At 71.6% G+C, this 57524-nt stretch carries 48 protein-coding genes (1 of these 48 running past the window's edge); 26 read left to right on the forward strand and 22 right to left on the reverse strand.

Features of this window, described 5'->3' with window-relative positions:
* Window positions 1–886: 886 nt before the first annotated feature.
* From GUI43_RS21530 to GUI43_RS21540, 3 genes are read left to right on the forward strand one after another with little or no spacing between them, the layout of a single operon-like run.
* The gene (locus GUI43_RS21530) at window positions 887–2107 is read left to right on the forward strand and encodes a macrolide family glycosyltransferase (RefSeq protein ID WP_112699644.1); all 1221 of its coding nucleotides are present in this window, start codon (window positions 887–889) and stop codon (window positions 2105–2107) included.
* Between the two features lie 3 nt (window positions 2108–2110).
* Window positions 2111–2602, forward strand: coding sequence for a hypothetical protein (locus GUI43_RS21535; RefSeq protein WP_112699645.1), 492 nt, complete (start codon window positions 2111–2113; stop codon window positions 2600–2602).
* On the forward strand, window positions 2599–3543 hold the full coding sequence (locus GUI43_RS21540; RefSeq protein ID WP_112582941.1) for a hypothetical protein: 945 nt from the start codon (window positions 2599–2601) through the stop codon (window positions 3541–3543). Before GUI43_RS21535 ends, GUI43_RS21540 begins: the two co-directional genes overlap by 4 nt.
* A gap of 4 nt (window positions 3544–3547) precedes the next feature.
* On the opposite strand, the gene GUI43_RS21545 is transcribed toward GUI43_RS21540, so the two are convergent.
* From GUI43_RS21545 to GUI43_RS21555, 3 genes are all read right to left on the reverse strand, one after another.
* Window positions 3548–4663: an FUSC family protein gene (locus tag GUI43_RS21545; protein WP_112582942.1), complete on the reverse strand. Its 1116-nt coding sequence runs from the start codon at window positions 4661–4663 to the stop codon at window positions 3548–3550.
* A 140-nt stretch (window positions 4664–4803) separates the two neighbouring features.
* A complete protein-coding gene (locus tag GUI43_RS21550) occupies window positions 4804–5526 on the reverse strand; it encodes an alpha/beta hydrolase (protein ID WP_112699646.1) in 723 nt (240 codons plus the stop codon).
* A gap of 65 nt (window positions 5527–5591) precedes the next feature.
* Entirely contained in the window at window positions 5592–5780 is a 189-nt protein-coding gene (locus tag GUI43_RS21555) for a hypothetical protein (RefSeq protein WP_112582944.1), read from the reverse strand.
* A 19-nt stretch (window positions 5781–5799) separates the two neighbouring features.
* Here GUI43_RS21555 and GUI43_RS21560 point away from each other — a divergent pair, with 19 nt between their 5' ends.
* The 5 genes from GUI43_RS21560 (at window position 5800) to pulA (ending at window position 14243) form a co-directional block, all read left to right on the forward strand.
* On the forward strand, window positions 5800–6570 hold the full coding sequence (locus GUI43_RS21560; RefSeq protein ID WP_112582945.1) for a hypothetical protein: 771 nt from the start codon (window positions 5800–5802) through the stop codon (window positions 6568–6570).
* A gap of 37 nt (window positions 6571–6607) precedes the next feature.
* A complete protein-coding gene (locus tag GUI43_RS21565) occupies window positions 6608–6997 on the forward strand; it encodes a DUF6841 family protein (protein WP_112583299.1) in 390 nt (129 codons plus the stop codon).
* Window positions 6998–7094: 97 nt separating this feature from the next.
* A complete protein-coding gene (locus GUI43_RS21570) occupies window positions 7095–7769 on the forward strand; it encodes a hypothetical protein (RefSeq protein WP_146754636.1) in 675 nt (224 codons plus the stop codon).
* A gap of 181 nt (window positions 7770–7950) precedes the next feature.
* Complete coding sequence (locus GUI43_RS21575) at window positions 7951–8637, forward strand: cellulose binding domain-containing protein (RefSeq protein WP_249037812.1); 687 nt, start codon at window positions 7951–7953, stop codon at window positions 8635–8637.
* A gap of 110 nt (window positions 8638–8747) precedes the next feature.
* The gene (gene pulA, locus GUI43_RS21580; protein WP_112699648.1) at window positions 8748–14243 is read left to right on the forward strand and encodes a pullulanase-type alpha-1,6-glucosidase; all 5496 of its coding nucleotides are present in this window, start codon (window positions 8748–8750) and stop codon (window positions 14241–14243) included.
* Between the two features lie 85 nt (window positions 14244–14328).
* Here the strand turns inward: pulA and GUI43_RS21585 are convergent, their stop codons facing one another.
* The 3 genes from GUI43_RS21585 to GUI43_RS21595 all read right to left on the reverse strand — a co-directional run bounded on the left by GUI43_RS21585 (window position 14329) and on the right by GUI43_RS21595 (window position 20348).
* Window positions 14329–15993 (reverse strand): hypothetical protein, encoded by a 1665-nt coding sequence (locus GUI43_RS21585; RefSeq protein WP_112699649.1) that lies wholly within the window; start codon window positions 15991–15993, stop codon window positions 14329–14331.
* 291 nt (window positions 15994–16284) lie between these two features.
* On the reverse strand, window positions 16285–18168 hold the full coding sequence (locus GUI43_RS21590; RefSeq protein ID WP_112582949.1) for a right-handed parallel beta-helix repeat-containing protein: 1884 nt from the start codon (window positions 18166–18168) through the stop codon (window positions 16285–16287).
* Window positions 18169–18866: 698 nt separating this feature from the next.
* On the reverse strand, window positions 18867–20348 hold the full coding sequence (locus GUI43_RS21595) for an aminopeptidase P family protein (protein WP_112582950.1): 1482 nt from the start codon (window positions 20346–20348) through the stop codon (window positions 18867–18869).
* A 132-nt stretch (window positions 20349–20480) separates the two neighbouring features.
* Between GUI43_RS21595 and asnB the strand changes: the two genes are divergently transcribed.
* Entirely contained in the window at window positions 20481–22442 is a 1962-nt protein-coding gene (gene asnB / locus GUI43_RS21600) for an asparagine synthase (glutamine-hydrolyzing) (RefSeq protein ID WP_091405235.1), read from the forward strand.
* A 93-nt stretch (window positions 22443–22535) separates the two neighbouring features.
* Here asnB and GUI43_RS21605 read toward each other — a convergent pair whose 3' ends face one another.
* Window positions 22536–23597, reverse strand: coding sequence for a lytic polysaccharide monooxygenase (locus GUI43_RS21605; RefSeq protein ID WP_112583301.1), 1062 nt, complete (start codon window positions 23595–23597; stop codon window positions 22536–22538).
* A gap of 390 nt (window positions 23598–23987) precedes the next feature.
* Between GUI43_RS21605 and GUI43_RS21610 the strand changes: the two genes are divergently transcribed.
* The 3 genes from GUI43_RS21610 to GUI43_RS21620 all read left to right on the forward strand — a co-directional run bounded on the left by GUI43_RS21610 (window position 23988) and on the right by GUI43_RS21620 (window position 28240).
* Window positions 23988–25163, forward strand: a complete 1176-nt coding sequence (locus tag GUI43_RS21610; RefSeq protein WP_112582951.1) for an XdhC family protein — start codon at window positions 23988–23990, stop codon at window positions 25161–25163.
* A gap of 114 nt (window positions 25164–25277) precedes the next feature.
* Window positions 25278–26213 (forward strand): PfkB family carbohydrate kinase, encoded by a 936-nt coding sequence (locus GUI43_RS21615; protein ID WP_112699650.1) that lies wholly within the window; start codon window positions 25278–25280, stop codon window positions 26211–26213.
* A gap of 200 nt (window positions 26214–26413) precedes the next feature.
* The gene (locus GUI43_RS21620; RefSeq protein ID WP_170158767.1) at window positions 26414–28240 is read left to right on the forward strand and encodes an alpha-galactosidase; all 1827 of its coding nucleotides are present in this window, start codon (window positions 26414–26416) and stop codon (window positions 28238–28240) included.
* Window positions 28241–28254: 14 nt separating this feature from the next.
* Here the strand turns inward: GUI43_RS21620 and GUI43_RS21625 are convergent, their stop codons facing one another.
* Complete coding sequence (locus tag GUI43_RS21625) at window positions 28255–29085, reverse strand: MBL fold metallo-hydrolase (protein WP_112603434.1); 831 nt, start codon at window positions 29083–29085, stop codon at window positions 28255–28257.
* A complete protein-coding gene (locus tag GUI43_RS21630; protein ID WP_112699652.1) occupies window positions 29082–29486 on the reverse strand; it encodes a thioesterase family protein in 405 nt (134 codons plus the stop codon). The genes GUI43_RS21625 and GUI43_RS21630 overlap by 4 nt, the downstream gene beginning before the upstream one ends.
* Before the next feature lie 127 nt (window positions 29487–29613).
* Between GUI43_RS21630 and GUI43_RS21635 the strand changes: the two genes are divergently transcribed.
* A complete protein-coding gene (locus tag GUI43_RS21635) occupies window positions 29614–30699 on the forward strand; it encodes a phosphatase PAP2 family protein (RefSeq protein ID WP_112699653.1) in 1086 nt (361 codons plus the stop codon).
* 28 nt (window positions 30700–30727) lie between these two features.
* Here GUI43_RS21635 and GUI43_RS21640 read toward each other — a convergent pair whose 3' ends face one another.
* The 5 genes from GUI43_RS21640 to GUI43_RS21660 all read right to left on the reverse strand — a co-directional run bounded on the left by GUI43_RS21640 (window position 30728) and on the right by GUI43_RS21660 (window position 34665).
* Window positions 30728–31705 carry a hypothetical protein gene (locus GUI43_RS21640; protein WP_112699654.1) on the reverse strand — a complete coding sequence of 326 codons (978 nt, stop codon included), beginning with the start codon at window positions 31703–31705 and terminating at the stop codon, window positions 30728–30730.
* The gene (locus tag GUI43_RS21645; protein WP_112582958.1) at window positions 31702–32049 is read right to left on the reverse strand and encodes a PadR family transcriptional regulator; all 348 of its coding nucleotides are present in this window, start codon (window positions 32047–32049) and stop codon (window positions 31702–31704) included. Before GUI43_RS21645 ends, GUI43_RS21640 begins: the two co-directional genes overlap by 4 nt.
* A 54-nt stretch (window positions 32050–32103) precedes the next feature.
* On the reverse strand, window positions 32104–33615 hold the full coding sequence (locus GUI43_RS21650) for a PH domain-containing protein (protein ID WP_112699655.1): 1512 nt from the start codon (window positions 33613–33615) through the stop codon (window positions 32104–32106).
* A 43-nt stretch (window positions 33616–33658) separates the two neighbouring features.
* On the reverse strand, window positions 33659–34192 hold the full coding sequence (locus tag GUI43_RS21655) for a PH domain-containing protein (protein ID WP_181541668.1): 534 nt from the start codon (window positions 34190–34192) through the stop codon (window positions 33659–33661).
* A 242-nt stretch (window positions 34193–34434) separates the two neighbouring features.
* On the reverse strand, window positions 34435–34665 hold the full coding sequence (locus tag GUI43_RS21660) for a hypothetical protein (protein WP_112699656.1): 231 nt from the start codon (window positions 34663–34665) through the stop codon (window positions 34435–34437).
* 241 nt (window positions 34666–34906) lie between these two features.
* On the opposite strand from GUI43_RS21660, the gene GUI43_RS21665 reads away from it, so the two are divergent.
* Genes GUI43_RS21665 through GUI43_RS21675 form a run of 3 tightly spaced genes read left to right on the forward strand, consistent with a single transcriptional unit; the run spans window position 34907 to window position 37931 of the window.
* Complete coding sequence (locus tag GUI43_RS21665) at window positions 34907–36004, forward strand: AAA family ATPase (protein ID WP_112582960.1); 1098 nt, start codon at window positions 34907–34909, stop codon at window positions 36002–36004.
* Window positions 35983–36984, forward strand: coding sequence for a DUF58 domain-containing protein (locus GUI43_RS21670; protein ID WP_170158770.1), 1002 nt, complete (start codon window positions 35983–35985; stop codon window positions 36982–36984). Before GUI43_RS21665 ends, GUI43_RS21670 begins: the two co-directional genes overlap by 22 nt.
* Window positions 36981–37931: a VWA domain-containing protein gene (locus tag GUI43_RS21675; protein ID WP_091403838.1), complete on the forward strand. Its 951-nt coding sequence runs from the start codon at window positions 36981–36983 to the stop codon at window positions 37929–37931. The genes GUI43_RS21670 and GUI43_RS21675 overlap by 4 nt, the downstream gene beginning before the upstream one ends.
* 356 nt (window positions 37932–38287) lie before the next feature.
* Here the strand turns inward: GUI43_RS21675 and GUI43_RS21685 are convergent, their stop codons facing one another.
* The 4 genes from GUI43_RS21685 to GUI43_RS21700 form a co-directional block, all read right to left on the reverse strand.
* Window positions 38288–39553, reverse strand: a complete 1266-nt coding sequence (locus GUI43_RS21685; RefSeq protein ID WP_112582962.1) for an acyltransferase family protein — start codon at window positions 39551–39553, stop codon at window positions 38288–38290.
* Window positions 39550–40455, reverse strand: a complete 906-nt coding sequence (locus GUI43_RS21690; RefSeq protein ID WP_112699658.1) for an alpha/beta hydrolase — start codon at window positions 40453–40455, stop codon at window positions 39550–39552. Before GUI43_RS21690 ends, GUI43_RS21685 begins: the two co-directional genes overlap by 4 nt.
* Window positions 40456–40554: 99 nt before the next feature.
* A complete protein-coding gene (locus tag GUI43_RS21695; RefSeq protein ID WP_091403852.1) occupies window positions 40555–41217 on the reverse strand; it encodes a response regulator in 663 nt (220 codons plus the stop codon).
* Window positions 41214–42443 (reverse strand): sensor histidine kinase, encoded by a 1230-nt coding sequence (locus tag GUI43_RS21700; RefSeq protein ID WP_146765945.1) that lies wholly within the window; start codon window positions 42441–42443, stop codon window positions 41214–41216. The genes GUI43_RS21695 and GUI43_RS21700 overlap by 4 nt, the downstream gene beginning before the upstream one ends.
* A 155-nt stretch (window positions 42444–42598) precedes the next feature.
* On the opposite strand from GUI43_RS21700, the gene fabG reads away from it, so the two are divergent.
* From fabG to GUI43_RS21720, 4 genes are all read left to right on the forward strand, one after another.
* Window positions 42599–43303: a 3-oxoacyl-ACP reductase FabG gene (gene fabG, locus GUI43_RS21705; protein WP_091403857.1), complete on the forward strand. Its 705-nt coding sequence runs from the start codon at window positions 42599–42601 to the stop codon at window positions 43301–43303.
* Window positions 43304–43330: 27 nt separating this feature from the next.
* On the forward strand, window positions 43331–44098 hold the full coding sequence (fabI, locus tag GUI43_RS21710; RefSeq protein ID WP_112582965.1) for an enoyl-ACP reductase FabI: 768 nt from the start codon (window positions 43331–43333) through the stop codon (window positions 44096–44098).
* A 100-nt stretch (window positions 44099–44198) separates the two neighbouring features.
* Window positions 44199–45227 (forward strand): ferrochelatase, encoded by a 1029-nt coding sequence (locus GUI43_RS21715; protein WP_112699660.1) that lies wholly within the window; start codon window positions 44199–44201, stop codon window positions 45225–45227.
* A gap of 15 nt (window positions 45228–45242) precedes the next feature.
* Window positions 45243–46022: an HAD-IIA family hydrolase gene (locus GUI43_RS21720; RefSeq protein ID WP_112582967.1), complete on the forward strand. Its 780-nt coding sequence runs from the start codon at window positions 45243–45245 to the stop codon at window positions 46020–46022.
* A 48-nt stretch (window positions 46023–46070) separates the two neighbouring features.
* On the opposite strand, the gene GUI43_RS21725 is transcribed toward GUI43_RS21720, so the two are convergent.
* A complete protein-coding gene (locus GUI43_RS21725) occupies window positions 46071–46865 on the reverse strand; it encodes an Rv1486c family protein (protein WP_112582968.1) in 795 nt (264 codons plus the stop codon).
* Window positions 46866–47029: 164 nt separating this feature from the next.
* Window positions 47030–47605 carry a TetR/AcrR family transcriptional regulator gene (locus GUI43_RS21730; RefSeq protein WP_112699661.1) on the reverse strand — a complete coding sequence of 192 codons (576 nt, stop codon included), beginning with the start codon at window positions 47603–47605 and terminating at the stop codon, window positions 47030–47032.
* 307 nt (window positions 47606–47912) lie between these two features.
* On the opposite strand from GUI43_RS21730, the gene GUI43_RS21735 reads away from it, so the two are divergent.
* Entirely contained in the window at window positions 47913–48725 is an 813-nt protein-coding gene (locus tag GUI43_RS21735) for a DUF3097 domain-containing protein (RefSeq protein ID WP_112583304.1), read from the forward strand.
* A gap of 21 nt (window positions 48726–48746) precedes the next feature.
* Here the strand turns inward: GUI43_RS21735 and GUI43_RS21740 are convergent, their stop codons facing one another.
* Complete coding sequence (locus tag GUI43_RS21740) at window positions 48747–50048, reverse strand: serine hydrolase domain-containing protein (RefSeq protein WP_112603418.1); 1302 nt, start codon at window positions 50046–50048, stop codon at window positions 48747–48749.
* 120 nt (window positions 50049–50168) lie between these two features.
* Between GUI43_RS21740 and GUI43_RS21745 the strand changes: the two genes are divergently transcribed.
* The 4 genes from GUI43_RS21745 to GUI43_RS21760 all read left to right on the forward strand — a co-directional run bounded on the left by GUI43_RS21745 (window position 50169) and on the right by GUI43_RS21760 (window position 55184).
* Window positions 50169–50642 carry an NfeD family protein gene (locus tag GUI43_RS21745; RefSeq protein WP_091403880.1) on the forward strand — a complete coding sequence of 158 codons (474 nt, stop codon included), beginning with the start codon at window positions 50169–50171 and terminating at the stop codon, window positions 50640–50642.
* A 5-nt stretch (window positions 50643–50647) separates the two neighbouring features.
* Window positions 50648–51754 carry an SPFH domain-containing protein gene (locus tag GUI43_RS21750; protein WP_112603416.1) on the forward strand — a complete coding sequence of 369 codons (1107 nt, stop codon included), beginning with the start codon at window positions 50648–50650 and terminating at the stop codon, window positions 51752–51754.
* A 152-nt stretch (window positions 51755–51906) separates the two neighbouring features.
* A complete protein-coding gene (locus GUI43_RS21755) occupies window positions 51907–52674 on the forward strand; it encodes a hypothetical protein (RefSeq protein WP_112699662.1) in 768 nt (255 codons plus the stop codon).
* A gap of 311 nt (window positions 52675–52985) precedes the next feature.
* Window positions 52986–55184 (forward strand): transglycosylase domain-containing protein, encoded by a 2199-nt coding sequence (locus GUI43_RS21760; RefSeq protein WP_249037813.1) that lies wholly within the window; start codon window positions 52986–52988, stop codon window positions 55182–55184.
* A gap of 30 nt (window positions 55185–55214) precedes the next feature.
* Here GUI43_RS21760 and GUI43_RS21765 read toward each other — a convergent pair whose 3' ends face one another.
* Complete coding sequence (locus GUI43_RS21765; protein WP_373861039.1) at window positions 55215–57104, reverse strand: thiamine pyrophosphate-requiring protein; 1890 nt, start codon at window positions 57102–57104, stop codon at window positions 55215–55217.
* A 50-nt stretch (window positions 57105–57154) separates the two neighbouring features.
* On the opposite strand from GUI43_RS21765, the gene GUI43_RS21770 reads away from it, so the two are divergent.
* Window positions 57155–57524, forward strand: partial view of a TrmH family RNA methyltransferase gene (locus tag GUI43_RS21770; RefSeq protein ID WP_225855454.1) — the 5' portion only. 479 nt of this gene lie beyond the right edge of the window; only the first 370 of its 849 coding nucleotides appear in the window; the start codon lies at window positions 57155–57157; its stop codon lies beyond the right edge, outside the window.

A 57524-nucleotide genomic window follows, 5' to 3' on the forward strand; every position in this document is an offset into this window, starting at 1 on the left:
GTGGTGGGCTTGCTGGTGGTGGGTGCGGCGAAGGCGGTGGTGACGGGGCCGGCGATGGCGCCGCCGGTGAAGGCGAGGCCGGCGGCGGTCAGGGCGGTCTTACGGATCAGATCGGTACGCATGATGGCGTGCTCCTCTGGCGTCGGTGCCCGCACGGCACTCAACGGGGGGATCAGTGCGTGCGGGGGAAGTTCGAAGGGGTGCTGCCCGGTGACCCGCAACGAGGGGGTCGGCGTCGGGACAGGGTGCAACGGGTGCCGGTGGCGGATCATTCCGCCTACCCGCACGGGTCGGCCTGTTGTGGTGCTCGGCCGTTCGGGGGGTGTAACCGGGGCGGCCCGGCGGGTGTTCCCGGCGGAGCCGGCCCGCCATGACCCGGACTGTTGCGGTGGTCTGCCAGGTATAACGACCCGGCCTGGCCGCCGATTCCGCCGCCGGGGTGGCCCCAACCACCCGACACTCAACAACAAACCCGGCAAATCACCCACCTTGCCGGGCCAGTGACCCCGACACGGAGGTCACGGCGGCGTGATCCACTCGGGTTCCTGAAAGTCGCGGTGTCCGGGCGGCGGGGATGCCCCGACATCATGAAAGCCGAGTGGATCACTTCGGTACGTCCAGCCCGACTGATGCGGTCCACCTCGCCCTCACCGCCGCCCACTACTCCGCTGGGCGAAGGCGGCCGGTCCGACTGGCCGGACATTCAACGCTAACGGCATGCCAAGGCTCACCAGGCACCGAAACGACGTGAACCGTCGCTTATGAATCGAGTACCTGGTCTGCGGCGCGCTGCCACCAGGCAACATCTAGGCTCTGACCGAGAAGGGTGGATCATGGACGCTGCAATGTGCCGGGCTCTGGCTCCTTCCCCGCCCGGGGTCGGCCGATGAGCGCAGTGGCATTCCTGAACATCGCCATGCACGGGCACATCAACCCGACACTGCCCGTCGTGGCCGAGCTTGTTCGTCGTGGTCACTCCGTCACCTACCACACGACGCCGGCCTACGCCGAGCAGATCGCGGCCACCGGGGCAGGGGTGTTCCTCTACCCCGGGGACGACCTACCGCTCTCCGGCCCGCCGACGCCCGTCACGGTGATGGAGCAGCTTGCGCGTACCGCCGTACGCGTGCTGCCCGCCGTCCTCACCGATCTGCGGGGCACCCGACCCGATCTGATCGTGCACGACTCCCTCTGCCCGTGGGGGCCGGTGGCCGCCCGCGAACTCGGCGTGCCGCCGGCATCGTCGTTCACCACGTTCGCCTTCAACCGGCACGTGCCCAGCCCGACCCGCGGCTCCTGGGAGTTGCTCGGCGCCGCGGCGGCCCTTCCCCGTCCGACCGTGGGCTATCTGAGGTCCCGCTGGGAGCTGCGCCGCCGGTACGACACCCGCCGGCTGCCCCTGATCGACCTGGCCAACATCCGTCAGCCGCTCAACCTGGTCTACACCTCGCGGGCGTTCCACCCCGAGGCGGACAGTTTCGACCAGTCCTACCAGTTCGTCGGGCCCAGCATCGGTGCCCGCCCCGCAGACTCGTCGTTCCCGGCCGATCGACTGCGGGACCCGGTGGTGTACGCCTCGATGGGCACGGTGTTCGACGCCCCGCAGCTGCTACGCACCTTCGCCGATGCGCTCGCCCCGCTGGGTGGCACCGTGATCATGTCCACCGGACACACCGATCCCGCCGCGCTTGGCCCGCTACCGGACAACGTGCTCGCCTACCGTTCCGTACCGCAGCTGGAGGTGCTGGCCCGCGCGGCGCTGTTCATCACCCACGGCGGGGTGAACAGCGTCAACGAAGCCCTGTACGCCGGCACCCCGATGCTGGTGGTCCCGCAGGGCGCCGACCAACTGCTGGTGGCTTCCCGCATCGTCGAGCTCGACGCCGGCCTGTCGATCCGTACCGAGGACGTCACGGTGGAGGTCGTGCGGGCCCTCGCTCAGTGCCTGCTCGACGAGCCTCGATTCCGCGCCGCCGCGAGCACCCTGCAGGCCGCCCAGCGTCAGGCGGGCGGCTACGTGCGTGCCGCCGACGTACTCGAGCACTTCGTGCAGCAGACCGGCTCGGTCACTCGGCCGGGTGCCGTCGATCTGCCACCACAGGGCTGACCGATGTCTCCCGTCGTCGCCATCCTGCTGCTGGTCGCCGGGCTGTCCGAGGCCGCCGGGCGTCTCCTGCCGGTGGTGGCACGCCTGTCCGGCGTGTCGCACGTGCGGGTGGTCAGCCTGTTGCTGGCGGGCGCGATCGTCGACGGCGCGGTGTTCGCGCTCTGGCCGCTGTCCGCGTGGGCCGTTGCCGGTCTGGTGCTGCCGACCTCGGCGTCCGACGAGGCCGCGCTGGTCTGGACACCCGGCCTGGCTGCGCCGCTGGTGCTTGCCGGCGTCCTCGCGTTCCCGCTTCTCGGGCCACTGCTGCACCTGTTGCTCATGGTCGGGGTGGGGGCCGGCCTCGCCGGTGCACTCGCCACGGTGGCCGGGGTTGGCTGGTGGGAGGCCGCCGGCTGCGTAACAATCGCGGGAATCGGGCTCGGCGTCTCCGTCGAGGCCGTCCGCCGCCTCGTCGTGAAGCTCAACACCAGACGAGCACCGGAGCCTGTCGCGTGATCGGACTGGCGCTCCTGCTGCTGCTCGGCGGGCTGGGACTGGTGCTGATCGCCGAGGCCCTGCTCGCCCGCTACGAGGTGCTGGTCTACGCCGCAGGATGGCGCACACCCACCATCGCCCGCCCCGAGGGCATGTCCTACGCCCGCGGGGCCGATCCGGACCGCCCTCCGGATGCCTACCTGGTCTATCTGGACGGCATCGGGAAACGCCGTTTCCACGACACCCGCGATGGTGGCCGACTGGTCAAGAGCCTGATCAACCGCGCGCCGGAGCTCAGGGTGCTGGGCCAGGTGCAGCCCTACTCCCCGCTGGCCGTGCCGCTCGCCGACCGGCCGGTCTGGACCTGGGTGCGCCGCCACATCGGGCTGCTGCTGTTCCTGCACAACGTGATGCAGATCTTCGTCGCCGCCGACCGCCGCTACCGCCCCCTGTACAACCGTGCCGTCGGTGCACAGATCGCCACCGAGCTCCAGGTCGCCGGTTACCAGCCGGACAGCGGCATACCCGTGGTTTTGCTCAGCTACAGCGGTGGCGCCCAGGTCGCCAGCGGCGCGGTGAACGAACTGTGGTCCCAATTACGCACCCCGCTCTGGCTGATCACTCTCGGTGGGTTCCACAACGGTGCCAACGACATCACCCACGCCCAGCACCTCTACCGGCTGACCAGCGCCGGCGACTGGATCGAGCGAGTCGGCACCTGGATCTTTCCGCAGCGGTGGCGGCTGTTCCGCTGGAGCGGATGGAACCGGGCCGACCGCGAAGGCAAGATCACCGTGCATCGGCTCGACCCCGCCACGCACATTGGTCCCCGCAGCTACATCGCCCCGGAGGCTCGCCTACCCGACGGGCGCAGCCACCTCGACCGGACCACCGACACCGTGCTCGCGCTGATCCGGGATCGGCTCAGCCTGACGGCGGAGACCGACGGCCCGCTGCCCTGAACGCTCACACGTCGGCATTCAAACCGGCCTGCTGATTCGCCTCCGTCTGGGGGAGCCCGGAGATCTGGAGCAGTTGACTGACGACAACCCGCAGTTGCGCGACGACGACAGCCCCGGAGGACCCGACACCCTCGGCACACGCCTCGTCGATGTCACTGATCACCTGAAGCGCTCGCTCCCGCGCGCGGTCCGGCTCTCGTCCGGCCAGGAAGTCACGATGTAGAAGCCTGAACGCCTGGCCGAAGTGCTCGATCGCCGTGGAGAGACCGGCCGGCAGCGTCTCCCGGGCGTGTAGTGCCGACACCGCCCACTGCACCATCTCGCGGCTGCTGGTGTAGGCGAGTTCCAGGTGTTCGGCCGCCCGCGCGTACCGACGCAGGATGCCCAGCCGTCTCCTCCGCCACGGTGAGAGAATCGCGACTTCGCATGCTGCGGCGACCACATCGCCGGTGTTCCGTCGTTGCGCCTCTGCCGCACGCAGTCGCTGTAATGCATCCTCGGCCTGCCGCGCGTCGCGCTGAGCCAGAGCGTTGGCGATGGCTGTCATTTCCCGGGCGATGGCATCGACTGTCGGGCCAGCGGCGCGGTGCACGATCCGCACCGGATTGAGCGGCAGGATCAGCAAGGCCACCACGATGGCCACCACCACACCGACCAGCGCATTCGCCGTCCGGGGCACGGCCAGGTCCGGTCGGTCCGGAGACACTGTGCCGAGCAGGACCGCGGTGCTTCCCGCCTGCACCATGACGGCGCCGTTGCCGCGAAAGACGGCTGCCGCCGAAATGGCCAGTGCCACGACCACACCGGTCTGTATTGGTCCCGCCCCGATGAACCGTACGATCCCGTTTCCGACCAGCACCCCCAGGAACACCCCGGCGAGAAGTTCCAGAGTGCGACGAGCCCGATTGCCGACGGCCGCCGCGATGGTGCCGACCGCGGCGGCGGGTGCGAACAGCGGCTGCGGATTGTGCAGCACGTCGCTGGCAACAAACCAGGCCAAGCCGGCGGCCAGCCCCGCCTGCACCGCGAGGATGAGGTAGGTGCGAAGCCGTTCATAGGCTTCCCGGCCTTCGCGCAGCGCACTCTCCGCCGGTCGGGCACCCCGACGTCTGCCGCGCACATCTCACCCCCACCACCGATCGGCTCTCCCACGATCGTCGTACGGCGGCGAACGTCGGGTGCGAGAGATCCCCAATCTGATGCAGCAGCGACGGAAGCCTCCGCATCCGCACACGAGGGGTATTCGGCCCGAGGGGTGGGTCAGCCGGCGCCGAGTAGTTCCAGGACGGCGTCGCGGGCGGCCAGGACGGCTGCCTCGGATTGCGGGCCGTGGTTGAGGATTTCGAAGGAGTGCTGGCCGTCCGGCACCTCGATCACCTGCATCGGCCAGCTCTGGGCGGTCGCTGCGGGGAGGAACGCGTCGATGCCGGCCAGGACCGGCGGGATGTCCTGGCCGGCGCGGGTCAGCACCAGTGGCACGCCGGTGCCGGAGCTGAGTGCCTCGACCGGCAGGAACCGGGCGTCGACCTCCCAGCCGGGGAACGGGATGAGCAGCGGGTACGTCAGTGCGATCCCGCGTAGCCATGGCGGCGGGACGCGCAGCCAGTCGGCCGCGAAGAGGCCGCCACCGGAGAAGAACCACAGCACCACCCGCTCGGGGTCGACCCGCGGATCGGCGCGGACCTGCTCAACCATGGCGGCGATGTCGTCGGCGGCGGCGGGCAGCGCCGACAGGTCGGACACCTGGTAGCTGACCAGCGCGGTGACCACGCCGCTCGCGGCGAGCAGCGCTCCGTAGCCGCGGTAGAGCAACCAGTCGCGGGGGTCGGGCGCGTCGGGTGGCAGCGGAGCGCCGTGCACCACCACGACGGCGGGCGCGGGGCCGGCGTCGGTGGGCAGGTGCAGGTCGACGTTGCCGTGTCGTTCGACCGGCGCGGTCGGAATGGACAGGACGAAGGGCCGCTGTGCGACGGGCGTCGTCATGGCCGCATCGTATCGATCATCAACCGGCCTGGCTGCCCCAACAATGATCTACAGAGGACGGTGAGTCAGGCCGGGTCGCCGGGTTTCGCGGCGTCGCCGGCCTGGGCGTGCCGTTCCAGCAGCCGCTGCCGGATCTCCTCGGGGGTGTACGCGCGCCGACGCCGTTCGGCCCGCGCGATGACCACACCGGAGGCCGCGACGCCGGCGAGCCCGGCCAGCCCGAGAACCTTCCACCACCGCATTCGTTGCCGCATCGGCCTAGGCTAGACCCTCATGAGCATCAGCCTGGATGAGGCCGTCGAGTTGACCCGCACCGGTGACGTGTGGGTGTTCCGGGGTCGCAGCGTGCCGGACCGGGCGATCCAGTTCACCACCAACAGCCCGGTGAACCACGTCGGGATGGCGGTGGTGCTGGACGACATGCCGCCGCTGATGTGGCACGCGGAGTTGGGCAGGTCATTGCCGGACCTGTGGTCGGGCAGCCACCAACGCGGCGTCCAGCTGCACGACCTGCGGGACGCGGTCTGCGTCTGGGCCAACCGGTACGGCCAACGGGCCTGGCTGCGGCAGCTCGACCCGCCGGCCGACGCGGAGATGGAGCGGGCGGTGCTGCGGACCATCGCGCGGTTGGACGGCACGCCGTTCCCGTCAACCGCCCAGTTGGCGTGGCGCTGGGTGCGGGGTCGGGTGCCGGCGCTGCCGAGCCCTGGCCGGCTTCCCGCGCTGCCGCACCTCGGTCGGCTGTCGGCGCTGTCACGCCTCGGCCAGCCGGCACCTCGACCAACCTCGACCGACCGCCCCAACCCGGCCGACCGCGCCAACCCCTCCAGTCCGGCCCGGTCGGCAGGGGAGCGGGACCGGGCGCTGGAGACGGCGTACTGCGCCGAGGTGGTGGCGGTGACCTATGAGGCAATGGGGTTGCTGCCGGCGGGCCGGCGTCCGAACTGGTATGACCCGGGGCGGTTCTGGAGTGGGGACGACCTGGGTCTGGCCGCTGACGCCCGGTTGGGTTCCGAGATCGAGGTTCAGGTACCGCCGCGCTGAGGTTTGACCTGGGCGGTGACCGGCAATTGCTGTGACCGTGAACGCCTCCACGGATCTTGACACGTTGGCCGACTTCTTCGACCGGTACGGCGTGGCGTTGACCTCCGGCGACCTGCCGGCCATCGCCGGCTGTTACGCCCTGCCGGGGCTGGTGGTGGCCGACACCTACAGCTTCTCGTTTACGTCCGCTGCGGCGGTGGCGCTGTCCTTCGTGGGCGCCGCACCCGACTACCAGGACCGGGAGTTGGTCGCGGCCCACGCCCGGATCGAGGACGTGCAGCCGGTGTCCGCGCTGTTGACGATGGTGGCGGTGGAGTGGGAGTTCCTGGACAGTCGGGGGCAGGCGGTGCCGGGGGAGCGGTACCGGTACCTGCTGCGTATGTCGGATGACGGACCACTGATCTGCACTGTCGTCCGGACGGGCTGACCGACGGGGGCCGGTCGGCCCGATCCGTACCCGGCCGGTTTCCGGTCCGTGCGGCGCTGGCTACGCTGTCGCGTCGGTGGGGACGAGGGGAGACCTGATGGCAGTGCGGCCGGACGGTGCGGCAGATTCGCGGGCGGCGCGGGTATTGGCGTCGGTGCCATGGATCGTGGTGCTGCTCGGTGTGTGCGCGCTGGTGGTGCTCCTGGTGATCGCGCTGTTGTCGTTCCGGACCAGGGAGCGGGACGCGCCGCCGCAGGCTGCGCCTCCGGCGTTCCTGCCGACCGTGCCGGCCGCCGCGTCGGCCACCGGTGGGCCGACTCCGGCCGCCGTGGAGCGGCGCTCGGTGTCGCCGCGACCGTCACGTAGTAGTCGGACGCCGTCACCGCGGGCCACCGTCACCGGCTCGCCGACTCCGGGGCGGACGAGCGTCCTGATGGCACCGTCGGCGGACGACACGGTCAGCGCCCGGTACGAGGTCGGTACGAACGGCTGGGACGGGGACGCGGCGGTGCTCGCGATCGCCAACGAGTCGAGTCGGTCGGTGGACTGGCAGGTGGAGTTGGTGTTCGACGACGACACCTGGACTCTGCGGGTGAGTGAGGACTCGGGCGTCTCGGTGCGAGGGCGTGGGCACGGGGAGTTCGTGTTGCGCGGGACCAGTTCGCTGGATGCGGGTGACTCTCGGACGCTGCGGCTGCGCGTCGGCTGGGGTGACTCGGCGCAGCGACCGGTCAAGTGCACGATCAACGAGGTCGACTGCCGGATCGGCTGAGCCAGCGCTGCACCGCAAGACCGTCGCACCGCAAGACGCCGCACCGCAAGACGCCGCACCGCAAGACCGCCGCGCCGGCGCACCGCTGCACCGCTGCACCGCTGCACCGCTGCACCGCCAAGGCTTTCCGGGCCGGGCCGCCGATCGCTACGCTGCGCGGACGGTCCGCTGAAGGAGGTACATGTCCGGCATGCGCCGTGTTCCGCGCCCGCCACACGGTCCGGTGGCGATCGCCACGTCGCCCTGGATCGTGGTCGGCGCCGGTGTCGTCGTGATGGTGGTCCTGCTCATCGTGGCCCTGGGCGCGTACCGGGGACGTAGCCCCGCGCCGGACGGCGCGCAACCGCCGGCGCTGCCGGTGCCGTCCGCAGTGGTGGCGCCGAGCGTGCCCACCTCGGTGCCGTCTCCGGCGCCGGTGCTGCCGGGGATATCCGGCCGTGCGAGCGGGCTGCCGCCGAGCGCCGTCGGGTCCGGTTCACCATCGGCCGACCCGACGGTCGGTCCGATCAGGCCGACGGCGACGCGGTCGCCGAGCCGGGCCGCGCCGGTACAGCCGGCGGTGACCGGGCGGTACCGGGTGGTGCAGAGCTTCGACGGGGGTTTCATCGGCGAGGTGGCGATGGTCAACACGTCCGCCCGGAGCCGCGGTTGGACGGTGCGGTTGGAGTTCTCCGGTGGACGGCTGGTGACCGCCTGGGTGGAGGGCGTCCCGCAGGGGACGGTCCGCCAGTCAGATGACGGCTTCACGTACGTCAGCGGGGTCGAGGTGTCGCCCGGCGGTTCGGTGTCGTTGCGGTTCCACATGGAGCGGGCGTCCAGCACGCCGAGGGAGTGCACTGTGGACGGGGTTCGCTGCGACGGGCTCTGAGCGGCGCTTCCGCAAGGATGCTGCTTTGTTGCGACCATGTTTGCAAGGTATTGCAGAATGTTTCGGCAAGGGTTAGCGTGCGGCCAATCAGCGACCAGAGGAAGGCGTCGATGAAACCCCCGCCGATACCGCGCACTGCCCTGCTGGCCCTTGCCTCCCTGCTCACCGTCACGCTCGTCGGCGCTCCGGTCGCCGTGCACCCCGCCGCCGCGGCCCCCCGGCCGTCCGACGGCGCCGCACTCGCGATCGGCGGCGCGACCCAGTGGCGTGACGAACCCTCCGCCGAGGCGCTGCTGAAGGCCGGCGGCAACTCCGCCCGAGCCGAGCAGTTCTACTTCGTCCTACCGGACCGGTTCGCCAACGGAGACCCCCGCAACGACCGCGGCGGCCTCACCGGCGATCGGCTGCGGACCGGCCTCGACCCGACCGACAAGGGCTTCTACCACGGCGGCGACCTCAAGGGCGTCATCGACAAGTTGGACTACATCGAGGGGATGGGCACCACCGCCATCTGGCTTGCCCCGATCTTCAAGAACCGGCCGGTGCAGGGTGCCGGCAACGACATCTCGGCCGGCTACCACGGTTACTGGATCACCGACTTCACCCAGGTGGACCCGCACTTCGGCACCATGGAAGAGATGAAGCGGCTGGTCAAGCTCGCTCACCAGCGCGGCCTCAAGATCTACCTTGACGTGATCGTCAACCACACCGCCGACGTGATCAAGTACGCCGAGGACAAGTACGCGTACGTGGACAAGGCGACCTCGCCGTACACCGACGCGCAGGGCCGGGCGTTCGAGGACCGCAACTACGCCGACGGCTCCCGGGCGTTCCCGCCGGTCGACAAGGAATCCTTCCCGTACACGCCGACGTTCGCCGAGCCGAAGGACGCGAGCGTCAAGGTCCCCGCCTGGCTGAACGACGCCACCATGTACCACAACCGGGGTGACTCCACCTTCGCCGGCGAGAACAGCGAGTACGGCGACTTTTTCGGCCTCGACGACCTGTGGACCGAGCGCCCCGAGGTGGTCCGGGGTCTGACCAAGGCGTACGGGGACTGGATCGGCGCGACCGGCGTCGACGGCTTCCGACTGGACACCGTGAAGCACGTCAACATGGACTTCTGGCCGCAGTTCAGCCAGGGCATCGAGCGGGCCGCCGAGAAGGCCGGCAAGAAGGACTTCTTCATGTTCGGCGAGGTGTACAGCGCCGACCCGGAGATCAGCTCCAGCTACGTCCGCCAGGGTGGCCTGCCGGCCACCCTCGACTTCGCCTTCCAGGAGGCCGCGCGGGGCTTCACCGCCGGCGCCGGCTCCGCGAAGGCGCTCGCCGACGTGTACGCCCGCGACGACCTCTACGCGGCCCGGGACACCGACGCCGGCCGGTTGACCACGTTCCTCGGCAACCACGACATGGGCCGGATCGGATCGTTCATCGCCGGTGGTGGCAGCGACCCGGCCAGCCACCTGCGTCGTGACCAGCTCGCGCACCAGTTGATGTTCCTGACCCGTGGCCAGCCGGTGGTCTACTCCGGCGACGAGCAGGGCTTCACCGGCCCGGGCGGCGACAAGGACGCCCGCCAGGACATGTTCGCGTCGAAGGTTCCCGACTACCTCGACGACGACCTGCTCGGCACCGACCGCACGCACGCCAGCGACCAGTTCGACACAGCCCACCCGTTGTACCGGACCATCGCCGACCTTGGCCGGCTGCGCCAGGCCCACCCGGCGTTGCGCGACGGTGTGCAGGTCACCCGGTACGCGGCCGACGGGCCCGGCGTCTTCGCCGCCTCCCGGATCGCCCCGGCCGACCGTACCGAGTACGTGGTGGCCGTGAACAACGCCGACAGCCCGCAGACTGTCACGGTGGACACCTGGTCGGCCGGCGCCACCTTCACCGGCATCTACGGCGGCTCGGGCGACGAACACGCCAGCGGTGACGGGGAACTGACCCTCACCGTGCCGCCGCTGTCGGCGGCGGTGTACCGGGCCGGCAGCCCCATCGCGCCCGCGGCCGACAAGCCGACCATCACCATCACCAGCCCGGCTCCGGACGCGTCGGTCGCCACCCGGGCGGCGGTCACCGCCCGGGTGACCGGCGATCCGCTGGCCACCGTCACCGTCGCGGCCCGGGTGGCCGGCGGCCGGTGGACGCTGCTGGGCAGCGCCGACCACGCCCCGTACACGGTGCAGCACGACCTGACCGGCCTGGCCGGCGGCACCCCTGTCGAGTACAAGGCGGTGGTCCGCGACGGCCGTGGCCGTACCGCCACCGCCCGGTCCACCGCCGTGGTGGGGACCCCGGCGCAGGGCAGCTCCCGGGAGTGGGCGGTGGTGCACTACCAGCGTCCCGCCGGGGGGTACGACGACTGGGGGCTGTACGCCTGGGGAGACATCGACCCGGCGTACGTCACCGAGTGGCCGAAGGGGCAGCCGTTCGCCGGGGAGGACTCCTACGGCCGGTTCGCCTGGGTGAAACTCAAGCCGGGCGCGACGTCGGTGAACTTCCTGGTTGTCGACAAGGCTGGTACGAAGGACGTCGCCCAGGACCGCAGCATCGACGTCACCCAGACCGGCGAGATCTGGCTCAAGCAGGGCGACCCGGCGATCTACCCGAGCCGGCAGGCGGCCGCCGGTGAACCGGACCCGCCGGTCGAGGAGGGCACCGCCGTGCTCCACTATCGGCGGGCCGACGGCAACTACGACGGCTGGGGCCTGCACCTGTGGGACGGCGCGGCCAACCCGACCGACTGGTCCGCGCCGCTGAAGCCCACAAGGACTGACGCGTTCGGGGCGGTGTTCCGGGTGCCGCTGGCGGCCGGTGCCACCGGCCTGAACTACATCATCCACCAGGGCGACACCAAGGACCTGCCCGACGACCAGCGGCTCGACTTCGCCAGCGCCGGCCGGGAGGTGTGGTTGCTCGCCGCCACGCCGGGCCGCCTGCTGCCGTCGACGGCCACCACGGCCAGCGGAGACACCGACATCAGCAAGCAGAAGGCGCACTGGATCGACAGGTCCACGGTGGCGTGGCAGACCCCGCCGACCGACGGCAAGACGTACGCGCTGGTCGCCGCGCCCACCGGCGGGGTCAGCGTGGTCGACGGCGAGCTGACCGGCAGGTACACCACGTTGCCGCTGCGGGCGCAGCGCAACGGGCTCACCGAGGCCCAACGCGACAGGTTCCCGCACCTGTGGTCGTACCGTAGCTTCGCCCTGGACCGGGCGGACCTGGCCAAGGTCCCGGCGGCGCTGCGGGGGCAGTTGCTGGTCACCGAGCGCGACGCCGAGGGCGCGCTGCTCGCCGCGACCGGCGTGCAGATCCCCGGCGTGCTCGACGACGTGTACTCCCGGGCGGCCGACGCCACCCTCGGGCCCACCTTCGTCGGCCGGACGCCGAACCTCGCGCTGTGGGCGCCGACCGCCCACAGCGTGCGCCTGCACCTGTTCGACTCGCCCACCGCCGCGCCGAAGACGGTGCCGATGCGCCGCGACGACCGCACCGGCGTCTGGTCGGTGCGCGGCGACCACGGCTGGACCGGCAAGTTCTACCGCTACGAGGTGCGGGCGTGGCAGCCGGCGGCACAGCGGATGGTCACCGCGTCGGTGACCGACCCGTACTCGGTGGCCCTCGCCGCGGACTCCACGCACAGCCAGCTCGTCGACCTGAACGACAGGGCGCTGGCCCCGACCGGCTGGCGCACGCTGCGCAAACCGGCACCGGTGCCGGCCGCGAAGGTGCAGATCACCGAGCTGTCCGTGCGGGACTTCTCCATCGCCGACGACACAGTGCCGGCCGAGCGGCGGGGGACCTTCCTCGCGTTCACCGACCCGGGAACCGCCGGCATGACCCACCTGCGGGCGCTCGGCGACGCCGGGGTCACCCACCTGCACCTGCTACCGGCGTTCGACTTCGCGACGATCCCGGAGAAGCGGGCCGACCAGCGCAAGCCGGCCTGCGACCTGGCGGCGCTGCCGCCGGACTCGGCCGAGCAGCAGAAGTGCGTGGCGGCGGTCGCCGAAACCGACGGCTACAACTGGGGGTACGACCCGCTGCACTACACAGTGCCCGAGGGCGGCTACGCCGTCGACCCGGTCGGCGCGGCGCGGACCACCGAGTTCCGGCGGATGGTCGCCGGGGTGAACGACGCCGGGCTGCGCGTGGTCATGGACGTGGTCTACAACCACACGTCGGCGGCCGGCACCGACGCGAAGTCGGTGCTCGACCAGATCGTGCCCGGCTACTACCACCGGCTGCTGGAGGACGGCACGGTGGCCAACTCCACCTGCTGCGCCAACACCGCTCCCGAGCACGCCATGATGGGCAAGCTGGTGGTCGACTCGCTGGTCACCTGGGCCCGGCAGTACAAGGTGGACGGCTTCCGCTTCGACCTGATGGGTCACCACCCGAAGGCGAACATCCTGGCCGTCCGGGCGGCCCTGGACCGGCTCACCGTCGCCCGCGACGGCGTGGACGGCAAGGCGATCATGCTCTACGGCGAGGGCTGGAACTTCGGCGAAGTCGCCAACGACGCCCGTTTCGTCCAGGCCACCCAGGCCAACATGGCCGGCACCGGCATCGGCACCTTCAACGACCGGCTGCGCGACGCGGTGCGCGGCGGCGGACCGTTCGACGAGAACCCGAGGGTGCAGGGTTTCGCCTCCGGGCTCTACACCGACCCGAACGGCGACGCGGTCAACGGCTCACCGGCCGAGCAGAAGGCCCGGCTGCTGCACGCCCACGACCTGATCAAGGTGGGGCTCACCGGCAACCTGCGCGGCTACCGGTTCACCGACACCGCCGGGCGGCAGGTCACCGGGGCTCAGGTGGACTACAACGGCTCCCCGGCCGGCTACACCGCCGCACCGGGGGAGGCCGTCACCTACGCCGACGCGCACGACAACGAGATCCTGTACGACGCGTTGGCGTACAAACTGCCGCAGGCCACCACGGCGGCGGACCGCTCCCGGATGCAGGTGCTGGCGCTGGGCACTGTGGTGCTGGGACAGGGCACCGGGTTCGTCACCGCCGGCACCGAACGGCTGCGGTCGAAGTCATTGGACCGCAACTCGTACAACTCCGGTGACTGGTTCAACCAGATCCGCTGGGACTGTGAACGGGGCAACGGGTTCGGTGCCGGTCTGCCGCCCGCGCCCGACAACGAGGACAAGTGGTCGTACGCGAAGCCGCTGCTGGCCGACCCGGCGCTGGTGCCGGACTGCGCGGCGATCAACACGACCGACGCCCGGTACGCCGAGTTGCTGCGCATCCGGGCGTCGTCGCCGGTGTTCGGGCTGGCCACCGCCGAGCAGGTGCAGCGGCGGGTGGCGTTCCCGCTGTCCGGCGCGCAGGAGACACCGGGGGTGCTGACCATGACCCTCGACGCCAGTGGGCTGGGCGGGCCGTGGAAGTCGCTGACCGTCGTCTTCAACAGCACCCCGTCGGCGGCCAACGAGACGGTGACCGAACTGCGCGGAGCGGACGTGGCACTGCACCCGGTGCTTGTCGACTCGGCCGACCCGGTGCTGCGTACCGCATCGTTCGACCGGGCGGCCGGCACGTTCACCGTACCGGCGCGCAGCGTGGCGGTCTTCGTCCAGAAGTGACGTGAACCGGCCCCCTTCCGCGTCTCGCGGAAGGGGGCCGGTCCGTTGTGCTGGCGCTATGCCGTCGTCACCCGAGGGTGAGCGATCAGGCGAAGCAGTTGTCGATCGTGCCGCCCGGGATGGCCAGGCAGTTGGTCGGACGGTTCGCGGTGATGGCGGACTTGTCGTCCACGTTCACGTCTCCGAAGAAGCTGAAGACACCGCCCGGCTCGAAGGTGGAGAAGTTGTGGGCGACCTTCGTCTTCGACAGGTTGACCTCGCCGAAGATGTTGAAGATGCCGCCGCCGACCCCGATCGGGCCGATGGCCCGGTTGCCGACGACCTCGCTGTCGCGCAGCGTGGTGACGCTGAGGACGTTGAAGAGCCCGCCGCCGAAGAAGCCGGCGGTGTTGTCCTTGATGCTGCTCTTCTCGAACGTGACCGCGCTGTCGAAGGCGATGGCCACACCGCCACCGACACCGGCGGTGCTGTTCCTCTCGACCGTTGCGTTGTGCAGGTTGAGCTGGCTGTCCGCGGCAGCGAGACCGCCGCCGGCGAGAACCGCGGTGTTCGAGACGAACTTGGTCTCGTACGCCGTGGTGTTGCCCTCGATGTCGAGGTAGCCACCGCCGAAGCCGAGCGTCTCGTTGTCGGTGATCTCGGCCTTCTTGAGCTCGACAGTACCGCCGTCGACGTCGTCGGCGAAGATCCGCGCAGCGCCGTTGGAGATACCGCCACCACCGATGATGGCGGTGTTGTCCTTGATCTTCGACTCCTCGACCTTGAGCAGGCCGGCGTTGAACACACCGCCACCGAAGAAGAAGGCGGTGTTACGGGTGACGGTGCTGTGCCAGATCTTCGTGGTGCCGAAGTTGGCCACACCACCACCGTTGCCGCCCGACTGGTTCAGGACGACCTCGGACTCCAGGATCTCGGCGGTGCCACCCGGCTGCACCAGGATGCCGGCGCCGTCGGTGGCGTCCGGGTACTCCACGAGCGGCGTGACGACACCCGCCTTCGCGGTCGGCGCGGCCTTGGGCGTCACCTTCGGCGTCGCCGTCAGGCCGGCCTTCGGGTTGGCCTGACGGGCGGTGAGCGCCTGGTTCAGCGGGACGCCCGCCTTCACCTGCGCCGCGATCGCCTCGGAGTCCGAGTACGACGCCCAGACGGCCGCCGGCTCGACGCTGTTGTACAGCTCCAGGGTCTGGCCACCCTTGATGGTCAGGCCCTTGATCGTGAGGTGACCACCGGCGCCGACGTTGAGGATGCGGAAGTAGTCCGCTGTGGCTTCCCGAGAGATCGTGGTGTGCTCGCCCTTGAGCGTGATCCGCTCGGTGATCACCGGCAGGCCGTTGCCCTCGTAGTCGTTGCGGGACAGGTTGTAGGTGCAGCCCTTGGCCAGCTCCAGCACACCGCCGTGCCTGTTGTTGGCGAACACGATCGCCTGAATCAGCTTGTCGGTGTCGCAGGGCACCTCCTTCCCGCGCTCGTGGTCCTTGTCCCGGTCCTTGTCCTTGTCCTTGTCCCGGTCCTTGTTCCGGTCCTCGTCCTTGTCCCAGTCGCGCGCCTCGTCACCCCGCTGGTCGCCGTCCTTGCTGACCTGCGCGGTGTTCCAGTTCAAGCCGACCGCTCCGGCGCTGCCCGCGACGCCAACCGCCGCGAGACTGATCACGCCCGTCAAACCGGCCACGCCACTGGCGAGCCAGAGCTTGCGGCGGCTCTTGGCCGTCGCCCGCCCGGAGGCTTCGTTGTTCGTTAGGTAGTTGGACATCGGAGCTCTCTGCCCTCTCCTCGTACCAGACAGGGTCGCCGCCGTCAGACGGGCGTCCCCTGCTACAAATCGGTTGTAGCTCCCAAAACCACCGTATGAGAAGGTTCCTCGCCTCGCGGGCTTATCCGAGAGAAGCCCACATTCGGTTCATGTTGCCCCCAGCGGGGCCCGGACCGACACACCGCCGCCCAAGCCGGCCTGCACGCGCCTGACCTGCCCAAATGGGTACGCCCCTCCGAGCCGGTCACGGCTCGAAGGGGCGCGCCCTCTATGTGGTTCGGCCCCACCCGATCAGGCGAAGCAGTCCAGAACGTTGAAGCAGTTGGTCGGGCGGTTGGCAGTGACGGCGGACTCGTCGTCCAGCGTCACGGTGCCGCCGATGCTGTTGAAGATGCCCCCCGGCTCAAGGGTGGAGAAGTTGTGCGCCACCTTCGTCCGGTGGAGCGTGACCTCGCCGCCCTCGGTGTTGAGGATGCCGCCGCCGCGGCCGAACGGACCGACGGCCCGGTTGCCCGACACCTCGCTGTCGCGCAGCGTGGTGACGCTCTCCTCGTTGAAGAGGCCCGCGCCGGAGAAGCCCGCGGTGTTGTCGTTGATCCTGCTGTTCTCGATCGTCGCAACGCTGTCGTTGGTCACGGCCAGGCCGCCACCCGAGCGAGCGGCGCTGTTCTTGACCACCGTGGCGTCCTTGAGGGTGAGCTGGCTGTCGGCCACCGCGACGCCACCACCGTCGAGCACCGCGGTGTTGTCACTGACCGTCGTCTGGTGCAACGTCGTGGTGCCCTCGACATCCAGGACACCGCCGCCGAAGCCGAGCGTCTCGTTGTCGGTGACCTCGCTCTTGTGGACCCAGACCGAGCCGCCGTCGACCTCCTCGGTGAAGATCCGCGCCGCGCCGTTGGAGATGCCGCCGCCGCCGATGATGCCGGTGTTGTCCTTGATCTTCGACTCGTCGACCTGGAGCAGGCCGGCGTTGAAGATGCCGCCGCCGAAGAAGAAGGCGGTGTTGTGCGCAACAGTCGTCTTGCTGAGCCTGGTGCTGCCGAAGTTGGCCAACCCGCCGCCGTTGCCGCCGGACTGGTTGTAGAGCAACTCGCTGTCCAGGATCTCCGCGCGACCACCGGGCTGCACCAGCACCCCGGCGCCGTCGGTGAACCCAGGCTGCTCGACCAGCGGCACCACCGCCGTACCGGCACCCACCGGCTTCGCCGCCGCGGCCACCGGCTTGGCCGTGGCGGCCTTGGTGGCAGTCGTGGCGGCCTTTGTTGCTGCCGCCGCGGGCTTGGCTGGCGCTGCTTTCGCGGCCTGCTTGGCGGCGGCCTTGGCGGGCGCGGCCTTGGCGGTGGCCTTCGTGGCCGGTTTGGCGGCGGTTGCTGCCGCCGTCGCGGTCGCTGGCTTGGCGCCGGCCGCCGTCGCGGTCGCCGGCTTCGCGGCGGGCGCCGCTGCGGCCGGTGGCGCGGCCACGGTCGAGCGGACCTGGACCGAGTACGGCGCCCAGACCGTCGCCGGGTCGGCGGTTATCGGGGACTGAAGGGTCTGGCCACCCCTGATGCTCAGGCCCTTGAGAGTGAGGTGCCCGCCAGCGCCGACGTTGAGGATGCGGAAGTAGTCGGCCGTGGCCTCGCGACCGATGGTGGTGTGCTCACCCTTGAGGGTGATGTGCTCAGTGATCACCGGGAGGCCGTTGCCGTCCTGGTTGCGGGTCAGGGTGTAGGTGCAGCCCCTGGCCAGCTCCAGCACGCCGCCGTCCTCGTTGTTGGCGAACGTGATCGCCTGGATCAGCTTGTCGGAGTCGCACGGGACCTGCTTGGTGCGGTCCTTCTCGTCGTGCTTGCCGTCCTTGCCGTCCTTCCGGTCCTTGCCATCCTCGCCGGACCGGTCGTCGAAGCCGCTCCAGTCGTCGCCGCTCCACTCGTCGTCCTGACCGCCGTCGTCCTTGGCGCCGCCCTTGTCCGCGCCGCCGTCGTCGCTGACGGTCTGCCGGTTGGTCGACGGCTGCGCGTCGGACACCTGGTCGGACTTTGGCTTGTCGTTCCGAGCGGCGACGCCGCCGAGGGCCGCGAGGCCGACCACGCCGGTCAGCCCGGCCACGCCGGCGACCCAGAGCGCCCGCCTTCGCCGTGTTGGCGGAGCCGTCGAGGCCCCGCCGTCGGTACTCGTTACGTCGTTGGACATCAGAGCCTTCCGCCCTTTCCTGCTACCAGACGGGATCGCACCGCCCGAGGCGCCACGACCAGCTACAAATGGGTTGTAGCCTCTGATCCTCACCGTATGAGAACCATCTTCGCGATGCGGACTTATCTGAGATAACCACGCATTTGGCACAGGTCAGGTGAGGGCGGCCAGCCGGTCCGGGCCGGTGGAAAGGTCCCGAGCAGCACGAACACCGAATGTCGACGGCCGGGGCACCTGGTTGCCAGCCCTCAGTGAGGGTCGGGCGGGCTGCTGCGGGCCAGACGGCGGCTGGGACGGGCGGGGCGTGGCCGGGCACCTGGTTGCCAGCTGCCACTGACGGGCAGGCGGCTGCTGCGGGCCTGGGCCGGGCCAGACGGCGGCCGGGACGGGCGGGGCGCGGGCCGGAGGGCGTTGGGTCAGGCGGAAAGCGCGGTCGGGCGTGGGTCGACTAGGGCTGGGCCGGACGCTTCAACGTTGCGGCGAGGTCAAGGTGCGGCGAGGTCGGTCCGTGGCGGGGTCGGTCCGTGGTGGGTGATCCACTCGGTTTTCTTGAAAACGCGGTATCCGAGCGGCCGGGACAGCGCGACTTCAAGGAAGTCGAGTGGATCACGCAGCGAGCCCCTGGCCCGCCAGCCCTCAAGAAGGGCCAGGCGGGCCAGGGGCGGGGCTTGATTCGCCAACCCCGGCAGACAGCCGGCTCAGCTGGGCAGGCGGGGGCCGGCTTCGCGCTGCTCGGCCAGCCAGGTCTCCACCTCGTCGGAGGTGCGGGGCAGCCCGGCCGACAGGTTGACCGCGCCGGTCGCGGTGACCAGCACGTCGTCCTCGATCCGAATGCCCATACCGCGCAGCTCGGCGGGGACCAGTTCGTCCTCCGGCTGGAAGTACAGACCGGGCTCGACGGTGAGCACGTAGCCCTCACCCAGCGCGCCGTCGCGGTAGGTCTCCTTACGGGCGTTGGAGCAGTCGTGCACGTCGATGCCGAGCATGTGGCCGAAGCCGTGCAGCGTCCACCGTCGGTAGACGGTCGACTTCTCGTCCATCGCCTCGTCCACGCTCACCGGCAGCAGACCCAGCTCGGACAGGCCCTCGGCGAGCACCCGCATGCAGGTCAGGTGGACGTCCTTGAACTTCACCCCGGGGCGGATGGCCTCGATGCCGGCCTGCTGCGAGGCGTACACGATGTCGTAGACCTGGCGCTGTAGCGCGGTGAACCGGCCGCTCACCGGCAGGACCCGGGTGACGTCGGCGGTGTAGAGGTTGCGGCCCTCGACGCCCATGTCCATCAGCAGCAGGTCACCCGGTCGGGTGGCGCCGTGGTTGTGCACCCAGTGCAGGATCGTGGCGTGCTCGCCGGCGCCGACGATCGAGCCGTACCCGACGTCGTTGCCGTCGTGGCGGGCCCGCAGCGCGAAGACGCCCTCCAGCAGCCGCTCGGAGACCGCCCGGTCCGCCGGCAGGATCCGGGCGACGTCCTCGAAGCCGCGTACGGTGGCGTCGATCGCGTCCTGGAGTTGGCCGATCTCCCACTCGTCCTTGACCAGCTTCATCTCCGAGATGGCGATGGCCAGCTCACGGTCCCGGGCCGGCTGGCCCTCGGTGCGGGGTCCGTCGTAGGGGCGGACGGCCGCGTCCACCTGGGCGTCGAAACCGCGCAACACCCGGGTACGCCCCGGAGCCAGGTCGGCGAGCGTCGCCTCCAGGCCGGTCAGGTCGGCGGTGGGCAGGCCCAGCTCGGTCGACTTCTCGCCGAGAGTGTGCCGCCGGCCCACCCACAGCTCGCCGTTGCGGCTGCGGAAGAACTCGTCGGTCTCCCGGGAGGACCGGGGCCGCATGTACAGCGTCGCGTCATGCCCCGAGCCGTTCGGGCGCAGCACCAGCACGCTGTCGGCGTCGTGGTCGCCGGTCAGGTAGGCGAAGTCGCTGCCCGGCCGGAACGGGTAGTCGGTGTCGTTGGCCCGGACCTTCTCGGTGCCGGTGGGGATCACCAGCGTCTCGCCGGGGAAGGCCGCCGAGAGGGCCGCCCGCCGCTTGGCGTAGTTGGGCGTCTCCGGGCGGGGCGTCACGGGGAGCGCGGTGTCGCTCCAGCCCTGCCGCATGAAGGACAGGAACGCCTCCGGGAAGTCCGGATCGTGCGATTCCGTACCGTCCGTCGGCGTACCGTCGGTCTGTCCCTCGGTCATTGCGCCGCTCCCTCCGCTTCGTTGCTGGTCCCGACGGTACCGCGCGTCCGGTTGGCGGTAACGCCCCCTGGGAGTCGGGTGGATCGACGGACGGCTGCAAGGGCCGACAGCGCGCGTGGAAAGATGGCCACCATGTGCGGACTTCTGGCCTTCTTCAGCGCGAACGGCAACGCCGCCGCGCATCGCGACCACATCGCCGGAGCGTTGGAATGCCTGCACCACCGCGGCCCTGACGAGACAGGGGTCGAGGTGGTCGGCGACGCCTCGGGCCGGTACGCGGACGGCGTGTTCGCCCACAAGCGGCTGGCCATCATCGACGTCGCGTCGAGCCACGAGCCACTGCCCTACGCGAACGGCCGTTACCTGCTGACCTTCAACGGCGAGATCTACAACTACATCGAGCTGCGCGAGGAGTTGATCAGAAACTTCGGTGCCCAGTTCGCCACCGCCGGTGACGGCGAGGTGATCGTCGCGGGCTACCACTTCTGGGGTGAGCAGGTGCTCACCCGGCTGCGGGGCATGTTCGCCTTCGTCATCTGGGACCGGCAGGAGCGCCGGGCGTTCGGTGCCCGTGACTATTTCGGCATCAAGCCGATGCACTACCTGGAGACCGCCGACGGCCTCTACCTGGCCTCGGAGAAGAAGGCGCTGCTGCCGTTCGCGCACAGCAACTACCAGGGCGACGCGGGCGTCGACACGGCCAACCTGAGCCACTACCTGACCCTGCAGTACGTCCCCGAGCCCGGCACCCTGCACAAGGGCATCAGCCGGATCGGCTCGGGGGAGTACCTGAACTGGACCCCGGGCGGCCGGATCGACGTACGCCGGTGGTACCGGCCGGTGTTCCGGCCGGCGCCGGTCGACGACGAGCAGAAGCTCTACCACGAGATCCGCGAGACGCTGCGGGAGAGCGTGCGCATGCACATGCGCTCCGACGTGCCGGTCGGCTCGTTCCTGTCCAGCGGCATCGACTCCACAGCTGTGGTGGCGCTGGCGCGGGAGTTCAACCCGAACATCCTCACCTTCACCGTCGGCTACGACGTGCCGGGTTACTCGGAGATCGACGTCGCCCAGGATTCGGCCCGGCACCTCGACGTCACCACGATCCCCACCAAGATCGGTCCGCAGGACATGATCGACGCGCTACCGAAGATCGTCTGGCACCTGGACGACCCGGTGGCCGACCCGGCGCTGGTGCCGCTCTACTTCGTGGCGAAGAAGGCCGCCGAGCACGTCACCGTGGTGCTCTCCGGTGAGGGCGCGGACGAGTTCTTCGGCGGTTACACGATCTACCGGGAGCCGCTGTCGCTGGGCACCGTCAACGGTCTGCCCGGCGGCGTGCAGAAGGGGCTGCGCGCGGTTTCCAAGGCGATCCCGCAGGGGGTCAAGGGCAAGAGCTTCCTGGAGCGCGGCACCACCCCGATCGAGGAGCGTTACTACGGCAACGCCCGGATGTTCACCGAGGAGGAGAAGCAGCACCTGATGCGCCGCTACGACCCCTCGGTGCGCTACACGGACGTGACCGCCCCGATCTACGCCGAGTGCACGGAGCTCGACGACGTCACCAAGATGCAGTACGTCGACCTCTACACCTGGCTGCGCGGCGACATCCTGGTCAAGGCCGACCGGATCTCGATGTCGCACTCGCTGGAGGTGCGGGTGCCGTTCCTCGACCGTGAGGTCTTCGACGTCGCGGCGAAGATCCCGGTCGACCTGAAGCTGCCGCCGCGCTCCGACGCCACGAAGTACGCGATGCGTCAGGCGTTGCAGGGTGTCGTGCCGCCGGCCATCGTCAACCGCAAGAAGCTGGGCTTCCCGACCCCCACCCGGGTCTGGCTGCGCGGCGAGATGTACGAGTGGGCCCGGCACGTGCTCAGCACCTCGGGTGCGGGTGACCTGCTCGACCTGTCGTACGCGCTGCGGCTGCTCGACGAGCACAAGCGGGAGGAGGCCGACCACTCCCGCAAGGTGTGGACGGTGCTGATCTTCTGCATCTGGCACGCGATCTTCGTGGCCAAGACCCTCGACCCGGGCATCCAGCGCAACCAGTCCGCCCTGCTCACGAAGCCGGTCGTCGGCTCCATGGTCCGCTGACCCCTGCCCCACCCTGTTGATCAAGAGGTTTGCGTCATCCGGAGCGGTTCCGGTGACGCAAACCTCTTGATCATTTCAGGGTGGTGGTGGTGGTTAGCGGCGGGCGCAGGTGACTGTGGGGAGTCCGTTGGTTCCTGTGGAGCTGGCCAGGAAGCCGAACGTTGTGGTGCCTTCCGGTGCGACAGTGCCGTTGTAGGCGACGTTTGTCGCCGTCACCGTCGAGCCGGACGATGTCTGGGTGGCACCCCAGATCTGACTGATCGCCTGCCCGTTGGGCCAGGTCCAGCTCGCGGTCCAACCGGCGAACGGCGTACTGCCGTGGTTCATGATCGTGACCTCGCCCTGGAAGCCGCCCTGCCAGGTGCTGGACACCTTGTAGGTGGCCATGCAGTCACCGCCGGACGGCGGCGGGGTGGTGGGCGGCGGGGTGGTGGGCGGCGGGTCGGTGGGCGGCGGGGTGGTGGGCGGCGGGTCGGTCGGCGTGCCACCCGGACCCACGCCGGTGACCTGGCCGTTGCCGCCGTCGAAGGTCACGTCGGAGCAGCCGAAGAAGTTCTCCTGCGAGTCCGAGCGGACCCAGCGGGAGTAGATGATGTGCCGGCCACTCTTGCCCGACGGCAGGTTGCCGCTGAAGTAGTAGTGCCCGTCGTTACTGCCGACCGAGCCGCGCTGCGGCGGGTTGGTCACCGTGAGGAACGGCTCCTCCAGGTCACTCCAGGCCAGGGCCCGGGTCGGGCTCCAGCTGTTCTTCGTCACGTAGAAGTAGAACGTGCCCGGGTGGTGCGCCCAGTTGCTGTACTTGAAGTCCAACCGCGCCCCGGCGGTCAGGTGGGTCAGCGGCCAGTCGGTGCGGGGCAGGTCGTAGCCGCGGAAACCGGTTGCGCCGCCGCTGCACAGTTGCCCGTCCGGGATGAAGCCGGTGGTCCGGCCGCCAGCGTCGGAGCGCAGCACGCTGAACCAGTTGTACAGCGAGTTCGCCCCGCTCTGCGCCACGGCGGCAGAGCACGCGGGGTTGTTCGGCCTGATCTCACCGGTCTGGCTGCGGCCGTCCTGCCAGCACAGGTAGGTGCGGCTGCCCGGCGTCATCGCCGCGCCGTGCGCGGCGGCCGGCTGAGGATTGGACGCCAGGGCGACAGCGCCCAGCGCGAGGGTCATGGCCGCGGTGAGCAAGGCGGCCGTACGGGAACGGTTCACGGGTTCTCCTGACTCGCGAGGGGCGCTGCCTGAGCCGCCCCGCCGCAATCGGGTGGGATGTGGCGTGATCGCCCCGCTGTCGTGAGCGGTCGACGATCACGGCGACGTGCCCCGGCGGAAAACAGCCAGTGGACGTGCGCCGTCGACGGTCCTGTCCTGGACCGGTGCCCTCGCGTCTAACCAACCCGGCAACCGGCGGTGCCGCAGCCCTCGCACCGCCCGGTACGCGTCATCCCACCACGCCGCAGGGCCGAGCGCAATAGGTCTTCCTCGATGCATGAGAAGGCCCGCCGGCCGCGGCTGGACGCCATATCCTGCGTACGGGGAGCGGGAACGGAGAGGCGGCAGCCGGTGCCGGACGTGTTCGACGAGGTGCACCGCCGGTGCCGCGACGGCGAGCCGATCGCGCTGGCCACCGTGGTGGCCACCTGGCACTCCGCCCCGCAGCCACCCGGTACCGCCATGGTGGTCACGACCGACGGCACGGTCATCGGCAGCGTCTCCGGCGGCTGCGTCGAGGCGGATCTCTACGAACGGGCCCGCCGTGTGCTCGACACCGGCCAACCCGAGCTGTGCCGCTACGGGATCAGCGACGACGACGCGTACACCGTGGGCCTGACCTGCGGCGGCATCCTCGACGTGTTCGTGGAGCGCGTCGACACGAGAGCCCTGCCGGCGCTGGACGCGGTCGCCGCCGCCCGCCGCAGCGGCCACCCGGCGGCGATCGTCACCTGCGTGGCCGCCGACGCCACCGACGATCCACCCGCCGATGCCGGCAGTTCTCCGGGCGTCGCACCGACCGACCCGGCCCGGCGGCTCGGCCGGCGGCTGGTGCTGACCGGCCAGCGGTCCGTCGGCTCGCTCGGCGACGACCGGCTCGACGACGCCGCCAGCGCCGACGCCCTCGGGCTGCTCGCCGCCGGACGCAGCGGAATGCTCCGGTACGGGTACCACGGGCAGCGCCGAGGCGGCGGCATCAGCCTCTTCGTGACCGCGTACGCCACCCCGCCCCGGATGATCGTCTTCGGGGCGATCGACTTCGCCGCCGCGGTGGCCCGGATCGGCGCGTTCCTCGGCTACCGGGTCACCGTCTGCGACGCCCGGCCGGTCTTCGCCACCGCGCGGCGCTTTCCCGAGGCGGACGAGGTCGTGGTGCAGTGGCCGCACCGCTACCTGCGTACCGAGTTGGCGGCCGATCGGCTCGACGAGCGGACGGTGCTGTGCGTGCTCACCCACGACCCCAGGTTCGACGTGCCGTTGCTGGAGCTGGCGCTGCGCCACCCGCTGGCGTACGTCGGCGCGATGGGCTCACGACGCACCCACGACGAGCGACACAAGCTGCTGAGCGAGGCGGGGCTCAGTCCGGCGCAGCTCGCCCGGCTCGCCTCCCCGATCGGCTTGGACCTCGGTGGTCGTACCCCGGAGGAGACCGCCGTGAGTGTGGCCGCGCAGATCGTCGCGGCCCGGTGGGGCGGCACTGGTCGCCCGCTCGCGGTACTCGACGGGCCGATCCACCAGCCGGGGTAGCGCGCACGTCGGTGCGTGGCCTTCGGCGCCCATCGGGCCGTGCGCTGTGCCAGCCTGGTGCCACGGAGATCGGCTCGGCGATCGGCGGCCGGTGGCGACGACGAGAGGATCGGCATGGGATACGCGGTGGTGCTCGGTGAAGCGCTCGTCGACCTGCTCGACAGCGAGCTCGACGGGGAACGGGTCTATCGGCAGGCCATCGGCGGCGGGCCACTGAACGTCGCCGTCGGGGTGGCCCGACTCGGCGGTGCGGCACAGTTCGTCGGCTCGCTCGGTGACGACGCGCTGGGCGGCCGGATCCGCGCCTTCCTCACCGCTGCCGACGTCGGGGTGGCCGGTGCGATCACGGTCCCCGCGCCGACCACGCTCGCGGTGGTCACGTACGCCGGGCCGGAGCCGGACTTCCGTTTCTACGGCGAGCCGGCCTCCTACGCACTGCTCGGCCCAGATGATCTGGACCTGGCGCTGCTGGAGGGCGCCGACGTGCTCTACTGCGGCTCGATAGTGCTGCTGCAACCCGCCCCGCTCGCCGCCGCCCGCCGTGCCTGGTCGCTCGTCCCCGGCCTGCGGGTCTTCGACCCGAACGTGCGTCCCCGGCTGCTGGACGGGCCGGCCGCGCTGGAAGGGCTGCGCGAGGTGGTGGCCGAGTTCGCCGCCGGCGCGCACCTGGTCAAGCTGAGCGCCGCCGACGCGGTGCTGCTCTATCCCGGTGAGCCGGTCGAGGGGGTGGCGGCGTACCTGCGTGAGTTGGGGGCGGCCACCGTGGTGGTGACGCTCGGCGCGGCCGGTGCGGTGCTGGCCGCCGCCGAGGCTGACCCGGTCCGGGTGCCGGCCCCCAAGGTCAACGCGATCGACGCCACCGGCGCTGGTGACTCCGTGATGGCCGCGCTGATCGCCGACCTGCTCGTCGACGGTGAGCCGGAGGGCCCGTCGGGCTGGGCCGATCGGGTCGCCTTCGCGCTGCGGGTTGCCGGCCTGGTCTGCGAATCCCCGGGCGGCGCCACCGCCATGCCCACCCGCACCGCCGTACACAACCGCTTCAACACCTAACCCCGCGCCCCACCCACCTCACCCCGCGCCGATCTTGCACTTTCGGTCGACGGTTGGTCCGCTCTGCTCTTATTCGACGCCGCAGAAAGTGCAAGATCGCGGCAGGAGTGGGGCGGGGGAGCGCGGGTTGACCTCCGACTTTGTGAGCGTTAACATCGATGATGCGCGATGGAAGCGTGCGCGTCGTCGGGGAGGCTCTGATGCGGGTGGTTCTGGTACCTCTGGCGTTCCGCCGCGTCGCGGCCCTGCTGGTCATGCTGCTCGTGGCTGCCGGGATGGTCGTCGCCGACCCGCCGGAGCGGGCGGCCGCGTGGGACAACGGGGTGGCCGACACCCCGCCGATGGGGTGGAACAGCTACGACTCGTTCAACTGGAGCGTCACCGAGGCCGACGTCCGGGCCAACGCCGACTACATGGCCACGAACCTGCGGCAGTTCGGCTGGGAGTACGTGGTGATCGACTGGGCCTGGTACTACCCCGGTCGGCACAACAACAGCCCCAACCAGGACGCGAACCTGCAACCCCGGCTCCGGATGGACGCCAACGGACGGCTGCTGCCGGACACCACCCGGTTCCCCTCCGCCGCCGGTGAGAACGGGTTCAAGCCGCTCGCCGACTACGTCCACGCGCAGGGGCTGAAGTTCGGCGTCCACCTGATGCGAGGCATTCCCCGCCAGGCGGTCGCCGACAACGTCCCGATCCTCGGCACCACCTGCCGCGCCAACCAGATCAACAGCACCAACACCGCGGCCTGGCTCAACCTGATGTGGGGCCTGAACATGGCCAACCCCTGCGCGCAGACCTACCTGGACTCGATGTTCCAGCTGCTGGCGTCCTGGGGAGTCGACTACGTGAAGGTGGACGACATCGCCGCCCCGACGTACCGGCAGTCGGAGGTCGAGGGATACCGGCTCGCCATCCAGCGCAGCGGTCGCCCGATGGTGCTGAGCCTGTCACCCGGCCCGACCTCGCTGGCCAGCGGCGCACACGTCCAGGCCAACGCCCACATGTGGCGGATCGTCAACGATCTCTGGGACAACTGGTCGTCCGTGGACGCGCTCTTCGACCAACTGCGCAACTGGACCCCGTACCGCACCACCGGCGCCTGGCCCGACGCCGACATGATTCCGATCGGTCGGCTCTCCAGGTACGGGCCGGTCGGCTCGCCGCGATACTCCAACCTGACCCCCGACGAGCAGCGCACCCTGATGTCACTCTGGGCGATCAACCGGGCGCCACTGATGTGGGGCGGCAATCTGGTCGAGAACCGCGCCGCGGAGCTGGCGTTGATGACCAACGCCGCGGTCATCGGGGTCAACCAGAACAGCACGAACAACCGTCAGCTCTACGGCGGCAGCCGGCAGGCGTGGATCGCCGACGTGCCGGGCAGCAACGATCGGTACGTCGCCCTGTTCAACAGGGACGGCAGCGCGGCGCAGGTGTCGGTGAACCTCGCCGACCTCGGGATCGGGTCGGCCGCCGTGACCGACCTGTGGTCCGGCGCGGCCCTCGGCGCGGTGACCGGCACCCTCACCCGGTCGCTCCCGGCCCACGGAGCCGGGCTGTACCGGCTGACCCCGGACACCACAGTGCCGGTGCCGACCGCGTACACCCTCACCGCGCGACACAGTGGCAAGCTGCTGGACGTCTACAACAACGCGACCACCGACGGCGCCGAGATGGTGCAGTGGGCCGCGAACGGTCAGCCCAACCAGCGGTGGCGCTTCCAGGACGCGGGTGGCGGTTACCAGACGGTGGTCAGCGTGCACAGCGGCAAGTGCCTGGACGTCAACGGCGGCGCGAGCGCCACAGCCGACGGGATCCGCGTGATCCAGTGGAGCTGCAACGGCGGCACCAACCAGCAGTGGCGCATACAGGATCTCGGCTCGGGGTACGTGCAGCTCGTCGCCCGGCACAGCGGCAAGTGCCTGGAGGTGCTCAACGCCGCCACCACCGACGGTGCCCGCCTGGCCCAGTGGACGTGTGGCGCCGGCACCCACCAGCAGTGGCGGCGTACCCAGGTGTAGCTGCGCCGGGTGGGTCAGGCAGTGCCGGTCAGTTCCAGGTAGCCGCGGTGGGCGGCGACCAGGGCCGGGCGGGCCCCGAAGGGGGCCTCGGCGGCCACCCGCTCCGGCGGGGCGCTGCCGGTGTGCGCGGCCCGGATCAACCAGGCCAGCTTCGCCAGCTCCGCGTGCTGGGCCCGGACGAAGTCGACGTCCACCGGGTCGCCGTGGCCCGGAATCACCACAGTGCGCGCGGTGGTCAGTCGCAGCAGATCCGCGACCGCGTCCGGCCACTGCAACGGGTACGAGTCCTCGAAGGCGGGCGGACCGCTCTGCTCCACCAGGTCCCCGGCCACCAACACGTCGGCGTCCGGCACGTGCACCACCAGGTCGGCCTCGGTGTGCCCCCGCCCCGGGTGACGCAGCAGCACCCGTCGACCGCCCAGGTCCAGGACCGTCTCGACGTGCACTGTGTGCGTGGGGGCGAGCAGCGAGGTGTCGGCCAGCTCGGCGGCGAGCGCCGGGTGCTCCGTGCGCAACTCCTCGTACGCCTCCCGGCGCAGCCGCTCCGGCTCCTCGCGGAGGGCGGTGGCGGCCAGTTCGTGCGCGTACACCGGGCGGGGTGGGTCGCCGGCCAGGACGGCGTTGCCGAAGCAGTGGTCGTAGTGGTGGTGGGTGTTCACCAGCGTCAACGGACGGTCGGTGACCGCCCGGACGGCCGCGGCCAGCTCGGTGGCCTGGGCGGCCGAGGAGAGCGTGTCCACCAGTAGCGCCTCGTCGTCGCCGACGACCAGTGTGACGTTGACCCGCAGCAGCGGTTCGGCCAGCACGTGCACCCGGTCGGCGACCTCGACGAAACCGGCGTTCACGACGCCCGCCCGGCGCGTTCGACGAAGCGCGCCCGGTCGACCAGGATCCGGTCCACCCGGCCCCGGGCCACCGTCTGGTCGCCGTCGCTGACAGTGACCTCGAACGACAGCCGGCGACCGTCGACGGTCGTCAGCAGCGCCTGCGCGCGGACCGTCCGGCCGACCACTGTCGGCGCCAGGTGCTCCAACTCGACCCGGGTGCCCACTGTCGTCGAACCGGGCGGCATCCCGGTCGCCGTCGCCGCGACGGTGGCCGCCTCTGCCAGCGCCAGCACCCGGGGAGTGCCGAGCACCGGTACGTCCCCGGAACCGACCGCCTGGGCGGTGTCCGCGTCGGTGACGGTCAACTCGACCTGGGCGGTCAGACCCGGCGCGAAGGCCGGCTCGGGCTGCTCCTGCATGGTCGTCAGCCTAGGTGCTCGCTGGACGCGTCGAGCACGCGCCCGACGATCCGGGCGGGGCCACCCCCGACGTGCAACGGGTGGTCCCCGTCGGTCGATGCCGTCCCCGTCGTTAACCTTGACCCCGATGGCCGTCGTGACTGACCCCCAGCCCCCCGCCCGGACCGACCCGCCCGCGTCCCCGGACGGGGGTCGTCGGCGCGTCGTCGCCATGACCGTCTGGGCGGTCGCCTTCGTCGCCGCGTGGCTGGCCATCGGCCTGCCCACCGACCCGGCGTACGCCTTCGTCTGGATCTGGCTTGCGACCATCGCCTGGAACAGCGAGCGGCCGTGGCGCAGCCACCTGCGCTTCGCCCGGGACTGGGTGCCGGTGGTACTGCTGTTCGTGATCTACAACCTCTCGCGCGGGTTCGCCGACAACGGGGCCACGCCGCACGCGATGGAGCTGATCGTCGCCGACCGGTTCATGTTCGGCTGGGCCACCGGCGGCGAGGTGCCCACCGTCTGGTTGCAGCAGCACCTCTACCACCCGCAGGTGCACTGGTGGGATGTCGCCGCGAGCTGGGTGTACTTCTCCCACTTCGTGGTGGCGCTGACCGCCGCCGCGGTGCTCTGGCTGCGTGACCGGCACCGCTGGGCCGCGTACATGAGGCGCTGGGGTTTCCTCTGCGCGGCCGGCCTGGTCACCTACTTCATCTACCCGGCCGCCCCGCCCTGGTGGGCGGCGCAGAACGGCCTGCTCACCGAGGTCGCCCGGATCTCGACCCGGGGTTGGAAGGCGTTCGGCATGCACGGTGCCGGCAACGTCCTCAACGCCGGTCAGATCGCCTCCAACCCGGTCGCCGCGATGCCGTCGCTGCACACCGCGTGGGCGTTGTTCGTGGTGCTGTTCTTCCTGACCGCGACCCGTCGTCGCTGGTGGCCGCTGCTGCTCGCGTACCCGCTGGCGATGACCTTCACCCTGGTCTACTCGGGTGAGCACTACGTGATCGACGTGCTGGTCGGCTGGGCCTACGTGGGGCTGACGTTCCTGGTGGTCGGTCTGGCGGAGCGCGGCTGGGCGGCGTGGCGCGTCCGCCACCCGAGCGCCAAGTCGGCACCGGCCACGGAACCCCCACCGACGCCCACCGACCCCCCGCCCGGCGAGCCCGAGCCCCCGTCACCACGGGAACCGGACACCACCACCCACCCCGCGATCCCCGCCGACCGTTAGGTTTCTGTCCCCGACCCGGAGTTGGTATTCAGCGCAGCACGGGTTCGTCGGGTGGTAGCGACCGCACCTCGGGCCTCAGGCGACGGGTGAGGCGATTGATGCCGGCCATGGTGGCGGCGATCACCGTGATGAGGATCGCCAGCGGCAGCGGCTGACCGTCGAAGTGCCGCATCGCCGTGTTGGAGAGCAGCGGGTCGGGGACGAGCCATCCGGCGATGAAGCCGGTGAGTCCGACACCGATGATGACGGCGGGCCGGTGGCGGCGGACTGCGAAGGCGGCTCCGACAGCGACGGCGGCGGCGGTGAGGATCCCGATGACGGTCGGCACGGCGTCGGGAACGTAGACGCCGTGGCGCCCCCACTCTCCGGTGCCCTTCCAGGCGAGGATCCCGAGCGGGACGAGGGCCCACCAGAACAGGCGCGGCCGGGGCACGGCCCACCGCTCGCGGGCGGCGATCGCGAGCAGGACGAGGGTCAGGGCCGGTGGGGCGGCGGACGCCACGAGTTGCTGGCCGGGGTTGATTCCCAGGCCGGCGCCGCTGACCACGTCGATGACGAGCCAACCTACGGTGGCCGTCAGGAATATCGCCTGCAGGGTGAGGGCGGTCCGGGTCGCGCCGCACAGCCAGGCGATCAGCGGTGCGAGGGGCAGCAGACCGAGAGCGACAAGCTGCGGCCAGCCGGCGATGACGGCCGACATGTCGGTGGCGAGGACGGCACCGGTGAACAAATCCAGGGTGTGACCAGCGGGCTGGGTGCCGGCGGCGACCAGCAGGGCGGTGAGCCCGGTGGTCAGGGCCGTGGTGGTGACGGGCGTGGTGAGTCGCAGCCGGATCGCCAGGGCGATGATGTGCAGTGTCTCGTGTCGGCTGGGGCGCCGGCGGCCGTCGTCGAGGTCGAGCAGCAGCCCGAGCAGTTCCTCACCGCGGGTGGTGCGGTGCGTGGCCGGCAGCAGGCGCAGCAGTCGCCGATATCGTCGTTCCAGGGGGCTGATGTCCGGGCTCATCCGATGGTCCCAAGGCGCGGGGCGTTGCGGGCGGCACGCTTGTTGAGGCGCTCCTCGGCGAGCCGGACCGCGGTGGCCATCCGCTGGCTCTCGGCGCGGATGGCGTCTGCCCCCGCGTCGGTCAGTTTGTAGAAACGGCGCAGCCGGCCCTTCTCCACCTCGTCGTGGTCGGGGGCGATGAGCCCCTGGGTGACGAGGCGGTCGAGGGCCCCGTAGAGCGTGCCGGCGCGTAACCGGATCCGGCCGTCGGTCATCTCGTCGACCTCTGTCACCACCGCGTAGCCATGGCGGGGTTGGTCGGCGAGGGCGGAGAGGATCAGGAACGTCTGCTCACTGATGTCCATGGGCTATATATATCGCACTCCGATATATATAGCAATGACGTCGACCGTGGCGGGTCAGGGTTGGGTGCGGGCCTGGTGGGCTCTTGCGGTCAGCTCGGCTGCCAGGGCCCAGGCCTCTGCCAGGTCGCGGTCCTGGGCGGTGGCGCCGGAGCCGCCCGCGGTGTCCGCGTGGACGGTGGCCAACCCGAGACGGCGCTGGATGGGCCCCTGGACCACTCGCACGCTCTGGATCCGGGCGTACGGCACGATCACCAACTGCCGGGTGAGCCGCCCGGACCGGGTGGCGAAGACCCGCTCGAACAGCCCCGCGCCGAACGCGGCACGGCCCAGCGGGTGCAGCCAACGGGTCCGGCGCGGCGGCGGGCTCAGCGTGAGCGCGTCGAGGCGTACCCCGGGAAGCACCTCGGCGACGATCATCGTCGCCGTCGGCAGGTCGCCGACCGGCAGCAGCCGGTCGGGCCGGTTGCGGTCGTCGGCCTCCGTGACGGAGTAGCCGGCCACCTCCAGCCGCAGGCGCAGCCAGCCCTTCATCCGCCACAGCAGCGGCCAGGTGGCCCGCACGGTCTGCACCCGCTCCAGCGGCACGGTCTGCGCCCGCGTCTCCAGCAGGCCGTTGTGCACCCGCAGCGTGCCGCCGTCGCGGGCCAGCCGGAAGTTCCAGTCGTCGAGGACCCGGCGGATCGGTTGCAGCAGTACACCCGCCATCGCGGTCAGGGTGCTCGCCACCGCGACGAACGACCACGAACCGGCGGTGAGGAACTGCACCACGACGAAGGCCACACCGAACGGGAGCAGGAACGCCTGCGGGGTGAGCAGTTGGCTGATCAGCAGGCTCTGGTTACGTACCGCATGCAGTGGCCGGCCCGGCACGACCGCCGGTGGCGCCGTCGCACCCGGGGCCACCGGGGCCGCCGCGTCGCCGGGCGCGGGCTGCTGCGCCACCCGCCCGGCCAGCGCCAGCAGACGCTCGCGCAGCACTGCCGCGTCGGCCACCCCGAGGTACGCCAGTGGCGCCTCGGTCTTGCCCCCGCCGACCACTTCCAGACGCAGCTCGGCCAGGCCGGTGAGCTGGGCGAGCAGCGGCCGGACCACCTCCACGGCCTGCAACCGTTCCAACGGGATGGCCCGGGTACGCCGCCAGAGCAGCCCCTCGTACACCCGTAGTTCCCGGCCGACGACGTGGTAGCCGGTGTTGTACCAGCTGATCACCGACAGCACTGTCGCGCCGAGCGCCAGCACCGCCACCATGGCGGCGAACCAGCCGAAGCCCACCCGGGACAGCGTCGACCAGGACAACCCGGCGATCACCACGACCAGGGACTTGGCGCCGTGCAGCACCGGGCTGAGTGGGTGCAGTCGCTGCCGGGGTTCGCCCTCGCCGCCGCCCGGTGGTGCCGGCCACGGCGCGGGCGTCCCGGGCGGCGCCGGCCCATCGGGTGCCGCGCCAGTCGGCACCGGCCCAGGCGGTGCCGCGCCAGCAGGTGCCGAGCCAGCGGGCAGCACCGGCCCCGGTGGCGTCGGGCCGGTGGGTGGCACGGTGCTCGGCTCGGCGGGCCTGTCGCTCATCGGAGCGGCCCTCGGCGCGGTCGGCGGCTGCCCGCGCGGGTGCTCACAGCCCCTCCGCCCGGTCCTCGCCGAGCGCGGTGAGTCGATCGCGCAGCCGGGACGCCTCCGCCGGACGCAGCCCGGGCACCCGGGCGTCGCTCGCTGCCGCCGCGGTGTGCAACTGCACGGTGGCCAGGTCGAAGGCGCGCTCCAACGGCCCGGCGCTCACGTCGACGAACTGCATCCGCGAGTACGGCACGATGGAGAGCCGGCGGACCAGCAGCCCGTGCCGGACCAGCAGGTCGTTCTCCCGCTCGGCGTACCCCCAGGCCCGGACCGCGCGGACGATTGCGACGGCCCGCCACGCGCCGAGCACCAGCACGACGGCCACGGCGAGCCCGAACAACCAGTGACCGCTGAACGCCCAGCCGACCCCTGTCACCGCCAGCCCGATGGCGACCACGATCGCCAGCCGGATCAGCTCCACCCAGATCAGATCGGTGGAGATCGGCTGCCAGTGGACCGTGTCCGGCCAGGGCTCCAGCGGACCCCGGCCACCCGGCGCAGCCGTCAGCAGCGCGCCGGGCTCGGGCGGCAGGAGGCCCGGGGGTGGCAGGTCGGGCGCCCGCTGGTCGGCGGCGGATGCCGGCCGGTGACCGGGCGGCAGCGCGCCCGGTGGCAGCGGGGCGGGCGTCGAGACATCCGGCGCGGTGGGCTCCGGGCCGAGCGTGCCGGGTGCCGGGAACGCGCCGGGCGGCGGATCGACGCCGGGTGGTGCGGTGGCCGGGGTGGGCGGCCAGGACGGGGAGGTGGTGCCGGGGGAAGCCGGAGGGTCGCCGCTCACAGGTCGAGCGTAGGCGATCCGGGCACCGGAGTGACGGCACGCAGGAAGCCTCGGGCGTCGAGGAAGTCACCGAGGCTGCCCCGGTGCTGGGTGCAGGCCAACCAGGTCTTGCGCCGATCGGCGTCGTGCAGACGGGGATTGTTCCACTCCAGCGCCCAGATGGCGGCGGACCGGCAGCCCCGGGCCGAACAGACCAGGGCTTCGTCGGCGGGGGAGGGGATGCTCATCCCGGCCAGTCTAGGGCGGCGGGACGGAGAAGTTGAGCGCCGGGCGACCACGGGGGGAGTCGCCCGGCGACGGGGTGAATCGTACACGCGGCGAGCCGGTGCGCGCATACCCGCGATGCACGATTCGGCCGCTGGGGACGGCGCGGTCAAAATCGGCTTCTCCCCACCTCGACACTCAGCAAGGCGTGCGAGTCTTGATACCGCACGAGCCGCGACGACCGACAAACGCTGTGGAGGACCGGTGGCCCAGCCGACCATGCCCGACGCCCCGACGCCGAACGGAGCGGCACCTGCCCCGGTGACCACACCCGCGCAGGACGCCAGCCTGCTGGAGAAGGGCCTGTTCGAGATCAAACGCGTGATCGTCGGGCAGGACCGGATGGTGGAGCGGATGTTCGTCGCGCTGCTCGCTCGCGGTCACTGCCTGCTCGAAGGCGTGCCCGGGGTGGCCAAGACCCTCGCGGTGGAGACCCTCGCCAAGGTCGTCGGTGGGTCCTTCGCCCGGGTCCAGTTCACCCCGGATCTGGTGCCCGCCGACATCATGGGCACCCGGATCTACCGGCAGTCGAGCGAGAAGTTCGACGTCGAGTTGGGCCCGGTCTTCGTCAACTTCCTGCTCGCCGACGAGATCAACCGGGCGCCGGCGAAGGTGCAGTCCGCGCTGCTGGAGGTCATGAGCGAGCGGCAGGTGTCCATCGGTGGGGAGAGCCACCGGGTGCCGGACCCGTTCCTGGTGATGGCCACCCAGAACCCGATCGAGCAGGAGGGCGTCTACCCGCTGCCGGAGGCGCAGCGGGACCGGTTCCTCATGAAGATCGTGGTGGGCTACCCGACCGACGCGGAGGAACGGGAGATCGTCTATCGGATGGGCGTGGCCGCGCCCGAGCCGACCGCGGTGTTCGACACCCCGGAGCTGATCGCCCTGCAACGCAAGGCGGACCAGGTCTTCGTCCACAACGCCCTCGTCGACTACGCGGTCCGGTTGGTGCTGGCCACCCGGGCCCCGGCCGAGCACGGGATGCCCGACGTCGCGCAACTGATTCAGTACGGAGCCAGCCCGCGCGCCTCGCTGGGTCTGGTCCGGGCCACCCGCGCCCTGGCGCTGCTGCGCGGGCGTGACTATGCGCTGCCGCAGGACGTGCAGGACATCGCGCCGGACATCCTGCGGCACCGGTTGGTGCTCAGCTACGACGCGCTCGCCGACGACGTGCCCGCCGACCACATCGTGCAGCGGGTGATGTCGACGATCCCGCTCCCAGCGGTCGCTCCCCGGCAGCAGGCCACCCCGCAGTCGATCGCGCCGCCGCCGGGCGCTGGCTGGCCCGGGCAGCGCCCGTGACCTCACCCACCCCTCGTCCGGCACCCCTCGCCGACCGCAGCGAGGCCGTGCTGTCCCGGCTTCAGCTGCTCGTCACCCGCAAGCTCGACGGCCTGCTCCAGGGCGACTACGCCGGCCTGTTGCCCGGACCGGGCAGTGAGGCGGGTGAGTCCCGGGAGTACCGCCCCGGTGACGACGTGCGCCGGATGGACTGGCCGGTCACGGCCCGGACCACCACACCGCACGTGCGGCGTACGGTCGCCGACCGGGAGCTGGAGACCTGGCTCGCGCTGGATCTCTCCGCCAGCCTGGACTTCGGGACCGGGCAGTGGCTCAAACGGGAGGTCGTGGTGGCCGCCGCTGCCGCCATCACCCACCTGACAGTGCGCGGGGGTAACCGGATCGGCGCCGTTGTCGGCACCGGCGGCGGGGTGTCCGCCCCGGCCCGACGATGGCGGGGCGGATCACCGCCGGCCGGCCCCGGGGTGCTCACCCGGCTGCCGGCCCGCTCCGGGCGCAAGGAGGCGCAGGGCCTGCTGCGTGCCGTCGCCGGCACCGCCATCCAGCCCGGCCGTGGTGATCTGGGCGCCCTGATCGAGATGCTCAACCGTCCGCCCCGCCGTCGCGGGGTGGCAGTGGTGGTCTCGGATTTCCTCGCGCCGGCTGAGCAGTGGGCGCGGCCGATGCGCAAGCTGCGCGTCCGCCACGACGTGCTGGCGATCGAGGTGGTCGACCCGCGTGAGCTGGAGCTACCCGACGTGGGCGTGTTGCCGGTGGTCGACCCGGAGAGCGGCGAGCTGCACGAGGTGCAGACCGCCGACCCACGGCTGCGGCAGCGCTACGCCGAGGCCGCCACCGCCCAACGGGCCACGATCGCCGCCGCCCTACGCGGCGCCGGCGCGGCCCACCTGCGTCTGCGTACCGACCGAGACTGGCTGCTGGACATGGTGCGATTCGTTGCCGCGCAGCGGCACGCGCGTACCCGGGGGACGACACGATGATCCGTTTTCTGCAACCGTGGTGGCTGCTGGCTGTGCTGCCGGTCTTCGCCCTCGCCGCGTTCTACGTCTGGCGGCAGCTGCACCGCCGGGCGTACGCGATGCGGTTCACCAATGTGGACCTGCTGCGTACGGTCGCGCCGAAGGGCCTGGGCTGGCGTCGGCACGTCCCCGCGACCGCGTTCCTGCTCTGCCTGCTGGTGCTGGCCACCGCGCTGGCCCGTCCCGCTGTGGACACCAAGGAGCCGCTGGAGCGGGCCACAGTGATGCTCGCCATCGACGTGTCGTTGTCGATGCAGGCCGACGACGTGGCGCCGAACCGGCTGGAGGCGGCCCAGGAGGCGGCCAAGCAGTTCGTCAGTGAGCTGCCGGAGAGCTACAACCTGGGCCTCGTGTCGTTCGCCAAGGCGGCCAACGTGCTGGTGCCGCCGGGCAAGGACCGGGACGCGGTGACCAGCGCCATCGACGGGCTGGTGCTGGCCGAGGCGACAGCGACCGGCGAGGCGGTGTTCACCTGCCTGGAGGCGATCCGGTCGGTGCCGACCGATGGCGCGGCGGGCATTCCGCCGGCCCGGATCGTGCTGCTCTCCGACGGCTTCCGGACTTCCGGTCGGGCGGTGGAGGAGGCGGCGGCGGCCGCGCAGGCCGCCAACGTTCCGGTCTCCACCATCGCCTTCGGCACCGACACCGGGCAGGTCGACATCGGCGGACAGTTGCAGCGGGTGCCGGTGGACCGGTTGGCCCTCGCCGAGCTGGCCGAGACCACCGAGGGTTACTTCTACGAGGCGGCCTCGGTGAGCGAGCTGAAGCAGGTCTATCAGGACATGGGCAGCTCGATCGGGTTCCGCACCGAGCCGCGTGAGGTGACCCAGTGGTACGCCGGGGTGGCGTTGCTGCTGGCGCTCTGTGCTGGCGCATTCAGTCTGCTCTGGTCGTCCCGGATGCTGTAGCCGGTGCGCCGGAGGCGGTCAGGGACCGCCGCCGGCACCAGCACGGGGCAGCGCCAGCCGCCGCCGATCCGGAGCGGTCAGTGACCGCCACCGGCGAGCACGAAGACGATGGCCACCCAGACGGCGGCGAGGGTGAAGCCCAGCGGGGCGACGTAGCGGCTCATGGACGGCTCCGGGTGGCGGCTGGACGGTCCGCGTGCGGGGGCGGACCGCAGGGGGTGGGGACGCGCACACGAAGTCGTGACCGGGCGGCTCCCGGCGACCGCCCGGGATCGGGCGGCGCGGCACACTCACCTCGGCAGGTGCCGACGTGGTGGGGAGCGGAGCGGGGTCAGCTCACCAGACTGAGTCGTGGCTCAGCGGGACTGACCATCGGCCCGGCCACGACTGGGAGGATCGCTATCTCGCACAGCGATCACCTCCTGCAAGTCGGGCGGGCCGGAACGTCGATGATCGTACACCTGCGGTGCCGGCGGAACGCACTCGGCCGACCGGCCGGCGACCCCTCCACCGCCCGGTTGGCGACGCCGCTCGCCACCAGCGCGTACGCCTCGCCGAAACGACCTCGGCTGCCCGACCCGCACCACAGTGACCAGCACCATGGCGAGCAACGGCAGCCAGCAGCAGCGCGCCAGCACCCACAGTGGGCCGTCCGGGGCGGTGTGCAGACCGGGCAGGGCCAGCCCGCTGCGGGCGGTGAGCGCTGTCACCGCCACCAGTACCGGCTGGTGCCACAGGTAGATCCGGACGGCGGACCGGTTCACAGCGGTCACCGCTGCGCCCGGCAGCGGCCGGGTCAGCAGCCGGTGCAGTGCCGGCCGGGCGAGCAGCCCCAGCCCGACCTGGGTCACCGCCAGCGCCACGACCAGCAGTGACGGCGGGTTCAGGTTGGACACCCCGGCCCCGGGCACGCCGACTGCGCTCACCGGGTAGCCCAGCGCCAGCAGCGCCGCCAGCGCGCCCGCCCCACCGGCCGCCAACGTGCCGCCCGCCCGCCGGCCGTCCAGTCGCCCGTCGGCGTGCGCCACACCCAGCAGGTACGGCACCGACCAGGCCGCCAGCACGGTGACCGGGGGCAGGTCGGTGCCGGACGGCAGCAGCCGGACGGCCAGGTCGACAGCGGCCACCACGGCCACCGCCGGTGCCCCGCACCGCGCCACCCCCCACCGGCGTACGGCGACGCGCAGCGGGCCGGTCACCGCGACCAGGATCACCAGCGGTAGCAGGAACCACAGCGGGCTGACCGCCAGCCGCAGCGCGACGGCGAGCGTGTCGTCCGAGGTGCCGAGGACGGTGGCGGCGAGCAGCACGGCGGCCCCCACACCGAGCAGCGCCACGGTGGGCAGCAGCAGCCGGCGCAACCGACCGGCCAGCCAGCCGCCCGCGCCGCCCGGACAGCGGGCCAGCGAGCGGGTCGAGCCGAACCCGGCGGTGAAGAAGAACAACCCGAGCGTCTGCAACACCCAGGTCATCGGGGCCAGGTCGGGCAGGGCGGTCAGCGGACTGGCCTGGTGCAGCCCGCCGTCGCCGGTCAACACCAACCCGGTGACCAGCCAGTGCCCCAGCACCACCCCGCCGATGGCGTACGCCCGCAGCGCGTCGACGGCACGGTCCCGGCTCACCGGGCGTCCCCGATCCGGTCGGCGTCGACGCCGCCCAGCACGACCGCCGCCACCGCGACCAGCGCGGCGCTGCCCGGCGCGAGGTAGCCGTCGTGCCCCGCCACCCCACCCACCGGCAGGGGTCGGGCACCGAACTCCGGATCACCGGGTCGTCGGCCGAAGCCCAGGCCGGGCAGGCGCACCGGCGGTACCCGGCGGATCCAGTCGGTCGGCGCCTCGGCCGCCCAGAACCGCCGCCCGCCGGGCAGGTCGTCGGCGCGCTGCACCCCGGCGCCGACGCCGCCGAGGCTGACCACGTCGGTGACCTGGGTGGGGGCCTCCGCCGCCGCCAGCGACACCACCAGCGACCCGTAGCTGTGCCCGACCAGCGTGATCGTCGCCGCCGGACGCCGCCCGGCCAGCTCCCTCAGCAGCGTGGCCAGCCCGGCCGCGCCGCGCCGCGCGCTGACGCCACCGGCGGCGGTCAACACCCCGTCGGGCGGGTCGTAGCCGAGCCAGGCCAGCACCGCGACCCGCGCCGCCGGGTCGGTCGCCCGCAGCTCCCGGTAGAGCTGCCCGGCCTGCACCGCCGGCGCCCGCCGGGCCACACCGCCCAACCCCCTGTCGAAGTCGGCGAGGGTGCTGCCGACCCCCGGCACCAGCACCGCGATCCGGTCCGCGTCGGCGAGGTCGCCGAACACCTCGACCGCGCGGCCGTCACCGCGTTCGTCGAACAGCAGGAACCGGCGTCCGTCGGCCGCCCAGTCCGCGTACGGGGGGCCGGCCGCGCGCATCGCCGCCGCCATCATTGGGTACGCCTCGACGAACCCCGCCGCAGTGGCCGGCTCGGGTCGGGTCGGCAGAACCAGGTTCACGCCGAGCAGCGCGGCCATCGCCACCCGGCTGGCACCTCGTCGTCGCATCACGTTCTCCCTCCGGAATGTCGTCCGGAGGGAGATTGCGCCCAGGGGCGGGGCCGGGTCGTCGTCCCGCAGAGCCGTTCCCGGGCTGGCTCCACAGGGCTACTCGCCGGCGGCCACCAGACCCGTCTCGTACGCCAGCACCACGGCCTGGGCCCGGTCGCGCAGACCCAGCTTGGCCAGGATCCGCCCGACGTGCGTCTTCACTGTCTGCTCGGCCACCACCAGGTCACCCGCGATCTCCGCGTTGTTGCGGCCCCGCGCGATCAACCGCAGTACCTCGGTCTCGCGCGGGGTGAGCCCGGCCAGGTCGGTGGGGCGTGGGCGGCGACGGTCCGGACGGGCCGCGAACTCGGCGATCAGCCGACGGGTGACCCCCGGGGCGAGCAGCGCGTCCCCGGCCGCCACCACCCGCACCGCCTGCACCAGATCGGCCGCCGGGGCGTCCTTGAGCAGGAACCCGCTGGCCCCGGCGCGCAGCGCCTCGTACACGTAGTCGTCCAGGTCGAAGGTGGTGAGGATGAGCACCCGGGGTCGCTGCGTCGACCGGTCACCGAGCAGCTTGCGGGTGGCCTCCAGCCCGTCCATGACCGGCATCCGCACGTCCATCAGCACCACGTCCGGGTCGAGGTGGCGGGCGGCGGCCACCGCCTGCGCGCCGTCGGCGGCGTCCCCGACCACCAGCAGATCCGGTTGGGCGGCGAGCAGCGCGCCGAAACCCTGCCGGACCATCGCCTGGTCGTCGGCGATCAGCACCCGGATCATCGGTCCCCGCCCTCCGCGTCGTACGGCAACTCGGCCGCCACCGCGTAACCCCCGTCGGGCAGCGGCCCGGCGGTGAACGTACCGCCCAGCGAGGTGGCCCGTTCCCGCATGCCGGTCAGCCCGTGCCCGGAGCCGCCGTCGGCGGTCGGTCGGACGTCGGCCGGGGAGTTCTCGACGCGTACTCCCAGACCGGACCGGCCGACGCGGACGGTGACCCGCACCGCGGCGCCGGCAGCGTGGCGGGCCGCGTTGGCCAGGCACTCCTGGACGATGCGGTACGCGGCCAGCCCGACCGGCGCGGGCACCCGGTCGTCGTCCACCGGCTCGGCGTCCAGAGTGACCGGCAGCCCGGCGCGGCGTGCCGCGTCCACCATCGCGCCCAGGTCGGTGAGGTCCGGCTGCGGCGCGGTCTGCGGCCCGCTCGTCTCGCTGCGCAGCACCCCCAGGAGCCGCCGCATGTCGGTGAGCGCGTCGCGGGCCGACGCGGCGATGGCGACGAACTCCGCGGCTGCCGGGGCCGGCACGTCCGTCAGCCGGTACGGGGCGGTCTCCGCCTGCACCGCGATCAGCGACATGTGGTGCGCCACCACGTCGTGCAGTTCCCGGGCGATGCGGGTGCGTTCCTCCAGCACCGCGCGGCGCTCCTGCTCCCGCTCGCTCAGCTCGGCCTGCGCCGCCAGCGCGTGCCGGGACAGCCGGTTGCGGCGGATCAGGTCGCCGACGATCGCCAGCGCGCCGAGCAGCAGCAGGACGGGGACCCGGTTGTCGGGATGGACCAGGGTGAGCACCGGCACCGTGCTGATCGTCACCACCCAGACCAGCACCGGCCGGTCGACCCGTGCGACGACCACCGCCAGCACCGCGATCGACCCGAGTGCCAGCGGCGGGGTCCACGGCCACGCCTGGTCGGCCGGCGCGTTGAACGTGCAGATCAGCAGGGCCAGCACCGTCAGCCGCCAGGCCAGCAGCGGACGCCGGGGCAGCGCCAGCAGCGGCGCCACGGTCATCGCCGCGAACAGGAGCGCGATCGGCGGCGGCAGGCCCCAGTCGCTCTCCACGGTCAACGTGATCAGGAAGAGGCCGAGCGCGGCGAGCAGGCCGACCGGCGCGGCGTAGCGGGCCGGGCCGGGCCAGCGGGCCAGCAGCGGCCGTTCGGGCCGGGCGTCCGGGCCGAGCAGTGTCTGCCGTAGGGCCCGCAGGCCCACCGCGATCGGATGCCGGTTCACCACCCGGAGGCTACGGGCCGACCCCGCCACGAGGCGTGCCACCAGGGGTTGATCCCGGTGTCGTACCCCAGTGTGACGCGACTCCCGTTAGCGCTTACCTGCCGGTAACGCCTAGGCTCCGACGCGTCCGTGCTGACCATTCGCAAGGGGGAACAGTGGCCCGTACCGTGCTGGTGACCGGGGGCAACCGGGGGATCGGCCTGGCCATCGCGCAGGCCTTCGCCAAGCAGGGCGACCGGGTGGCGGTCACCCACCGCAGCGGCGAGGCACCCGACGGGCTGTTCGGCGTACGCGCCGACGTCACCGACGCCGCCTCGATCGACGCTGCGTTCGCCGCCGTCGAGGCCGAGCTGGGTCCGGTCGAGGTGCTGGTGGCCAACGCCGGCATGACCGCCGACACGCTGCTGCTGCGGATGTCCGAGGAGCAGTTCACCGACGTGGTGGACACCAACCTCACCGGCGCGTTCCGGGTCGCGAAGCGGGCCTCCGGCAAGATGCTCCGCGCCAAGTGGGGTCGCATGATCTTCATCTCCTCGGTGGTCGGCCTCGCCGGCGGCGCCGGGCAGGTCAACTACGCCGCCAGCAAGGCCGGCCTCGTCGGCGTCGCCCGCTCGATCACCCGGGAGCTGGGCAGCCGCAACATCACCGCGAACGTGGTGGCGCCCGGCTTCATCGACACCGACATGACCGCCGGCCTCTCCGGCGACCGCAAGGCGGAGATCCTCAAGTCCATCCCGGCCGGCCGGATGGCCAGCCCGGACGAGGTCGCCGCCGTGGTCACCTGGCTGGCCTCGGACAGCGCCGGGTACGTCTCCGGCGCCGTCATCCCGGTCGACGGCGGCCTCGGCATGGGCCACTAACCCTTTTGACTACGGAGGAAATCAGCGATGTCCGGACTGCTCGCCGGTAAGCGACTGCTCGTCACCGGTGTCATCACCGACGCCTCGATCGCCTTCTCGGTGGCGAAGCTCGCTCAGGAAAATGGCGCGCAGGTCGTGCTCACCGGCTACGGCCGGCTCTCCCTGGTCGAGCGGATCGCCAAGCGGCTGCCCGAGCCGGCGCCGGTCATCGAGGTGGACGTCACCAACACCGAGCACCTGGCCGGCCTCGCCGACCGGGTACGCGAGCACGTCGACGGCCTCGACGGTGTCGTGCACTCGATCGGCTTCGCCCCGCAGAGCTGCCTGGGCGGCGGCTTCCTCGACGCGCCCTGGGAGGACGTGGCGACCGCCCTGCACGTCTCCACCTTCTCGTACAAGTCGCTGGCCATGGCGGCGCTGCCGCTGATGTCGCCCGGCAGCGCGGTGGTCGGCCTGACCTTCGACGCGACGAAGGCGTGGCCGGTCTACGACTGGATGGGCGTGGCCAAGGCCGGCCTGGAGTCCGCGTCCCGCTACCTGGCGCTGCACCTGGGCAAGCAGGGCATCCGCAGCAACCTGGTCGCCGCCGGGCCGCTGCGCACCATCGCCGCGAAGTCGATCCCCGGCTTCGACCAGTTCGAGGACGCCTGGGCCGAGCGTGCCCCGCTGGGTTGGAGCCTCACCGACCAGGAGCCCGCCGCGCGGGCCTGCCTGGCGCTGCTCTCCGACTGGTTCCCGGCCACCACCGGCGAGATCGTCCACGTCGACGGCGGCTACCACGCCATCGGCTCCTGACGCTGCACCTTGACGCTCCCTGGTCACCGTCCGCGTGATCTACGCGTCCGGACCAGGGGGCGTCGCCGGGACGTCCCGGTCGAGGGGCAAGAATGACCCCATGTCGTACGACGCGGTGGTGCTGGTGTCCTTCGGCGGGCCCGAACGGCCCGAGGACGTGATGCCGTTTCTGCAGAACGTGACCCGGGGCCGGGGTGTGCCTCCCGAACGACTGGTCGAGGTCGCCGAGCACTACCAGCACTTCGGCGGGGTGTCCCCGATCAACCAGCAGTGCCGGGACCTGCTCGCCGCCGTCCGCGCCGACTTCGCCGCGCACGGTGTCGACCTGCCCATCTACTGGGGCAACCGCAACTGGGACCCGATGCTCGCCGACACCGTGACCCAGATGCGCGACGACGGGATCACCCGGGCGCTGGCCTTCGTCACCAGCGCGTACGGCGGCTACTCGTCCTGCCGGCAGTATCAGGAGGACATCGCCGCCGCCCGTGCCGCCGTCGGCCCGGACGCCCCGGTGATCGAGAAGCTGCGTCAGTTCTGGGACCACCCCGGCTTCGTCGAGCCGCACGTCGACGCGGTCCGGGCGGCGCTGGGTCAGCTCGACCCGGCGAAGCGGGACACCACCCGGCTGGTCTTCACCGCCCACTCCATCCCCAACTCGATGGCGGCGAACGCCGGCCCGCACGGCGGCCGGTACGAGGCGCAGCTGCACGAGACCGCCCGGCTCGTCGCCGCGGCCGCCGCACCCGACCTGGCGTACGACCTGGTCTGGCAGAGCCGCTCCGGCCCGCCGCAGGTGCCGTGGCTGGAGCCAGACATCAACGACCACCTGGCCGCCCTCGCGCAGGGCGGCACCACCGGTGTGGTGGTCAGCCCGATCGGGTTCGTCTCCGATCACCTGGAGGTCGTGTGGGACCTGGACACCGAAGCGCTGGAGACGGCGAAGCAGCTCGGCCTGGACTTCGTCCGGGCCGGCACGCCGGGCACCGACCCGCGCTTCGTGACCATGGTGCGTGAGCTGGTCACCGAGCGGGCCGACCCGGACGGCGCGCAGCTGCGCCGCCGCCTGGGCGAGCTGCCCATGTGGGACACCTGCCCCACCGTCTGTTGCGTGCCGACCCGTCGCCCCTGACCTCTGAGGATCATCATGCATGACCGTAAGCCCGTGCAGAGTTGGCTGACCGACATGGACGGCGTGCTGGTGCACGAGGGCCAGCCGGTGCCCGGCGCGCCGGAGTTCATCAACCGGATGCGCGCCTCCGGCAAGCCGTTCCTGGTGCTGACCAACAACTCGATCTACACCCCGCGGGACCTGACGGCCCGGCTCAGCCGGATGGGGCTGGACGTGCCGGAGGAGTCGATCTGGTCCTCCGCGCTGGCCACCGGCCAGTTCCTCGCCGACCAGCGGCCGGGTGGCACCGCGTACGTCATCGGTGAGGCCGGGTTGACCACGGCGCTGCACGCCGTCGGCTACGTGCTGACCGACTTCGCCCCCGACTACGTGGTGCTCGGCGAGACCCGCACCTACAGCTTCGAGGCGATCACCAAGGCCGTCCGCCTGATCAACGACGGTGCCCGGTTCATCTGCACCAACCCCGACGTGACCGGCCCGTCCGTGGAGGGCGCGCTACCCGCCGCCGGCTCGGTCGCCGCCATGATCTCCAAGGCGACCGGGGTCGAGCCGTACTTCGTGGGCAAGCCCAACCCGATGATGATGCGCTCGGCGCTCAACACCATCAACGCGCACTCGGAGAGCACCGCGATGATCGGTGACCGGATGGACACCGACATCCTGTGTGGCCTGGAGGCTGGGCTGGAGACCATCCTGGTGCTCACCGGGATCAGCACCCGCACCGAGGCGGAGCGTTACCCGTACCGCCCGTCCCGGATCGTCAACTCGGTAGCGGACCTGCTCGACGAGGTCTGAACTGCCCCGGTCGGCTCCGTGCCGGCGGTGCTGCGTGCGGTGGTCCGATCAGGGGCGCAGGGGAGCGTTGCAGGCGGCCACCAGCGCCTGCCGGCAGGCAGCGGTCAGGGGGCGAAGTGCCGCGTCCCGTTGCTGCGCCTCGTAGTTGTTGATCGCCCCGCCCGGGGCGGAGTGCCCGGCCAGCGCGAGCACGCGGTCGAGCACCGCGGCCCGGGCGAAGAGCCGACGGGCCCGCGGGTCGAAGCCCGGTGGCAGGTCGGTGGCGCCGTCCGGACGGCGGAGCGCGGCCAGCGCACCGGCCAACTCGGGCCGCCACTGGGCCACGTCGAGTCGGGTCAGGGCGGCGGTCGTCTCGGCCAGCGCGGCGGCCAACTCGGCCTCCGCCTCGGCCGCGCCAGGCAACGACAGTGACGCGGCGGCGGCGTTGGCCGGCAGCGGGTAGACCCGCCACAGCACCGTCTCGAAACAGTCTCCGGAGCCGGAGGTGTGCAGCCGCACCTGGGGAATCAACCCGAGCCCGCCGGCGACCACCGCCTCGCCCGTGACCAGCGCCGCACCGGCGAAGTCGCCGGGGCCGGGCAGACCCCTCGGGTCGCCCGGCGCGGGCAGCACCAGGCGGATCTCGTCCGGGGAGAGCTTGGCCAGGGTGGGCAGCGCGGCGCCCAGCGGGACGTCGGTCCAGGTGCCCGGGGCGTCCGCAACGAGGTGTTCCTCGTCGCCGGCGATGGCGTCGGCGACCTCGTCGTAGGGCACCAACCCGGCGCGCCACGCGCGCACCCAGGCAACGAACCGGCTGGACCGGCGCGGCGCGAGTGTGGCCGCGCCCGTTGCGGGGGTGGACATGCCGAAAGGGTACGTGGTCACGACCGGCCCTGTCTCGGCTGCCGCTCCGGTCGCCCGGCCTGCCCCCAACTGCCCCCTTCGCCCGATCCTCGGCCGCGGGCACGGTCAACTCGTCCGCCCGGGCCGGCAGCCCCGTGACCGTGTCCCGCGTACCTCCCCGTGCGCTAACGCACCCGCAAGCCCGCGATGACGAGTCCGACCATGAGGCGCGCGTCGTAGTCAGGGCTGTCGGCGCCGATGCAGAGATTGCCGATGCCGTGCATCAGGACGAGGGCGTCTATGCCAGGAATGATCTCGCCCGCTGTGCTGGCGGCGTCGAGCAGTTCGGCGCAGACGGGGACGAGCCGGTCGAGGAAGTAGGCGTGCAGCGTCTGGAAGGCGGCGTCGTCGGACCGCATCGCCTCGGCGAGGCCGTGCTTGGTGACCAGGAAGTCGACGAAGAGGTGGATCCAGCTCGCCAGGGCGGCGTGCGGTGTGGCGCTCTCCGTCAACAGCACCGGGCCCGCCTCGGCGCATGCCTCGACCTGGTGTCGGTACACCGCGACGATCAGATCGGCCCGCGTCGGGAAGTGGCGGTAGATCGTCCCGACGCCGACGCCCGCCCTGGCGGCGATGTTGCGTACCGGCGCGTTGACTCCGGAGACGACGAATGCCGCGGCGGCCGCCTCCAGTAGCGCCGTCTCGTTGCGCCGCGAATCAGCCCGCTGCTTCCGCGGGACGCCCGACTCCGTGCCGGTCACCGTTGCCTCCGTCACACCCCTTGGAAAACGGAACCATGTTCCGCGTGTCCGCTATAGCGGAACCAAGTTCCGCATATGCAGCATGCCAGAACGGCAAGGCAACACCAAGTCACGGAGGAACGGCCATGTACGGACTGCCAGAGCCCACGTGGGCCGGACTGGTTCACCGACGCGTACCACCTGAGCCCGGGCGGCGAGAGCGCCCTGGGCCGACTCGAAACCACCCCATGATCGAGACAGTGGTGGGGTGTGGGTGGGGCGGTGTGTCGGGGGGCGGGGTGATGGTGGGGGAGTTAGCGTGATCGACATGGCGGGGCGATACGGCGAGGACGTGTTGGCGGGCGACTGGCGACGGCGCAAGGTCACCCCCGAGGTGGACGCCGAACCGGATCTCGTGGTCGAGGATGCCGACTCCGGGTTCTGCGGAGCGGTGGTGGGCTTCGAGGCCGGCGCGGTGGTGTTGGAGGACCGGCACGGTAAACGGCGCAACTTCCCGCTGCTGCCGGCGGCGTTCCTGCTCGACGGCCGTCCGGTGACGCTGCGCCGCCCGACCCGCGCGGCGGTGCCGACGGCCCGTCGGCGGACCGCGTCCGGCTCGGTCGCCGTGGACAACGTCCGGGCCCAGGTGGCGAAGGCCAGCCGAATCTGGGTGGAAGGCATCCACGACGCCGCGCTGGTCGAGCGGATCTGGGGCGACGACCTACGGATCGAGGGTGTGGTGGTCGAGCCGTTGGACGGCATCGACGCCCTCGACGCCGAGGTGCGCAACTTCGGCCCCGGCCCGACCCGACGACTCGGCGTGCTCGTCGACCACCTGGTGCCGGGCAGCAAGGAGAGCCGGATCGTCGCCCGGGTGAACTCGCCGCACGTGCTGGTTACCGGGCACCCCTACGTGGACGTGTGGCAGGCGGTGAAGCCGGCCGCGTTGGGCATCGCGGCCTGGCCGGTGGTGCCGCCGGGGCGGCCGTGGAAGGAGGGGGTCTGCGCGGCCCTCGGGGTGGCCGAGCCGGCCGACATGTGGCGGCACATCCTGTCCCGGGTGAACAGCTTCGCCGACGTGGAGACCCCTCTGATCAACGCCGTGGAACGCCTCATCGACTTCGTCACCGAAGCCCCCTGACCCGACCGGTCCTTCCGGCGGTCAGGGAACCTCGTCGGGGCTGCGCGTGAAGACGAACGTGGCGATGTCGATCGCCGCCGCCCGTCCGTTGTCGTCGCGCAGCACCGACAGGATCTCGCCGTTCTCCGGGCCGGAACGTCCCCGCCAGCGGTCCGTCCCCTCGGCGGTGAACCGGCTCACCCGCTCACCGCGTACGTGGGCCACCAGGTCACCCGCGTCCCAGCTCAGGTCCAGCGAAGTGCCCATCCACCACCAGCGGCCGGTCAGCTCGGCCAACTCGGCATCCGGCGCGGCGGTGGCCGGCCGCCACGGCTGCGGGAACGCCGGCTCGGCGTCCAGCACGGTGGTCAGCAGTTCGCGGCCGAGCCCGGTGATCGGGAAGCCGTACGAGTTGGCGAAACCGACCACTGCGGTACGGGTTGGCCGGTGCACCAGGAGGGCGGCCACGTACCCGGGCATCGAGCCGCCGTGCCCGACGTACACGCGCTCGCCGTCGCGGTAGAGCTCCAGCCCCAGGCCGTGCCCGCCGGTCCAGGAGTCCAGGTCGCTGATCACCACGGGGGCACACATCTCGGTCAGCGTCTCGGCGGCCAGCACCGCCGGGTCGGGGTCGGCCAGGAACGCTGCCCAGCGGCCCAGGTCCTCGATAGTCGACCAGAGCTGCCCGGCGGGGGCCATGGCGCCGGTGTCGGTGCGGGGTTCCTCGCGCAGCGTGCCGTGCCAGGGGTGGACGACGTAGCCGCGGGCGTACGGCTCGGTGGCCGCGTAGGTGGTGCGGCGCAGGCTCAGCGGGGTGAGGATCCGTTCGTCGAGCAGGTCGGCCCAGGGTGTCCCGGTGAGCCGTTCGAGCAACCCGCCGAGCAGCCCGTACGCCAGGTTGGAGTAGTGGTACGCGCGGTGCGGCGGGTAAGCGATCTTGTCGGCGTCGACCTCGGCGAGCACTGTGGCGAGATCGACCCCCGCCGCCCGCTCCCACCAGTCGCCCTCCGGTTCGCGTTGGATGCCGCTGGCGTGGCCGAGCAGTTGGCGCACTGTGAGCTCGCCCACACCGGTGCCCGGCAGGTGCTGCTCCAGCCGGTCGTCCAGGGCCAGTCGGCCGGCGTCGCGCAACTGCATGATCAGGGTGGCGGTCATCGTCTTGCTGATCGAGCCCACCCGGTACTGCAGGTCGACATCCGGGCGGGGGTGTTCGCCGGCGACGGCCACATGCGCGAGCGTGCCGTCGCGGACCACGCCCAGCACCAGCGACGGGGTGTGACCGTCGGCCTGTGCCTGGGCGACCCGGGTGTCGATCTGTCGGGCGGTCTCGGGGAGCACTGTCAACGGGATCTCCTCGGGTCGGGCCGCCGATCGTGGTGTTTCTGACGGGCCGGAAAGGGTCTCGCAGAGCCTACTGATCTTCACGGGAAGGTCGCGCGTGCATTTGCGTGTCACGATTGGGTGGTGGACGCCGTGGTGTGGATCGTTTTGGGTGTGCTGCTGGCCGTCGCCGAGATTTTCACGACGACGCTATTTCTGATCATGTTCGGGGCCGGTGCGTTCGCCGCCGCCGGTGCGGCCGCCCTGGGCGCGCCGGTCGCCGTGCAGGCGCTGGTCTTCGCGGTGGTGTCGGCGCTGAGCCTGGTGGTGGTCCGACCGGTTATCCGGCGGCACAGCCGCTCCGCGCTGGAGAGTGGCGAGCAGCCGTTCGGCGTGGAGGCGATCGAGGGCTCCACGGCGCTGGTGCTGGAACGGGTGGACGCCGAGCAGGGTCTCGTCAAGATCGACGGTGAGTTGTGGAGCGCCCGGTCGTACGACACGACACAGGTCTACGACCCCGGTCAACGGGTTCGGGTGATAAAGGTCCGGGGCGCTACCGCCCTGGTGTGGCAGGACGATGTTTCTTCCGCCGGCGAGCTGCCGGAATCGAGAGGGTGAACGGAATGACCTTAATCGGGGTGGTGGTGATCGCGGTGGCGTTGATCGCCGTGATAACGCTGGCCAAGGCTGTGCGGATCGTGCCGCAGCAACGTCAGGACGTGGTGGAACGGCTCGGCAAGTACAAGCGCACCCTCAGCCCCGGCCTCAACCTGCTGGTGCCGTTCATCGACGCGGTCCGTACCAAGGTCGACATGCGGGAGCAGGTGGTCAGCTTCCCGCCGCAGCCGGTGATCACCTCGGACAACCTGGTGGTCTCGATCGACACGGTCCTCTACTTCAAGGTGGTCGACTCCGTCCGGGCGACCTACGAGATCTCCAGCTTCCTCCAGGCCATCGAGCAGCTGACCGTCACCACGTTGCGTAACGTGATCGGTTCGCTCGATCTGGAGCGGGCATTGACCAGCCGGGACGAGATCAACCGGCACCTCTCGGGTGTGCTGGACGAGACCACCGGCCGCTGGGGCATCAAGGTGACCCGGGTCGAGATCAAGGCGATCGAGCCGCCGGCCAGCATCCGCGACTCCATGGAGAAGCAGATGCGCGCCGAGCGGGACCGTCGTGCGGCGATCCTGACCGCCGAGGGGCACAAGCAGTCGGTGATCCTCACCGCCGAGGGTGACAAGCAGTCGGCGGTGCTGCGGGCCGACGGTGACCGGCAGGCCCGGATCCTGCAGGCCGAGGGTCAGGCGAAGGCTATCCGGACGGTCTTCGACGCGATCCACCAGGCCAACCCGAGCCAGAAGGTGCTCGCCTACCAGTACCTGCAGGCTCTGCCGCAGATCGCCCAGGGCAGCGCCAACAAGGTCTGGATCATCCCGGCCGAGCTGACCAAGGCCCTGGAGGGGATGGGTGGCGCGCTCGGTGGGCTGAGCCAGATGGTGGGGGATCTGCCCGCACCGGAGGCCGCGGACCAGGCGAGCCAGGTCGAGCGCGAGGCCGCGGAGGCGGCCCAGGCCGCGGCGGACGCCGCCCAGCAGATCCACGACGAGGTACGCGTCGCCGAGGCGCAGGCCACCGGCGGCAAGGGGTCGAAGGGGCTGCCCGCGCCGGAGCCGGTGTCGCCGACCAGCCTCGTCGAGGACCCGGCCGACCAGCGCGAGCGCGGCTGATCCTGTACGCCGGCCACCCGGTCGGCTAAATACGAGAAAGACTCATGGGGCGCTCCGACGCCTGCCACGATCGGTCCTAGGACGGGTGGTGACCAGGCAATCGGGGCGCCCCGGCGCGTCGGTGCACCGCTCGACGACGAGCGAGGTGACGCATGAAGGATCCGGCGAATCGGATGTGGTCCTCGGCCCCGGTGCCCGGCGCGCACGACCCGGTCGCCCCGCTGGGCTCCCGGCGCAGCGGTGGCGGGTTCGGCGTACTGCCCTTCGTCGGCGAGCCGACCCCGGGCGCCCCCGCCACGAACGCCAGTTGGGCCTGGTCGGTACGTCGGTTCGCGCGAGCGGCGGTCTGGCTGCTGCCCGCGTACGCCATCCTGTACGGCGCGGTGGCGATGGCCAGCGACGGAGGGGTGGGCAACGACCCCTATCCGGCCGACGGCCGGGCGGTGTACCTGATCGGTTGGGTGGCCGCGGTCTGGCTCGGCCTGCTCGCGCTGCTGGCCCTCACCGGGCTGCTGGCCGCGACCCGCAGCCGCCGGGTGGCCGCCGCCGGCCTGCTGGTCAGCATCGCCGGCACCGTGCTGATGCTGCCGTTCGCCGGGTTCGAGGAGCAGACGCCGGTCTTCGGCGCCACCGCGCGGTCACTGGTCCTGCTCGGCGCGACGTTCTACAGCGCGGGCTGGTTCCTCACCGGGTGGGCGGTGGCCCGCTCGGGCACCTTCAGCCTCGGCGACGGCGTCATGCTGATCATCGCCGCGCCGCTGCTCGGCCTCGGCGGTGCCCTGATCGGCTCGTTGCAGACCTTCGGCGCGATCTTCGTGCTGATCGCCGGCATCGGCATCGGCTACCGCTCCGGTCGCCTGATGCCCCGCGAGACCGCCAGAGACGCCGCCTCCGCCAGCCTGAGCACCCCAAACCCCTAACCCACCCACCCGGCCCCACCCACCCGGCCCCACCCACCCGGCCCCACCCACCCGGCCCCACCCACCCATCCACCCACCCGGCCTCGGGCCCGCCCCTCGCCCAGCTCCGGTGATCATGAGGTTGACGGGCGATCCCGTGATCAAACCTCCCGCTAACCCCATGATCACCGGGGCGGGGCGGGGCGGGGCGGGGCGGGGCGGGGCGGGGCGGGGGAGGCGCGGGGCTGGGGGCTGGGCTGTGGGCGTGAAGTTGCTGACAATTGGCCGGTGGGGGTGGTCGGTTGGCGGCTTTCATGGCAATCCTGGGGAGCATGGCCGCCCCCCGCTCGCCGCTGTCGCGGCTCTTCACCGTGCTGCTCGCTGGCGTGTTGGCCGGGCTTGTCCTGGCAGTCGCCGCGTTGCCGGGCAACCTGCTGCTCGGGCTCACCGCCCGCTCCGCGCTCGGGTCGTACGCCGCGTTGCCGGCCTCGCTGAAGACCCCGGCCACGCCGCAGCGTTCGTACCTCTACGCCAACGACGGCAAGACGCTGATCACCACGTTCTACGACGTGAACCGCACCGACGTCCCCCTGTCGGAGATCGCCCCGGTCATGCGGCAGGCGATCGTGGCGGCTGAGGACCGGCGCTTCTACGACCACGGTGGCGCCGACCTGCGCGGCCTGGCCCGGGCGCTGGTGGCCAACGTCAAGGGTGGCGGCACCGAGCAGGGCGGCTCGACGCTGACCATGCAGTACGTCCGTAACGTACTCAAGACCGACCCCACCCGCACCGCCGAGGAGCGTGCCGCCGCCACCGATCCCACAGTGGGCCGCAAGATCCAGGAGATCCGGTACGCGAGCGCGCTGGACAAGAGCCTCGGCAAGGACGAGATCCTCGACCGGTACCTGAACATCGCCTACTTCGGCTCCGGCGCGTACGGGATCGCGGCGGCCAGCCAGCGGTACTTCGGCAAGCCTCCGGCGCAGTTGACCCTCGCCGAGTCGGCCCTGCTGGCCGGTCTGGTGCAGTCCCCGGACGCGTACAGCCCGATCAGTGGCGACAAGGACGAGGCGCTGGCGCGCCGGTCGTACGTGCTGGACTCGATGGTCGCCACCAACGCAATCACCGCCGCGCAGGCCGCCCAGGCCAAGGCGGAGCCGCTGGCGCTGCGCCCCACCGCCCAGCCCAACGGCTGCACCGCCGTCTCCCAGGGCCACGACGACTGGGGATTCTTCTGCGACTACCTGCGCCAGTGGTGGCTGACCCAGCCGGCCTTCGGGGCGACCGTCGCCGAGCGCGAGCAGGCACTGCGTTCGGGCGGCTACACAGTGGTCACCTCGCTGGACCCGAAGATCCAGGCCACCGCGCAGCAGCAGGCCACCAAGGTCTACGGGTACGACAACAAGCGCGCCCTGCCGATCGCGGCGGTTCAGCCGGGCACCGGGCGGGTTCTGGCGATGGCGGTCAACCGGCACTACAGCCTCGCCGACAACCCGGGCGGGCAGGCGAACCACCCGAACACCGTCAACCCGCTGATCTCCGGCGGAGCCAGCGTCGACGGGTACCAGGCGGGTTCCACGTTCAAGCTGTTCACGATGCTCGCCGCGCTGGAGTCGGGCCGTACCCTCTCCACCGGTTTCGACGCGCCCGCCAAGCTGCCCACCCGGTACGCCGCCGAGGGGCCGGGCAGCTGTGACGGTCACTGGTGCCCGGCGAACGCCAACCCGGACTGGATGGACGGGTACCGGATGATGTGGGACGGCTTCGGCCGCTCGGTGAACACCTATTTCGTCTGGCTGGCCGAGCAGGTCGGCCAGGACAAGGTGGTCCAGATGGCGCAGCGGCTCGGCATCACGTTCCGCGCCGACTCGGACGCCAACTTCGCCAAGAACAACGCCGCGAACTGGGGTTCGTTCACCCTCGGCGTGGCGGCCACCACTCCGCTGGACCTGGCCAACGCGTACGCCACGGTGGCCGCCGAGGGCACCTACTGCACACCGATGCCGGTGGTCTCGGTGACCGGCGCGGACGGCACGAAGGTGCCGGTGGGGCAGCCCTCCTGCAAGCGGGTGCTCGACGCCGACGTCGCCCGTGCCGCGACCGACGCGGCCCGCTGCCCGGTGGGTCAGCAGTCGGCGTTCGGGCAGTGCAACGGTGGCACCGCCACCGGTGTGAACGACATCCTCGACGGCCGACCGGTGGCTGGTAAGACGGGTAGCTCGGAGCAGAACTCCACCGAGACGTTCGTCGGCTTCACCCCGCAGGTCGCGGTGGCCGGTATCGCCGCCAACCCGGACGACCCGGCCGACTCGGTGGGGTCGGCGGTACAGACCAAGGTGATCGACGCGGTCGCCCGGGTCATCGCCACCGCCGTGAAGGGCCAACCGGAGAAGGCCTTCGTCGCACCGAGCCGTGAGCTGGCCGGCGACGCGCGCCGCCCGGTGGAGCGCCCAACGGTCCCGGAACGCCGGCAGGACCCCACCGACGACCCCCGCTCAGCCCTCCAACGCTGGCTGGACCGCCGAGGCTGACCACCCGCCCTGACCCGCCCGCGGGGCGGGTCAGCGGTCGTGACGCCGGGGGCGGTAGCTGGCCAGGGTGGCGGGGAGGCCGCGGCGGATGATTCCGGCCCAGTCGGTGTCGCCGCGTAGCACCGCCGCGGCGGTCTTGCGGGCCTGCTCGACTGTGAAGTGCGGTGGCAGCATCAGCTCCGCCGGGTCGACCAGGGCGTTGATCACCACCGGGCGGTCGGCGGTGAGCGCGCGGTCCCAGACGTCGCGCACCTGGTCCGGTGAGTCGATCAACTCGCCGTGCAGCCCGAGCACCTCCGCCCACTGGTGGTAGGCGATGTCCGGCAACTGCTGGCTGTCCGGGAACATCGGCGTCCCCTCGGTGGAGCGCTGTTCCCAGCTGACGAACGCCAGATCCCGGTTGTTGAGCACCAGCACCACGAAGCGCGGGTCGGCCCAGCTGCGCCAGTACTTCGCCACGGTGATCAGCTCGTTGACGCCGTTCATCTGCATGGCGCCGTCGCCGATCAAGGCGACCAGCGGCCGGTCCGGGTGGGCGAACTTGGCGCTCAACGCGTACGGCATGGCACCACCCATGGACAGCAGCGTGCCGGAGAGGCTGGCCAGCATGCTGGGGCGTACCTGGATGTGTCGGGCGTACCAGGCGGTGGTGGTGCCGCAGTCGACAGCGAGCAGCACGTCGTCGGGCAGCCGCTCGTTCAGCGTGTGGAAGAGCAACTGCGGGTTGACCGGGTCGGCGGCCTGCTCGGCCAGGTCGTGCTGCACCCGGCGCCACGCCGAGGTGGCCTCGGTGACCTCCGCCCGCCAGGCGGTCGGCCCGGGGCCCGGGCCCAGTTCGTTCAGCAACGCCCGCAGCGTGGGGCGGGCGTCGCCGGTCAGGTTCACCTCGGTCGGGTACCGCAGCCCGAGCTGGGTGCCGTCCAGGTCGATCTGCACCGCGCGGGCCTGCCCGGGCTGCGGGTAGAACTCCGAGTACGGCATGTTGCTGCCCACGATCAGCAGCCGGTCGCAGCCGCTCATCAGCTGCCAGCTCGGTCGGGTGCCGAGCAGCCCGATCGCGCCGGTCACCCACGGTTCGCGGTGGTCGACGGCGGTGAAGCCGAGCAGCGCGGTGGCCACGCCGGCCCCGAGCCGGTCGGCGATCTCGCGGACCTCGTCGCGCGCGCCGAGGGCGCCCTGACCGACCAGCATGGCAACCCGTTGCCCGCCGCGCAGCACCTCGGCCGCCCGGCGCACGTCCGCCTCCGGCGGCACCGTCGGCGTGCTGCTCGGCGCGTTGCTGGTCTGGTAGTAGCCGTGGGCGTGCGGCGGGTTCGGTACGGCCGGCTCGTCCTGCAGGTCCAACGGCAGGATCAGGGCCGTGACGGTACGCCGGGCCAGCGCCGTCCGGCACGCCCGGTCGACCAGGTGGCGTACCTGCGCCGGGTGATCGAGCTGGGCCAGGAACGCCGCTGCCACGTCCTTGTAGAGGGCGAGCAGGTCGACCTCCTGGTAGTAACCGCCGCCCTCGGCGGTGGTCGCGGTGTGACCGACCAGGGCGACCACCGGTTGGTGGTCGAGCTTCGCGTCGTACAGGCCGTTGAGCAGGTGGATGGCGCCCGGCCCGCTGGTGACCAGCGCGCAGCCCAGCGGCCCGCCGCCGTACTTGACGTGCGCGGAGGCGGCGAAGCCGGCGGTCTCCTCGTGGCGGACCTGGACGAACTGGGCCCGCCCGTTGGTGCGTTGCAGCGCGGAGGTGAGACCGTTGATGCCGTCGCCGGGATAGCCGAAGTAGCGGTGTACGCCCCAGCTGAACAGTCGCGACACGATGTGGTCGGCGACGGTCGGACGCCGGGGCAGGGCGCCCGCTTCGCCCGCCGTGGTGTCGTCTGCGCTCACCTGGCTGGTCCTTCCCGTCGCGTCCCGATGTCCGTCGGCCATTCCCCTTCTTCTTCGGACAAAACACCCGGTCGGACGGGCGTCGGGGCGCACTGCTCCGCGTCCGGCAGAATCGTCGGGTGCCCGTCCACGAGATCACCGACCCTGACGACGACCGGATCGCCGACTACCGGGCGCTCACCGACGTCGAGCTGCGCACCCGCTGGGAACCACCGCACGGCCTGTTCATCGCCGAGGGGGAGCTGGTGCTGCGCCGGGCGCTGCGCGCGGGCTACCCGGCCCGGTCGTACCTGGTCGACGCCAAGCGGGTCGACCAGCTCGCCGACCTGGACACCGGCGACGCGCCGGTCTACGCAGCGACCCAGGATGTGCTGCAACGTGCCACCGGCTTCCACGTACACCGGGGGGTGCTGGCGTCGTTCCACCGCCGGCCGCTGCCGACGGCGGCCGAGGTGCTCGCCG

It is taken from the genome of Micromonospora noduli (assembly GCF_003264365.1).
GTDB classification, from domain to species: domain Bacteria; phylum Actinomycetota; class Actinomycetes; order Mycobacteriales; family Micromonosporaceae; genus Micromonospora; species Micromonospora noduli.

What these genes read in the sequence shown, in the direction of transcription:
- GUI43_RS21675 (WP_091403838.1), top strand. Translation starts at nt 36,981, where the DNA reads ATGATCCGTTTTCTGCAACCGTGGTGGCTGCTGGCTGTGCTGCCGGTC.
- GUI43_RS21555 (WP_112582944.1), bottom strand. Translation starts at nt 5,780, where the DNA reads ATGCGGCAACGAATGCGGTGGTGGAAGGTTCTCGGGCTGGCCGGGCTC.
- fabI (WP_112582965.1), top strand. Translation starts at nt 43,331, where the DNA reads ATGTCCGGACTGCTCGCCGGTAAGCGACTGCTCGTCACCGGTGTCATC.
- GUI43_RS21720 (WP_112582967.1), top strand. Translation starts at nt 45,243, where the DNA reads ATGCATGACCGTAAGCCCGTGCAGAGTTGGCTGACCGACATGGACGGC.
- GUI43_RS21660 (WP_112699656.1), bottom strand. Translation starts at nt 34,665, where the DNA reads ATGAGCATCCCCTCCCCCGCCGACGAAGCCCTGGTCTGTTCGGCCCGG.
- GUI43_RS21760 (WP_249037813.1), top strand. Translation starts at nt 52,986, where the DNA reads ATGGCCGCCCCCCGCTCGCCGCTGTCGCGGCTCTTCACCGTGCTGCTC.
- pulA (WP_112699648.1), top strand. Translation starts at nt 8,748, where the DNA reads ATGAAACCCCCGCCGATACCGCGCACTGCCCTGCTGGCCCTTGCCTCC.
- GUI43_RS21630 (WP_112699652.1), bottom strand. Translation starts at nt 29,486, where the DNA reads ATGCAGGAGCAGCCCGAGCCGGCCTTCGCGCCGGGTCTGACCGCCCAG.
- GUI43_RS21635 (WP_112699653.1), top strand. Translation starts at nt 29,614, where the DNA reads ATGGCCGTCGTGACTGACCCCCAGCCCCCCGCCCGGACCGACCCGCCC.
- GUI43_RS21750 (WP_112603416.1), top strand. Translation starts at nt 50,648, where the DNA reads ATGACCTTAATCGGGGTGGTGGTGATCGCGGTGGCGTTGATCGCCGTG.
- GUI43_RS21645 (WP_112582958.1), bottom strand. Translation starts at nt 32,049, where the DNA reads ATGGACATCAGTGAGCAGACGTTCCTGATCCTCTCCGCCCTCGCCGAC.
- GUI43_RS21755 (WP_112699662.1), top strand. Translation starts at nt 51,907, where the DNA reads ATGAAGGATCCGGCGAATCGGATGTGGTCCTCGGCCCCGGTGCCCGGC.
- GUI43_RS21585 (WP_112699649.1), bottom strand. Translation starts at nt 15,993, where the DNA reads ATGTCCAACTACCTAACGAACAACGAAGCCTCCGGGCGGGCGACGGCC.
- GUI43_RS21605 (WP_112583301.1), bottom strand. Translation starts at nt 23,597, where the DNA reads ATGACCCTCGCGCTGGGCGCTGTCGCCCTGGCGTCCAATCCTCAGCCG.
- GUI43_RS21535 (WP_112699645.1), top strand. Translation starts at nt 2,111, where the DNA reads ATGTCTCCCGTCGTCGCCATCCTGCTGCTGGTCGCCGGGCTGTCCGAG.
- GUI43_RS21640 (WP_112699654.1), bottom strand. Translation starts at nt 31,705, where the DNA reads ATGAGCCCGGACATCAGCCCCCTGGAACGACGATATCGGCGACTGCTG.
- GUI43_RS21615 (WP_112699650.1), top strand. Translation starts at nt 25,278, where the DNA reads ATGGGATACGCGGTGGTGCTCGGTGAAGCGCTCGTCGACCTGCTCGAC.
- GUI43_RS21650 (WP_112699655.1), bottom strand. Translation starts at nt 33,615, where the DNA reads ATGAGCGACAGGCCCGCCGAGCCGAGCACCGTGCCACCCACCGGCCCG.
- GUI43_RS21560 (WP_112582945.1), top strand. Translation starts at nt 5,800, where the DNA reads ATGAGCATCAGCCTGGATGAGGCCGTCGAGTTGACCCGCACCGGTGAC.
- GUI43_RS21765 (WP_373861039.1), bottom strand. Translation starts at nt 57,104, where the DNA reads ATGGCCGACGGACATCGGGACGCGACGGGAAGGACCAGCCAGGTGAGC.
- GUI43_RS21575 (WP_249037812.1), top strand. Translation starts at nt 7,951, where the DNA reads ATGTCCGGCATGCGCCGTGTTCCGCGCCCGCCACACGGTCCGGTGGCG.
- GUI43_RS21595 (WP_112582950.1), bottom strand. Translation starts at nt 20,348, where the DNA reads ATGACCGAGGGACAGACCGACGGTACGCCGACGGACGGTACGGAATCG.
- GUI43_RS21725 (WP_112582968.1), bottom strand. Translation starts at nt 46,865, where the DNA reads ATGTCCACCCCCGCAACGGGCGCGGCCACACTCGCGCCGCGCCGGTCC.
- GUI43_RS21735 (WP_112583304.1), top strand. Translation starts at nt 47,913, where the DNA reads ATGGCGGGGCGATACGGCGAGGACGTGTTGGCGGGCGACTGGCGACGG.
- GUI43_RS21590 (WP_112582949.1), bottom strand. Translation starts at nt 18,168, where the DNA reads ATGTCCAACGACGTAACGAGTACCGACGGCGGGGCCTCGACGGCTCCG.
- GUI43_RS21620 (WP_170158767.1), top strand. Translation starts at nt 26,414, where the DNA reads ATGCGGGTGGTTCTGGTACCTCTGGCGTTCCGCCGCGTCGCGGCCCTG.
- GUI43_RS21570 (WP_146754636.1), top strand. Translation starts at nt 7,095, where the DNA reads ATGGCAGTGCGGCCGGACGGTGCGGCAGATTCGCGGGCGGCGCGGGTA.
- GUI43_RS21550 (WP_112699646.1), bottom strand. Translation starts at nt 5,526, where the DNA reads ATGACGACGCCCGTCGCACAGCGGCCCTTCGTCCTGTCCATTCCGACC.
- GUI43_RS21530 (WP_112699644.1), top strand. Translation starts at nt 887, where the DNA reads ATGAGCGCAGTGGCATTCCTGAACATCGCCATGCACGGGCACATCAAC.
- GUI43_RS21715 (WP_112699660.1), top strand. Translation starts at nt 44,199, where the DNA reads ATGTCGTACGACGCGGTGGTGCTGGTGTCCTTCGGCGGGCCCGAACGG.
- GUI43_RS21695 (WP_091403852.1), bottom strand. Translation starts at nt 41,217, where the DNA reads ATGATCCGGGTGCTGATCGCCGACGACCAGGCGATGGTCCGGCAGGGT.
- asnB (WP_091405235.1), top strand. Translation starts at nt 20,481, where the DNA reads ATGTGCGGACTTCTGGCCTTCTTCAGCGCGAACGGCAACGCCGCCGCG.
- GUI43_RS21690 (WP_112699658.1), bottom strand. Translation starts at nt 40,455, where the DNA reads ATGCGACGACGAGGTGCCAGCCGGGTGGCGATGGCCGCGCTGCTCGGC.